The following is a 56,116-nucleotide window of genomic DNA, read 5'->3' as shown; positions in this document are numbered from 1 at the left end:
GAGGCCAATATCCAAGATATTTGCCGGGTTGGCGATCTTGGTTTGATTGGCGAAATTATTGAGATGCGGCGGGATGAAGCCTCTATCCAAGTATACGAAGAAACATCTGGAGTCGGTCCAGGAGAACCAGTGGTAACAACTGGAGCTCCCCTTTCTGTCGAGTTGGGACCAGGCTTGATCTCTCAGATGTTTGACGGGATCCAACGCCCCTTGGAACGTTTCCAAGAAGTCACCGCCAGTGACTTCCTCGTTCGTGGGGTGCAAGTTCCTAATCTAGATCGTGACACCAAATGGACCTTCGAACCAAGTGTAGCAGAAGGAACTGAGGTAGTCGCAGGAGACATCGTTGGTACCGTTCAGGAGACCAATATGGTGGAACACCGCATCATGGTACCGTTCGGTGTCAGTGGACGTGTGACCAAGATCGCAGCAGGTTCTTACACAGTAGAAGAGCCGGTCTATGAGATCGAGCAGGCAGATGGTAGCCTCTTTACTGGAAGTCTGATGCAAAAATGGCCGGTTCGTCGAGGCCGTCCCTTTGCACAAAAACTGATTCCGGAAGAGCCTTTGGTTACCGGTCAACGGGTTATTGATACCTTCTTCCCTGTAACAAAAGGTGGAGCTGCAGCTGTTCCTGGTCCTTTCGGAGCTGGAAAGACCGTTGTGCAACACCAGGTGGCCAAGTTTGCCAACGTAGACATCGTGATCTACGTGGGTTGTGGGGAACGTGGAAACGAAATGACGGACGTTCTGAATGAATTTCCCGAATTGATCGATCCAACAACTGGTCAATCCATCATGCAACGGACCGTTCTGATCGCCAACACTTCGAACATGCCAGTAGCGGCGCGGGAAGCGTCCATCTATACAGGGATCACCATTGCGGAATATTTCCGTGATATGGGCTATTCCGTTGCCATCATGGCCGATTCTACATCGCGCTGGGCAGAAGCTCTTCGTGAAATGTCTGGTCGTCTAGAAGAAATGCCAGGGGATGAAGGCTACCCGGCCTACCTTGGTAGCCGGATTGCTGAGTACTACGAACGGGCCGGTCGAGTCAAGACACTCGGAACCACTGCGCGTGAAGGCTCTATTACGGCGATTGGTGCCGTTTCTCCTCCGGGTGGAGATATCTCAGAGCCGGTGACCCAAAACACCCTGCGGATCGTCAAGGTCTTCTGGGGACTAGATGCTCAGTTGGCGCAACGACGACACTTCCCAGCCATCAACTGGTTGAGTTCTTATTCTCTTTACCAAGATGAGGTGGGCCAATATATCGATCTACATGAACAAATCAGCTGGTCTGAAAAAGTGACACGCGCTATGAACTTGCTTCAAAAGGAAAGTGAATTGCAAGAAATCGTCCGCTTGGTTGGTCTAGATTCCTTGTCTGAAAAAGACCGCTTGACCATGAATGCGGCCAAGATGATCCGTGAAGACTACCTGCAACAAAATGCCTTTGATGAGGTCGATACCTATACTTCTTTCAGCAAGCAGGTGGCCTTGTTGACCAACATTTTGACCTTTGACCAAGAAAGTCAAAAAGCACTAGAATTAGGGGCTTACTTCACAGAAATCATGGAAGGAACCGTGGCTCTTCGAGACCGCATTGCCCGTAGCAAGTTCATCCATGAGGACCAGTTGGCAACCATTCAAGCCCTGAAAGAAGAAATCGTAGAAACCCTACACCAAATCGTCGCAAAAGGAGGAGTAGACAATGAGCGTGATTAAAGAATACCGTACTGTCAGCGAAGTTGTTGGCCCCTTGATGATTGTCGATCAGGTCGAAGGAGTTCACTACAATGAATTGGTAGAAATCAAGCTCCATGACGGAACGACCCGTCAGGGACAAGTCCTCGAAGTCCAAGAAGACAAGGCCATGGTCCAGCTCTTTGAAGGATCTAGCGGGATCAACTTAGAAAAAGCCAAAGTCCGCTTTACCGGACGTCCCCTAGAACTTCCTGTGTCTGAAGACATGGTGGGACGCATCTTTAACGGGATGGGCAAACCCATCGATGGCGGTCCAGAGATTATCCCAGAGAAGTACTTGGACATTGATGGACAAGCCATCAACCCTGTTTCACGGGACTATCCAGATGAATTTATCCAGACAGGGATCTCAGCCATTGACCATTTGAATACCCTAGTTCGGGGCCAAAAACTCCCAGTATTCTCAGGTTCTGGTCTTCCTCACAAGGAATTGGCAGCTCAGATTGCTCGTCAAGCGACGGTTCTTAATTCGGAAGAAAACTTCGCCGTGGTCTTTGCGGCTATGGGAATTACCTTTGAAGAAGCCGAGTTCTTTATGAACGATCTTCGGGAGACAGGGGCCATTGACCGCTCTGTCCTCTTCATCAACCTAGCCAATGACCCAGCTATTGAGCGGATTGCCACTCCTCGGATCGCCTTGACAGCCGCCGAATATTTGGCCTATGAAAAAGACATGCACGTCTTGGTTATTATGACGGATATGACCAACTACTGTGAAGCCCTTCGGGAAGTCTCCGCTGCCCGCCGGGAGGTTCCAGGACGTCGGGGCTATCCAGGGTATCTTTATACCAACCTCTCAACCCTCTACGAACGTGCAGGACGCTTGGTTGGAAAGAAAGGATCTGTGACCCAAATTCCGATCCTCTCCATGCCAGAAGATGACATCACCCACCCCATCCCTGACTTGACAGGCTACATCACAGAAGGCCAGATTATTCTGTCCCGCGATCTCTACAATAGTGGTTACCGCCCACCGATCAATGTTCTTCCATCCCTTTCTCGTTTGAAGGACAAGGGTTCTGGTGAAGGCAAGACTCGGGAAGACCATGCGGCGACTATGAACCAGCTCTTTGCGGCTTACGCGCAAGGGAAACAAGCCAAAGAACTAGCTGTAGTGCTTGGGGAGTCTGCCTTGTCAGATACCGACAAGCTCTATGTTAAATTTACAGACCGCTTTGAGCAAGAATACATCAATCAAGGTTTTACCACCAATCGGACGATTGAGGAAAGTTTGGATCTCGGTTGGGAACTCTTATCCATCCTTCCACGAACAGAGCTTAAACGGATCAAGGATGAGATGATTGACAAGTATCTGCCAAACAAAGAGGATTAGCCTATGGCACGATTAAATGTAAAACCAACTCGGATGGAGCTTAATATTCTCAAAGAGCGCCTCAAGACAGCAACCCGGGGGCACAAGTTGCTCAAGGATAAGCGGGATGAACTCATGCGTCGCTTTATTGAAGCTGTGCGTGAGAATAATCGTCTGCGCCAAAAGGTGGAGGCAGCACTGGTGGGCAATATGCAAGATTTCGTGATGGCCAAGTCCTTAGAGAGCGACCTCATGGTAGAAGAAATCTTTGCTGTTCCCACTCGAGAAGTGATGCTCCATATTGAGGAAGAAAATGTCATGAGTGTGCGCGTGCCCAAGCTCCATGCCCGTATCGATAATCCATACGGCGATGATGAAGGGGACGTGGTTTATAGCTACCTCGCCTCCAACAGTCAAATGGATAGCACTATTCAAGAAATGGGGGATCTACTCCCAGATTTGCTCAAGTTAGCGGAAATCGAAAAAAGCTGCCAGCTCATGGCAGATGAAATCGAGAAAACCCGCCGTCGAGTGAACGGACTGGAGTATGCGACTATCCCAGACCTCAAAGAGACCATCTACTATATCGAAATGAAACTCGAAGAAGCCGAACGCGCCAACCTCGTCAGAATCATGAAGGTGAAGTAAGATACATCAAGATACAAAGCCGTTAAGCGACTCAAAGGAAAATAGGGAGCAGGACAGAAGCACTGTTGTATAGAATGCTTCGTTGTCCTGCCCCCACAAGGCTGATTAGGATTTTTCCGAGCTCTTAAAGCGAGAGAAAAATCCAATCAGCTACTGTGCCTTTGGAAGTTAGTACTATTACAGTTTGCGTTTTTCACCCAGCATTTAGGGCGTGTTCAATTCACAAGATACAAAGCCGTAAAAAGCTGTGTTCAATTGCTTTAAAAAATACAAGAGCCTCATTAAGAAACCATTCCTTGATGAGGCTTTTTTTGTGCCCTCGCACTCTTCTTCCACCACCCTCTTTTTATGTTACTAGTTTGTAACAATGTGACAAGAAAGACGAAATGTTACAAGAAAAATACAGTTTTGTTAAATAGCCAAAAAGGCCTTTTATTATTTTTAAATTGTGATAAGATAGTATAGTAGTTAATTTGTCCAAGAAAATCTTGAGCAAAAAAACAAAGAAAAAAGAGGATAAAAGATGAAATTAAAAGTTAATACGAAAGCCTTGATCGCTTCAACAGTAGCTCTTGCAGTGATTCCATTTACAAAAGCCACTGCAGAAACACTTGAAGATTGGGTAGCTCGCTCAGTAGATGAAATCAAACATGATATCCAACAAAGCGGTGAAAACCAACAAACTTATACCATCAAATATGGTGATACATTGAGTTCGATCGCAGAAGCGCTTGGAATCGATGTACATGTGTTGGCAAACTTGAACAACATCAGCAACATGGATTTGATCTACCCAGGTACTGTTTTGAAAACAACAGTAAATGATCAAAAAGAAGTAACTTCAGTTGAAATCCAAACTCCTCAAGCAGGTGCGACAGATGCAACCGTTGCAAGTGCTGACTTGACAACAAACCAAGTGACAGTTGATGACCAAACAGTCGCTGTCAACGATTTGTCTAAACCAGTAAACGAAGATAACAAAGCTGTTCCAGTAGCTCCAGCAGCGGAAACTCAAGAAGCCCCAGCGGAAGCTCCTGTAGTTGAAGTACCAGCAGCAGAAACACCAGCACAACCAGCTGTTCCAGAAACACCAAACTACGGTGCTCCAGCTGTCAATGTTGAAGTACAAAATCAAGAAGCAGCCCCAGCTGCTGCTCCTGAAGCTCCAGCAACTCCTGAAGCTCCAGCTGCTCCTCAATCTGCTCCAGTAGCAGAAGAAGCTCCAGCACAACCAGCAGCAGTAGAAACTGCTGCAGCACCTGAAGTGCAACCAGTAGCATCAACTCCAACAACTGGTAATGCTATTCCAACTGATCCAAATCTTCAACCGCAAGCGGAAGCTTTCCGTCAAGAAATTGCAGCGAAATTCGGTATCACAAACATCGGTGGTTACCGTGAAGGGGATCCAGAAGACCATGGTAAAGGACTTGCAGTGGACGTGATGGTTCCAACAAATTCAGAGCTTGGAGATCAAGTTGCACAGTATGCGATTGATAACATGGACCGTGCAGGTATCTCATATATTATCTGGAAACAACAATTCTACATGCCAGTAAATAACATTTACGGACCAGCTAATACATGGAACCAAATGCCGGACCGTGGTGGAGATACAGCAAACCACAACGACCACGTACATATCTCATTTAACGGATAATAAAACTTCGAACTAGGACAAGTGCCTAGTTCTTTTTTGTATGCACAAAAAAGGCCAGAAGACGAATCTTCCAGCCGGACAATGGTTATAAAATATGATCGACTTTTTCCACCTGATAAAGGGCAATCGCCATGATAATGGTTAAGACCAGGAGCATAAGAATGGCAGGTGTCCAAGAGTGGAAGAGAGATTTACTGTAGCCGAAGAGGATGGGACCAAAGGCTGCAAAGACGTAGCCTCCTGTTTGGGCAAGACCGGAAAGTTGAGCCGTTTTTTCAGGTGTACTGGATTTCATGGAGAAAGCGACCATGAGGTAAGGGAAGAGCGAACTAACGGAACTTCCTATCAGGGCATTGATGACCAGCCAGTAGAAGAAGTTGCTAGTCGGGATTAAGAGCATGGCTACTCCCAGAATCCCTGCTCCGACAACAATGGCAAGCATCAAGCGTCGATTGCGATCGGATAACCGTGTCGTTAAACTTGGGATCGTCAAGGAGAATGGGAGACTGATCAGGGTAAACACGGAGGCAAGTAGTCCAGATTCAACCTTTGAAAGGCCAGCTTGAACAGCCATGGTCGGAAGCCAAGTCATACTTGTATAGAAAAGTAGTGACTGCAATCCTCCGAAAATCATGATAGCCCAGACATATTTATTGGTATACCACTTGCTACTAGATTCCGTAGTAGCAGCCTTTTTGAGTCGGTGGTTGTAGCGAAGGTTAGGAATCCAGATGACCAAAGCAAGAGCACACAAGGCTGTCAAGATGTTGACCAAACCTTGCCAAGAAGTGGCTTTGGTGATCGGAACAGCGACAGAAGAGGCGATCGCCGTGGACATCCCCATAGAAGTGATGTACAAAGTGGTCAGAATGCCTAGTTGGCGGGGTCTGTTCGCCTGAATCAGGCTTGGAAGCAGCACATTGAGAAAGGCGATGCCAGCTCCAATCAAGATGGTTCCCAGATAGAGGAAGGGGAGGTTGATAATCCGAATGGCAGATCCAATCGTAATCGCTATCAAAACTAGGAAAAAGAGGCGCTCAATCCCCAACTTTTTAGCAAATTGAATCGCAAAAGGTGAGAAAATGGCAAAGGTGAGAAGTGGTAAGCTAGTCAATAGTCCCAGAGAGCTCACATCTACCCCCAAACCAGCAGCGATGTCAGACAAGACCGTCGGAAGCGTAGTAAATGGTGTTCGTAAAACAATCCCAAGCATAATGATGCCCGGGATGAATAGCGTAGAATGTGTTTTTTTCATAAATCCTCCTCAGACAAAAATTCTCTTCATTATAACATAGATCGAGCATAAATTGGAGTATTAGTACAAATGAAGGAGAAGGATCGTCGTTCTCACGATCGTTTGCTAAGGGACTAAGGAACGTAGTTTTCGCTTCGCTCAAACCGCATCAATATCTCTAAATTCGGTTGAACTCTCTGAGTTCACCTCATTAAATTTCCTAAAGATCGTAGTTCTCACTATCGTTCGAACTGCGTCAACGTACCTAAACTCGCTAATGCTCGTAAAGGTACGTAGAAAAAAGCCACCGGTTTTGGTGGCTCTTATAGGGAGATTATTATGAAAAAGTTTAGGATTTTCTATCAAACAAAGTTAGGAGGTCTTTATTTGATGGTTTTATTATAAGGCGGTTTGCTTAAAGAAATCTTAAGAAAAGGTTGTGTTTAAAAAATAGGTCTTAAGTCTGACAAAATGCATTAATCATCATTCCAAACAGTAAAATTACTTATTCCATTCTAAGGAACGTAGTTCTCACTAGCGTTCGAACTGCGTCAACGTACCTAAGTTCGTCTACGCCCTTACTAGGTCTGGTTCACAAAAATAGATTAGTAACAATTGCATAACGCAGTGGTTGATTGGTATCTTTGTTCGCTCTTATAGCTCCAAAGAATACCTAATCAACTGTGCGGGGGTGAGACAACGAACAATTTTATAAAATTGTTCTGTCTCACTCCCATAGAAAAAGCCACCGGTTTTGGTGGCTCTTATAGGGAGATTATTATGAAAAAGTTTAGGATTTTCTATCAAACAAAGTTAGGAGGTCTTTATTTGATGGTTTTATTATAAGGCGGTTTGCTTAAAGAAAACTTAAGAAAAGGCGCTGATCGAAAGAATCGGTCTGAAGTCTGAGAAAATACATTAGCTAGCATCACAAATAAGCTGTGTTTTTATTTATAATAACTTTTTCTTTTTAAAGTATGTAGTTTCCGCTCTGCTTAAACTGCGTCAATGTACTTAAGCTCACTAACGTTCGCTAAGGAAATAAAGATCGTAGTTCTCACTGTCGTTCGAACTGCGTCAACGTACCTAAACTCGCTGATGCTCGTAAAGGTACGTAGAGAAAAAGCCACCGGTTTTGGTGGCTCTTATAGGGAGATTATTATGAAAAAGTTTAGGATTTTCTATCAAACAAAGTTAGGAGGTCTTCATTTGATGGTTTTATTATAAGGCTGATTTCTTAAAGAAAACTTAAGAAAAGACGCTGTTTATAAGAATCGGTCTTAGGTCTGATAATTTTTTACAACAGAAACTATTTAGATTTTTTTCTAAATAGAGTTGACAAACCCATCCGAAAGTACTAGAATCTATTTAGAAACATTTCTAAATAGAATAGAGGAGATAGAGAATGAATTTTGCGCAAACATTTAAAGCTTTATCGAATCCGATAAGAAGAAGTATCTTAGAACTGCTAAAGGCGGGGAAATTATCTGCTGGTGATATCGCTGGCCACTTTGATGTAGCAGGAGCGACGATTTCCCATCATTTAAGCCTCCTCAAGCAGGCAGATTTAATTCGAGAGGAAAAAGAGAAGAATTTTATCTACTATGAACTCAATACTTCTGTCTTGGAGGATTTAATGGTCTGGCTCGTTGATTTGAAAGGAGACTCTACTGATGAAAACGAATAAAAAACTATTGCTATTAACTTCTATGGTGATCCTTTTCCCCATGCTTTGGGGGCTGATGATTTGGTCGCAATTGCCTAACCAAATCCCGATTCACTTCAATTTTGCTGGCCAGGCCAATAACTTCCAATCGAAACCCCTGGTTGTGTTTGGTCTTCCTATTTTCGATCTCATGGTGCATCTGTTTATGATTTTCGTGATCGGACGTGATCCTAAGAATCGCACGATGAATGAGAAAATGATCAGAGCGATTTACTGGTTGACCCCAATCGTTTCCTTAAGTACCTCCTATCTCATCTATAGCAAGGCGCTAGGATCTACTACCAATCCATCAGTTTTTGTTTCGGTGTTGCTGGGTCTCATCTTTGTGATCATGGGCAATTACATGCCGAAGCTAAAAGTGAATCACACGGTTGGAATACGTCTGCCTTGGACTTTGCAGAGTGAAGATAACTGGCACAAAACCCATCGCTTGGCAGGGAAGTTGTGGGTCCTCGGAGGTTTGATCCTTCTACTTGAAGCAGGACTTCAATTCGCACTTTCTTATGTTTTGGTGCTGGTCATCCTCGCCATTGTGGTTATCCCTATGGTGTACTCTTATCAATTAAGTCGGAAAAATCGTTAGTATGAAAAACAACCAGAGAAGAAGCCAGTCGGGAACGGTTTCTTTTCCGGTTGTTTTTGTTTGTTCATCGTTTCAAATTCAAAACATTCAGGAAAATACGAATTTTTCGGAAAATTTTTTCTTACATTGTATTTTAAGGATGGATCTTTATTTCTTTCTATAATATACTGTAAATATGAAAAAGTACAGCGTTGAGGTAGCACCATGGAAAGAAATATGGATTTATGTCGATTGATTTTATTTAAGATTGAGGCAGAGTATAGATCAACGTCGCTATATAATCTAAATATTGATGGATTTGATCTTGATACAGTTGCCTATCATTGTAAAATACTGGCTGATGCAGGCCTCTTAGATAGCTTTGCACCTACATATGGAGATGATAGAATTTATACTTTTAGTGTAGGTTCATTGACTTGGGCGGGACATGATTTTCTGGATAAAATAAGAGAAAATACTATGTGGAATCGGACAAAAAATAAGATCAAAGAAAATGCTCTACCTATGACTTTAGAGATAATCAAAAGTGTAGCAACTAACTTAATTAACGATCAAATCAAAAATATGTTTTCTTAGGTCAACTTTTTAAGTAATATCATTGTATTTCCCCTCATTCAATAAAATTTATATAAATTTTTTGAAATTAATCAATAGATACTGTCCTGAAAAGCCTTGGAATTACGCTGTTTTTAGTCCAATTGAAACCCATACTTTCCAAACCAGGTCTTAAGAAAGCTCGTAAAGCATCACAATTATCAAAACGTTAATCAACACGCTTATATCAACGTTTACAGACATTTAAGAAATTTCTCTTGGATGTCTTTTTTTGTCTAGCTAAATTTTACAAATTGGGCAATTTAGGTTACTCAATAATATAAAAAAGATAAAAATTTAAAGTTCGAATTTTAATTTTAAAAAAAGTAATTATTATTGAATATCTGTTCAAACATTTTTTCTTTTCTAAGGTTAATATAAGTATATATACTTTAAAAAAGGAAGTCAAACATCTTGCTCATAGATTTTTGCATTTTTAAAAAATACATTTTGTCATATAATAATGTGGAAAATTGACGGATTCCTTAAATAATCATACAATATGAATATGTAAACCCTTACATACTATTCTACTTATACTTGATAAAATGCAAGTTCTTGAGGATCTATAAATATATAGACACTCTTCTATTTATAAAGTGAAATAAAGAATCACGGAGAAAGTTTATGGATATTAAAGAGACATTCAACCAGCTAGACAATACAAAATTTAATGATTTCAATAATCGCCTTGAAGGTTTTGAGAAACTTTTTAAAGACAAATATTATTTTACCCATCCCGAAGATTTTAGCTCAATCTTTAGCATTTTGGTAAAGTATGGAAAAAGTACAAGTAAATATATTTTATCGAAAGGAGAGATATATGAGTGAAATAGTTATTAATGCTCAGAATTTATCTAAAAATTTTTATAATTTTGATTCAAGACTCCCATTTATCAAGAGATTTTTGAAACGTAATCAAATAACGATTCGAGCTGTTCAAGATATTAGTTTTACGATTAAGAGAGGGAGTATAGTTGGCTTTATTGGGAGTAATGGAGCTGGTAAATCCACAACGATTAAAATGTTGACTGGGACTCTTTATCCTAGTTCCGGAAAATTAGAAGTGAATGGAGAAATTCCATTTAAAAGAAGTATAAATTTTAGAAAAAAAATTTCAATAGTAGTAGGAAATAAATTACAGTTATTTCAAGATGTTTCGGCTATGGATTATTTTCAATTGATTGGTACTTTATATGAGGTAGAACCGGCGATTTTACAAGAACGAATTCAGGAATTAAGCAATTTGTTGAATGTAAAAGATCAGCTTTACCAGCAGGTCCGGACCCTCTCTCTTGGACAAAAAATGAAAATGGAGTTTATCGCGGCATCTTTAACAAGTCCGGAAATATTATTTTTAGACGAGCCTACTATAGGGTTAGATATACAGTCTAAAAAAGATATCAGAACATTTTTAAAGAAAATGAATGAAGAATGTCATACTACTATTATTTTAACGAGTCATGATATGGATGATATTTCGTCTGTTTGTGACGAATTAATCGTCATTGACAAAGGAAAAATTATTTTGCAGGAGTCAATGGATGTTATTTTATCTAAATTTTCTGATTTTAAATATTTAAAGATAAAAATGACATTAGATTTGGTACCAGAGTTATGCTCTGTTAAAGGAGTAGTAGTCATTTCTCAAACAAAATCGGAATGTATACTAAAAATACCTAGAGATTTTGTCTTTGAGACATTAGAATCAATCAATAAGTTTGTAGATATAGAAGATTTTGAAATATCAAATCTTTCTTTAGAAGAAATTATTTTACAAAACTATTTTACAAAAAAGGAGCACAATTGAAAAAAGAAATGTCTATTATTCTGATATCATTTCGATCTATTTTGAACTATAAATCAAGTGTACTATTGTTAATGTTACAGGCAAGTATACAAATTATGATATCAGTATTTTTATGGACGTATATATATCAGAGTAACCAGATAAATATAGCAGGATATGATTTTACCTCAATGGTTCAATACTATTTAGGGACTATAATTTTTTCATATTTTGTTTTTTATCCAGTTGATTGGGAAATCAATGACGATGTTCATTCAGGAAATTTTTTTAGCATATTAATAAAACCTGTTACTTTTTATAAGTATTATTTTTGTAAAATGCTTGGAGATAGGCTTGCTCATTTATTATTTATCATCATTCCTGTCATTTTATTCTCCAGTGTTTATTACAAGAATGAGTTATTAACCATTGAAATTCTTATTTTAGGAAGTATTGCAATTATTCTATCTATGGTTCTATGGTTTTTAATATCATGTTGTGTAGGTATGCTTTCTTTTTGGTTAGAAAATATATTTTTTGTCCTTACTGTTAAAGAAATAGTAATTCAGTTTTTATCAGGAATATTATTGCCTTTAAGTTTTTTTTCAAATAATTTTCGTCTGTTTTTAGATGTATTACCTTTTAAATACTTAGTATATGAACCGCTTCAGATGTTTAGTAATGATACATATAAATTAATAGACTATTTGAGAATTATTTGTATTCAATTGATTTGGTGCATCATTTTTTATATTATATCAAGATTCATATTGAGAAAAGGAGTGGAGCACTTCTCAAATGTGGGAGGATAAAATGTTTAGAATAAAAGTAATTTTTAGGCTACTTCATTTTGGTTTTAAATCTGATATGAATTTTCATTTTGACTTCTTTTGTGGTCTATTTTCGTCGATACTGTGGATTGGTTTACCTATTGTATTTTTTAGATTGATTTTCTTAAACATAGACTCTTTTAATGGTTGGGACTATTATCAAATTTTATTTTTGGTAGGTTCCTACACTATTGTAGATGGAGTTATGATGGGATTGTTAATTAGAAGTATGGGAATTTTAGAATCAGATATTTTGAGTGGTAACTTGGATCAAATTTTATTGAGGCCGTTTGATACTCAGTTGTTCTATATTTTTAGATCATTTAATTTAGTTCAATTCGTGAATACTTTTTTTGGTCTTGCGATCATTTTTATAAGTTATGGAAATTTAAATGTACATTTAAATTCATTAAAAATATTATTTTATATCCTTTCTTTAATGTGTGGTTGTATTATATATTATTCAATTTGGTTTCTAATAACGATTAGTTCATTTTGGTTCCCAACTAAATTTTCAAAAGTAGATGTATTTTTGAATTATATTGGAATTTCTAAGTATCCATATAATATTTTTACAGGTATTAACAGATTGATCACTATGTTATTTGTTCCCAATTTATTAATTGCCAATCCTGCAGTATTAATATTTTTAGGGAAAGATACATTGAACCTATTTTTCTATCAAATAGTTTTTACAGTTTTTTTGATTATTATCAGTCGTACAATTTTTAGAAAAGGATTGAAAAAATATGAAAGTGCAGGAAGATAAACAATGTTGTTCAGTTATATGTTTGACTAAAGGAAGTGATTCGCTGTACTTTGTTTTGTGGTCATTGAAACATCAGATAATTATAAACTATAATTTAAAGAATAGTATTATTAACTTATAGGTGCTAAGAAAAAATTTAAAGAAATTCCCTCATTCAATCAAACTTATTCATATTTTTTAAAATAAGAAAATAGTTGGATTTTGATGATGGTTGATATAAAGCTAAACTGAAAGTACCTGAAATCCAACTGTGTCAAACCAGGTCATACGATCTGTGAGAAAAAGAACACATAACAAAAAGAGGAGCTTCACAATAAAGTTCCTCTTCTTTTATATATCCGAATCATTATTCTTATTTCAAAAAAGGTAGTGAAAAAGGTAGTGATTCGGTTGATTTATATTGCAATGTAGTGAAATTTAGAATTTCAAGAATCGCTTAAAATCAAGGTTTCTAACATCTATTGACGTGTAGTGAACCCCTATTTCACCTCTGTAAACACAACGTGTTTGCGAAGTTTTGGTGAGTATTTCTTCAATTGAAGACGGTCTGGAGTGTTACGTTTGTTTTTAGAAGTAAGGTACAAGCGTTCACCAGATTCTTTGTGTTCAAGTGTAATATTTACGCGCATGGTATCTCCCTTCTATTATTCAGCTGATGCAGCTTTAGCGATCTTACGTCCTTTGTAGTATCCTTTAAGTGATACACGGTGTGAACGTGAGTAATCTCCAGTTGCTTCGTCAAAGTTTACAGATGGAGCTGTTACTTTGTAGTGCGTACGACGTTTGTTTTTCTTCGCTTTTGATGTGCGACGTGCAGGTACTGCCATTTCGTTTTTCTCCTTTTAAGATATAAATTCAATTAGGTTTGATTTTCATCAACTGTAACAGTATAACAAAACTTTTTTGTAAAGTAAAGTTACTTGACAAAAAATTATTAAAAAAATCTCCTGCCTCATCAAATGGGACAGGAGTTCTCCTTAAAGGTCTATTTCAAATGGCTCATCAATCGTTTCCGAAACGTATTTGCCATCCTTTTTTCGTTGCTTGACACATTCTGTCAGCAGGTACTCGATCTGACCATTGACCGATCGAAAGTCATCTTCTGCCCATGATGCGATAGCAGCATATAACTTGGCTGACAGTCTAAGTGGAATTTGCTTTTTCTTTTGATCAACCATTCTTAATAGAGACTTCCTGTGTTGACAATTGGTTGTGCATCATGATTGCCACAGAGAACGACTAGAAGGTTCGATACCATGGCAGCCTTCCGTTCTTCGTCTAGCTCTACAATCTCTCCTTCGCTCAAGCGTTCAAGGGCCATTTCAACCATCCCAACTGCTCCATCGACAATCATCTTCCGCGCATCGATAATGGCAGACGCTTGTTGGCGTTGAAGCATCACAGCTGCGATTTCTGGAGCATAGGCCAAGTAGGTAATACGAGCTTCTAGAATTTCGAGCCCAGCATCTTTTACACGTACTTGAATCTCTTCTCGAATACGACTGGCAACAATTTCACTGGAGCCTCTTAGGCTACCCTCATCTGCCTGGCCGTCTCCTGTCGTATCGACATTAGGAGCTACATCGTAAGGATAGATGCGGACAATATTACGAAGGGCACTATCACACTGCAATGAGAGATATTCTTTGTAGTTATCCACATTGAAGACTGCTTTAGCCGTATCCACTACGCGCCAAGTAACTGCAATACCAATTTCTACAGGATTCCCTAAGCAGTCATTAATCTTCTGGCGAGAGTTGTTTAAGGTCATCACTTTTAAGGAAATATTCTTTTTACCTGTCTCGATGGAAATATTGTTGCCTTCTGTTGTTTTACTGACAGACATGGGGGACTTGGTGGTGACATCACCACTTTGGCCCAAGCGGGTGTTATTGGCAGGATTGACAGCGACACAGAAGGGATTGACAAAGTAAATACCCGCTTCACGAATGGTTCCAATATAGTTCCCAAACAAGGTCAAGACCAAGGCCTCTTGCGGTTTAATAATTTTGATCCCCGCATAGCACACCAGACTAGCAATAAAGAGAAAAATACAGGTAATAACTCCAATTGCAAGCGGGAAACCTTCTGGTAAACTAGCAATCGCACTAATAAAGGCAAAAACTAAAACAAGATCTCCAACTAGCAAGCCTACAAGGACAGCTAAGCCGTTTTTCTTTTGGGTTAAAATTTTTTCTTCCATGGGACGAGCCCTTCTTTCTTTATGATATCTAAATGATATCACTTTGTTTTTAAAAGTCAAGATATAACTGTAAACTATTTTAGCAAGCAAGCAAGCAATTGAGCTAAATTGTCTGAAAATTCAAGAATTTTCTTCTGTCGTTGGGCCGTAAATTGTGCTATAATAATAGAAAAACGATGAGAGGGAATCAGATGACAGAATTAGATACACGCCATCGTAGTAGTGTCTACGACAGTATGGTCAAATCCCCTAACCGGGCCATGCTTCGGGCAACTGGGATGACAGATGAAAACTTTGAAAAACCAATCGTAGGGGTAATCTCTACTTGGGCTGAAAACACACCTTGTAACATCCACCTCCATGATTTTGGGAAACTAGCCAAAGAAGGTGTCAAAGATGCGGGAGCTTGGCCAGTCCAATTCGGCACCATTACGGTTGCGGACGGGATCGCTATGGGAACACCAGGGATGCGCTTCTCCTTGACGTCTCGTGATATCATTGCGGACTCTATTGAAGCGGCGATGGGCGGTCACAACGTGGATGCCTTTGTAGCCATCGGGGGCTGTGATAAGAACATGCCTGGTTCGATGATTGCCATTGCCAATATGGATATCCCAGCGATCTTTGCCTATGGTGGGACCATTGCACCGGGTAATCTGAACGGCAAGGATATCGACTTGGTTTCTGTTTTCGAAGGGATCGGGAAATGGAACCATGGTGATATGACTGCTGAAGAAGTGAAGCAGTTGGAATGTAATGCCTGCCCTGGCCCTGGTGGTTGTGGTGGTATGTATACGGCCAACACCATGGCGACAGCGATTGAGGTCCTTGGGATGAGCTTGCCAGGTTCCTCTTCTCACCCTGCTGAATCAGCGGATAAAAAAGCCGATATCGAAGAAGCAGGTCGTGCAGTTGTGAAAATGCTTGAAATGGGACTGAAACCATCTGACATCTTGAGCCGTGAAGCCTTTGAAGATGCCATTACAGTGACCATGGCACTGGGTGGATCTACCAATGCCACCCTGCACTTGCTTGCGATTGCTCACGCAGCTAACGTGGACTTGACGCTGGAAGACTTCAACGATTTCCAAGAGCGCGTCCCTCACTTGGCGGACTTGAAACCTTCAGGGAAATATGTCTTCCAAGACCTTTACAATGTTGGTGGTGTACCGGCCGTCATGAAATACCTTCTTAAGAATGGTTTCCTTCATGGGGATCGAATCACATGTACTGGTAAAACGGTGGCTGAAAACTTAGAAGCCTTCGCTGATTTGACACCAGGTCAAAAAGTCATCATGCCACTTGACAATCCAAAACGTGCGGATGGTCCATTGATTATCTTGAAAGGGAACTTGGCTCCAGAAGGGGCAGTTGCCAAAGTATCAGGTGTGAAAGTTCGTAACATCACGGGTCCTGCTAAGGTTTTTGACTCAGAAGAAGCTGCCATTGAAGCCGTTCTTTCGGATGAAATCGTGGATGGCGACGTTGTTGTTGTTCGTTTTGTAGGTCCTAAGGGTGGTCCTGGTATGCCGGAAATGCTGTCCTTGTCATCTATGATCGTTGGTAAAGGTCAAGGGGACAAGGTGGCCCTCTTGACAGATGGACGCTTCTCTGGTGGGACTTATGGTCTCGTTGTCGGACACATCGCACCTGAAGCTCAGGTTGGTGGCCCAATCGCCTACCTCCACACAGGGGACATGGTGACAGTTGACCAAGATACCAAAGAAATCACCATGCACGTTTCAGACGAAGAGTTAGCAAAACGCAAGGCTGAAACAACCTTGCCACCACTCTATAGCCGTGGGGTTCTGGGTAAATACGCCCATATCGTTTCTTCAGCATCACGTGGTGCCGTGACCGACTTCTGGAATATGAAACAGTCTGGTAAACAGTAATTACAAGGACGACTTTGTCCAAAGAGAGAGTGGGACAGAAATCGGTAATTCGTTAGAATTCGATTTCGTCGTCCCACCTCCACTCAACCACTGCGTCTTGCTCGACAATCCAAAAATAATTGAGAGGCTGGGACTTTTGTCCAGCCTCTTTTTTGGCTCAAAGTGGCTATTTTCGACCCTGTCGCTGAAACGTATGAATATTACTTTTTGGTGGATTTGAGTGTATCATCTGTCATTTTTTCTTGTAAATCAGTCTATAATTTGCTATAATTGTGACTAATCGAATCAATCCTTTAATACTGTCCAGAGAGGCAGGCAAGGAGCTATGGAAATGAAAGGCCTGGGAAGACCAGCCTATATTTTGTGTATCTCCTTGTTGTGGGGGATTTTTTTGTATATTGAAAAGTGGTTTGATAAAAAAGAAATCGCCGATGATGGAGCATGAAGCGCTCGCTTACAATTTGCTCATCGAAGGTAGATATTTTTGTCCAGCTACAAGCCGTTGCATCTGAATTTTAGGAGGTTTTTACGATCGTGAATAATGTAAAATATGATGTATCTGATATGCCAAAACCTGGTTTATTGCTTGGTTTGTCATTTCAGCATTTGTTTGCCATGTTTGGGGCGACAGTGCTGGTGCCGATTTTGGTTGGAATTGATCCTGCCATCGCCCTCTTCTCATCTGGTTTGGGAACTTTGGCTCACTTGACAGTGACCAAGTATAAGATTCCTGCCTACATGGGGTCCAGTTTTGCTTATATTGCTGCTATGCAGATGTTGATGAAAACAGATGGGATCGCGGCAGTTGCGCAAGGTGCCATGGCGGGTGGTTTGGTCTACTTGTTTGTGGCTCTGATTGTTAAGTATGCGGGGAAAGACTGGATTAATAAGGTCCTTCCACCAATCGTGGTTGGTCCCATTATCATGGTAATTGGTTTGAGTCTTGCGAAGAATGCAGTCACTGATGCGACAACCTTAAATAAAAGCTATAGCGGCTATGCTCTATTGATTTCGATGGTGACCCTCTTTGCAGTTATTCTATTTAATATGTATGGCAAGAAGATTGTCGGTGTCGTCCCAATTTTACTTGGATTAATTGTGGGCTATATTTTCTCAGTGGCTCTTGGTTTGCTGACAGGACATAGTTTTATCGATTTCTCAGAGGTCAGTGCGGCGCATTGGATTCAAGTTCCAAACTTTGACATTCCATTTGTGGATTATAGCTTTAAGCTCTATCCAAGTGCGATTTTGACCATGGCTCCGATTGCCTTTGTGACCATGACGGAACATTTTGGTCACCTCATGGTTTTAAATAGTTTGACGGAACGTGATTACTTCAAGGATCCAGGGCTTGACCATACGCTTACTGGTGATGGTTTGGCACAGATTATTGCCGGATTCTTTGGAGCTCCTCCAGTAACCTCTTATGGGGAAAACATTGGGGTTATGGCCCTTAGTAAGGTCTACTCAGTTTATGTTATTTCAGGCGCAGCAGTGATTGCGGTTGTCATGAGCTTTATTGGGAAGCTATCAGCACTCTTGCACTCTATTCCAACTCCTGTATTGGGAGGGTTGTCTATTGCCCTCTTTGGGGTTATCGCTGCTAGCGGTTTGAAAATTTTAGTTGAACATAAGATTGATTTTGATAATAAAAAGAATCTCTTGATTGCTAGTGTGATCTTGGTATCAGGGATCGGTGGTTTGATGATTGACCTCGGTGGTCTTCAAATCACGGGTGTGGCAACTTCAACGATTCTAGGAATCGTGTTGTATCAAATTCTTCCAGAACCAAAAGCTGACGAGGCTTAGTTTGTTCTGGTGTTGAAAAAGTTTAATGGATTTAATCATCATAAAAAACGAGGAACAAACTCTGATGGCAGAGCTGGTGTTCCTCGTTTTTTTATTGTGGATTGGATTTCCAAAGAGGCATTCCTTCATTAGTTGACTACATTTTTAAAAAGGCAATGCTTATTATCGTGGCGGAAGGCCAAGGGCGATGCGCCCGTATCGGCTGATTCGTGTAATTTTCCAAGCGGGTGACCAAGTCACTTCAACCTTGACATCTTCGATCCCCTCAATTTCTTTTAGGCGAGCGACGATTTCGATCGGAAGGCTCTCAGCACAGCTACAAGCCGTATCGGTGAAGGTCATGACCACCTTGCAAGTACCGGCTTCATCTAGATGGATCTCGTAGATCAGTCCTAGGTTATAGACATCTAACTCAACATCGGTATCAAATACAAGCTCCAATTTTTCGATTAACGACTTCTCTAGTGCGAGGGCGCGGTCATTGATTTTGATATCCTCTCTCATCGCAAGATCCTTTCAGTGTAGTATGGCTTCCATTTTCTCATAATTCGGCCGATAAGGCAAGAAGAGAAAGATGTTTTGAACGTGTGGGACAAAGGAAATGCGGTCCAGCCTCCATTTCTCTTCGAATTTGTGGTAAAATAGAGGCAAAAGTAAGACAAAGGATGAAGGCTATGAAATTACAAAAACCAAAAGGGACCCAGGATATCCTTCCTGGCGATTCAGCGAAATGGCAATATGTAGAAGGCTTTGCACGCAAGGTCTTTGCGCGATACAATTATGATGAAATTCGCACACCGATCTTCGAACATTATGAAGTCATCAGCCGTTCAGTAGGGGATACGACGGATATCGTTACCAAAGAAATGTATGACTTCTATGACAAGGGAGACCGTCATATCACGCTTCGTCCAGAAGGAACAGCTCCTGTTGTCCGCTCGTATGTAGAAAATAAACTCTTTGCGCCTGAGGTACAAAAACCAAGTAAGTTTTATTACATAGGCCCAATGTTCCGCTATGAACGTCCTCAAGCAGGTCGTTTGCGTCAATTCCACCAAATTGGGGTAGAATGCTTTGGATCGAGCAATCCTGCAACAGATGTCGAAACCATTGCCATGGCAGCGCAATTCCTGAAAGAATTGGGAATTGACAATGTGACCTTGCACTTGAACACCTTGGGAAGCCCTGCCAGTCGTCAGGCTTATCGCCAAGCCTTGATTGATTATCTCTTGCCAATGAAGGATCAATTGTCTAAGGACAGCCAACGTCGCTTAGAAGAAAATCCGCTTCGTGTCTTGGATTCAAAAGAAAAAGAAGACAAGGCGGCGGTTGAACAGGCTCCTTCCATCCTAGACTATCTAGATGAAGAAAGCCAAGCGCATTTTGATGCGGTTCGTCGGATGTTGGAAGACTTGGGGGTAGCCTATGTCATCGATACCAATATGGTGCGTGGCTTGGATTACTACAACCACACGATTTTTGAGTTTATTACAGAAATTGAAGGCAATGAATTAACTGTCTGTGCGGGTGGTCGCTATGATGGTTTGGTGGAATACTTCGGTGGCCCTGCGACAGCTGGTTTTGGATTTGGTATCGGTGTGGAACGGATCCTTCTCGTTCTTGAAAAGAAAGGCATTGAATTACCGATCGAAAAAGGATTAGATGCTTATATTGCCGTTCTAGGAGATGAGGCCAATGAAGCAGCGCTTAGCTTGGTTCAAGCTCTTCGAGTCCAAGGTTTCAAGGCAGAACGTGACTATCTTGGACGTAAGCTTAAGGCACAATTTAAGTCAGCAGATGTCTTTGCGGCCAAAACCTTGATTACCTTAGGAAGCAGTGAGGTTGAAAGTGGTCAAGTCACTGTGAAAAACAACCAAACTCGTCAAGAAGTAACGGTAGCTCTTGAAAGCTTGAAGAAAGACTTCCCATCTGTTTTAGCAGAGTTGGGATTGGCTTGATCGAACGGGAAAGACAAGGGGAGACAAGATTTATCTGGGAGTAGGGGCAAAATGGTTGCTCCTGCTCTCTTTTATTTTGATTCTGTTTGCCGACCTTTGCCAAGATTTGGCGAAAAGCCGTTAAATTTTCTGACATTTATGATATAATGAGAAGACTACTAGTAAAGGAATGAAACAGTCATGACATTAGTTTACCAATCAACACGAGACGAAAAAAATACTGTAACAGCTAGTCAAGCCATCCTTCAAGGTTTGGCAACAGATGGCGGCTTGTTTACTCCGGTCTATTATCCTCAAGTGGAGCTAGATTTTAACACCCTCAAAGACGCTTCTTACCAAGAAGTGGCTAAGCTTGTCTTATCAGCCTTTTTGGATGACTTTACGGCAGAAGAATTGGACTACTGTATTTCTCATGCCTATGACAGCAAGTTTGATACGCCAGCCATTGCTCCGCTTGTCAAACTAGATGGCCAATACAACTTGGAACTTTTCCACGGTTCAACCATAGCCTTTAAAGATATGGCTTTGTCGATCTTGCCTTACTTCATGACAACAGCAGCTAAAAAGCACGGTTTGGAAAATAAAATCGTCATCTTGACAGCGACATCCGGGGACACTGGTAAAGCTGCCATGGCAGGTTTTGCCGATGTTCCAGGTACTGAAATTATCGTCTTTTATCCAAAAGACGGTGTCAGCAAGGTGCAAGAATTGCAAATGACCACTCAAACTGGGGACAATACCCATGTCATCGCGATCGATGGAAACTTTGACGATGCCCAAACCAATGTCAAACATATGTTCAACGATGTTGAACTACGTGAAAAATTGGCAGCCAACAAGATGCAATTCTCATCAGCCAACTCCATGAATATCGGCCGTTTGGTGCCCCAAATTGTTTATTACGTATACGCCTACGCGCAATTGGTGAAGACAGGTCAAATCACAGCTGGAGAAAAAGTCAACTTCACCGTTCCAACAGGGAACTTTGGAAATATCTTGGCAGCTTTCTATGCCAAACAAATCGGTCTTCCAGTTGGGAAATTGATCTGTGCCTCAAACGAGAACAATGTCTTGACAGACTTCTTTACAACACGTGTCTATGATAAGAAACGCAGCTTCAAAGTAACCACTAGTCCATCGATGGATATCTTGGTCTCTTCAAACTTGGAACGCTTGATCTTCCACTTGGTAGGCAATGATGCCACAAAGACCAAAGAGTTGATGGAAAGCCTCGTTGCAACAGGTCAATACCAATTGTCCGACTTTGATGCAGATATCTTAGATTTGTTTGCGGCTGCATACGCAGATGAAGCAGAAACTGCTGCAGAGATCAAGCGGGTCTATGAAGCGTCTGATTACATCGAAGATCCTCATACAGCTGTAGCATCAGCCGTTTATCAAAAATACCGGGCCCAAACAGGGGATGCTGCTAAAACAGTCATTGCCTCTACAGCAAGTCCTTATAAATTCCCAGTTGTGGCAGTAGAAGCGGTGACGGGCGAGACAGGTCTAGGCGATTTCGAAGCCTTGGCCAAATTGCACACCCTCTCAGGTGTTCCTGTGCCACCGGCTGTAGACGGTCTTGAAACTGCGCCGGTTCGCCATCGTACAAGCGTAGCTGCTAAAGACATGCAAGCAGCCGTAGAAGAGTACTTGGGACTGTAATTCTCCCTATTAGAAAGATCAAAAGAGCCGTTTGGCTCTTTTATATACTCATGAATTCATACAAAAAAATCTTAAACATTGCCCTTCCTGCCATGGGTGAAAATTTCTTACAAATGCTGATGGGCATGGTGGACTCTTATTTAGTGGCTCACCTGGGCTTGGTTGCCATTTCAGGTGTTTCCGTCGCAGGAAACATCATCACCATCTATCAAGCCATCTTTTTGGCACTGGGTGCAGCAGTTGCCAGTGTCATGTCTAAAAGCTTGGGTGAAAAAAATCAAGACCACATTGCCTACCATGCGACAGAGTCCCTAAAGGTGACCTTGTTGGTGAGTGCTCTCTTAGGAGGGGCTTCGCTGTTGTTTGGACGCCAGATGATTTCGCTGTTGGGAACGGAAGCTGCAGTCGCCGAAAGTGGGGGGATTTACCTTTCCTTGGTCGGCGGGACCATTGTTCTCTTAGGATTGATGACGACCTTGGGCTCCTTGGTTCGGGTGGCCAACAATCCACGTATTCCCATGTATGTCAGCTTGTTGACCAATGTTTTGAATGCTTTATTCTCCTCTGTGGCTATTTTCCTTTTTGGTTGGGGCATTGTCGGAGCAGCTTTGGGGACTGTGCTAGCCCGTCTGGTTGGGGTCATCCTCTTGTGGCAAAAAGTCCAGTTACCCTTTGCCCCCCTTCGTTGGGGATTGGATCGTAAGCTCTTGAACTTAGCGCTTCCAGCTGCCGGAGAACGGCTGATGATGCGAGCTGGAGATGTGGTGATCATTGCGATCGTGGTTGCTTTTGGGACTGAGGCAGTCGCCGGAAATGCCATCGGAGAGACCTTGACCCAGTTTAACTACATGCCGGTGTTTGGAGTGGCCACAGCGACGGTCATGCTCGTAGCACGAAGCCTCGGTGAAGGGGATTTTGAGCAGATTGACCGCCTTCGAAAGCAGTCTTACTGGCTGTCCTTTGTATTGATGTTGCCCATTGCTCTGGGTATCTTTTTCGGGGGCACCCTTCTGACCCATCTCTACACACAAGATGCGAAAGCGGTAGAAGCTAGCCTATCGGTTGTCCTCTTTTCTTTGTTAGGAACACCCTTTACAGCAGGAACAGTCATCTATACTGCTGTTTGGCAAGGCTTAGGAAATGGGAAACTTCCATTTTATGCAACGACCATTGGCATGTGGGTCATTCGAATTGGAGCCGGTTATCTGCTTGGAGTAACCCTTGGCTTGGGTCTTCCAGGGGTCTGGACGGGGACGCTGCTGGATAATGGCTTTCGCTGGCTATTTTTGAGTCAGCTTTATAGACGAAAAGTAGGAGAGAGAAAATGACAAAACGAGCTTTTATTTGGGATTTGGATGGGACCTTGCTGGATTCCTATGATGCTATTCTGGCGGGTCTTGAGGAGACTTATGCATCTTATCAGCTTCCGTTTGACCGAGCGAGTATTAAAGACTATATCTTGAAGCATTCGGTTCAAGATCTTTTAGTAGCGGTGGCAGCAGAGTATCAACTGGATGTGACGGACTTAAATCATCGCCGAGCAGAAAGTCTAGCAGAGAAAAATGCCCAGGTCCTTCTGATGGAGGGGGCGCGTGATGTCCTGTCCTGGGCGAAGGATGCTGGTATAGAACAATTTGTCTATACCCATAAGGGAGAGAATGCCTTGGTCATCCTACGGGACTTGGGTTTGGAATCTTTTTTTAAAGAGATTTTGACCAGTCAAAGTGGTTTTGCACGCAAGCCTAACCCAGAAGCAGCCATTTATCTGATGAAGAAGTACGGGTTGCATCCGGAAAAGATCTACTATATTGGGGATCGGAGTCTGGATATTGACTTTGCAAGAAATAGCCAGATTCAGAGTATCAATTTCTTGACGTCTGACTATCAAGGTAATCATCAGATGAACACCTTACTAGATATTCCAGTTATTTTAAACGCTGAAAAGAATCTGTAAAGAATTTGTTTTCATTTTGAAATAAAGTCGTAAGCTTTCTTTAAGAAATGTCCGCTATAATAGAAGCATAAACAAAGACCTCCTAACTTTGTTTAGAAAAATCCTAAAACTTTTCTTTTTCATAATAATCTCCCTAAGAGTCGCCAAATCAGGCGGCTTTTTTTGTGCGAAAAAACAGTACAAGCTCTTTTTCTTGCAAGAGGATATGAAATGTTTTATAATTGATTAGTCAATTATTGATTTATCAAAAATGAATAGAGGAAGGAATATGGCAGAAATAAATGATTTGCTCTACCAACTACGCTTGGCAGATCAAACAACTACGCAACTCTTTGAAAAGCGCCTAGGGATTAGCTTAACACGTTATCAAATTTTGCAGGATTTATTAGAACAAGCACCTTGCAATCAGATCGCGGTTCAGGAGCGCTTGCAGATTGATCCAGCGGCTTTAACCCGGCATTTCAAAATATTGGAAAAGGAAGGATTTGTCCATCGGAGTCGAAATCCAAAGAACCAGCGGGAAATCTTAATTCATTTGACGGATACGGCCTATAATCGTTTGGTCAAACATCCCCCTCGCCATCATGTGGCGGTGAAAGAACAGATGAGTCGGATTTTGACCACTCAAGAACAAGAGCAATTTTCTTACCTGCTGGACAAATTAGTATCTGGCATTGAACAAATAACAGTTGAATAAAAAGGAGAATCTACGATGTCATTACTGACGATTATTTTAGCAAGTCTTGCTGCACTGGAGCATTTGTATATTTTTTATTTGGAGAGCATCAGAACCACATCTGATACCACAAGTCGGGTTTTCAACATGGATAAAGAAGAACTCGCTCGCCCATCTGTGACCTCTTTATTTAAGAATCAAGGGATATACAATGCCTTGATTGGGGTGTTTCTCTTGTATGGATTGTTTGTCTCTAAAAATAGTGAAGTTGTTACGATTTTTGTGCTTTTTATTATTGGAGCTGCGGCCTACGGTGCGATGACAGCCAATAAAAAGATTATCTTGACCCAAGGTGGTCCTGCAATTTTAGCTTTATTGAGTATCCTATTTTTGGGATAAAAAGGACGGGTCACTAGGGCTCTTTGAGCTGATTTTATTAAATTTGTGTAGAAAAAAGTATAAAAAAAGACTAAAAATTTTATTGACTTTCGAAGAAAAAGGGTTATAATGGTAGCAACAGAAAAGTAATGAGTCGGCTATTTCCAGGGAGCTTGTGGGAATTGTGAACAAGCAATAGCGACTGATGAAAATTGGACTGTTATGATCAATGAATTCTAACCCATGTGAATTCGGTTGGCACCCCTTACCGTGCAACTCCTTGATAGAGGAGATAGAGATGTAGGGAAAGACCAGCTATTTTTCCCTATAAAAGAGGTGGCACCGCGGGAACTACGCCCTCACACAGTTTTTTGTGTGAGGGCTTTTCTATGTGCCTTAGCAAGCGGGCACATAGATCCCAAAGTGAAAACAGATCGATGGGATACCCTTGATCGCCTTAGCAAGAAAAGCATGGGCCAGCTGAATTCCTTAGAATAAAAGAGTTCTAGAAAAGAGGTTTCTGAAATGAAAAAAGTTTTATCTGCTGATGTGTTGAGTCCAATTTTGGCTTATATGCGTTTGGATGCGCCCCATAAAATGATCTTAGAGTCAATTCCTCGTGAAAAAGAGAATGCGCGTTTTTCAATTGTAGCCTATCGGCCGGTCAGTGAAGTCAAGTTTGAACATGGCATCCTCTATTACAATGATCAAATTGTTGAAGAGGATCCTTTGGACTTTTTGAATCGCATCACGGTCAAAACGAAAACTTCCGAAGAACTCCCTTTTAACGGTGGGGCGATTGGATTTGTCGGCTATGACTTGATTGGTCTCTATGAGAACATTGGTTCTATTCCTGAAGATACGATCGGCACCCCAGATCTCCACTTTTTCTTATATGAAAGCTATGTGATTTTTGACCACAAAAAGGAAAAGGTCTATGTGGTGGAAGAAAACCTCTATAGTGGACGGAGTGAAGCAGAGCAAGCGTCGAGCTTGGAGCAAGTGTTAGCACAATTGGCAAGACCTGCAAAAGAAGAGTTTCAGGACAAGGACCTGCATGTGCTTCATTTCCACAATCATTTGGAGCAAAAAGAGTTTGAGGAAATGGTGGCCCTAGCGCGGGACTATATTCGAAAAGGAGATATGTTCCAATGCGTGCTCAGTCAACGTTTTTCAGCTGATTTTTCGGGTAAACCATTGGATTATTACCGCAATTTGCGCGTGACCAACCCTTCGAATTATCTCTACTTTTATGATTTTGGGGAGTACCAAATTATCGGTGCCAGTCCAGAAAGTCTGGTAGCGGTCAAGGACCGAGTGGTGACGACCAATCCCATTGCGGGCACGCGTCCAAGAGGGATCGATGAAGAGAGTGATCGGAAATTGGCAGCTGATTTGGCAGAGGATCCAAAAGAAGTCGCAGAACACCAGATGTTGGTGGATCTAGGGCGAAACGATATTGGACGTATCGCTCAAAATGGGTCGGTTGAAGTGACCAAATATATGGAAGTGGAATTCTTCCGTTATGTCATGCACCTGACGAGTGTGGTCAAGGGGCAAATACTTCCTGGACTAGCCTCCATTGAGGCTCTGAAGGCAACTCTTCCAGCGGGGACCGTTTCGGGTGCTCCCAAGATTCGAGCCATGAAGCGAATCTATGAAGCAGAAAAAGAAAAACGAGGCGTCTATGCGGGGGCTATTGGCTATCTCTCTGTGACGGGGGATCTTGATTTTGCTATTGCGATACGAACCATGATCCTCAAAAATAAGAAGGCTTATGTGCAGGCCGGAGCAGGAATCGTTTATGATTCGATTGCTGAAAATGAATACCAAGAAACCGTCAATAAAGCAAAATCGATGACAAGGATTGGAGAAGAAGGATGATTTTATTAGTCGATAATTACGATTCATTTACCTACAATTTAGCACAGTATATCGGAAAATTTGATGAGGTCCAGGTGCTTCGAAATGATGATCCGGATTTGTACCAGGTTGCCCAAGAAGCAGATGCCTTGGTCTTTTCTCCAGGTCCAGGTTGGCCAAAGGATGCGGGCAAGATGGAGGAGATGATCCGAGATTTCGCAGGGGTCAAACCAATCTTGGGGATTTGCCTGGGACATCAAGCGATTGCGGAAGTTTTTGGAGGGCGCTTGGGATTGGCACCACAGGTCATGCATGGCAAACAAAGCCAGATCCAGCTAGAAGCTCCCTCTCCGCTATACGCGGGTGTCGCAAAAGAGGTCCCAGTCATGCGTTACCATTCGTTGACGATTGAAGACATGCCAGAGGATTTTGTCATTACCTCTCGGACGACGGATGACCAAGCGATTATGGGGATTCAACATCGTAGCTTACCGATTTATGGTTTTCAATACCATCCAGAAAGTATCGGAACGCCAGATGGGCTCAAGACCATCGAAAATTTTGTCAAACTAGTCAAGGAGCGGAAGATGAAACAAGTGCTTGCAAAAGTAGCAGAAGGAATGGATCTAACCAGTGCAGAGTTAGAAGCGGCCATGGAGGAAGTCGTTGCTGGTCGTGCTTCAGAAGCACAGGTGACGGCCCTTCTTCTAGGTCTTAAAATGAAGGGAGAAACGGTTGAAGAGCGGACGGCTATTGCAAAAGTGATGCAGGCCTATGCCGTCGCTATTCCTACGGAAGTTCAAGGAGCAATGGACAATTGTGGAACGGGGGGCGATCGTTCGTATAGTTTCAATATTTCAACAACAGCTGCCTTCGTCCTTGCTGGTGGTGGGATTAAGATGGCGAAACACGGAAATCGTTCAATCTCTTCCAAATCTGGTTCTGCGGATGTATTAGAAGCTCTAGGGATTAACCTTGATTTGGGTCCAGAAGACTTGGGACGAGTGTTTGAAAAGGCGGGAATTGTCTTCCTATTTGCCAAAAATCTGCATCCTGGCATGCGCTATATTATGCCTGCTCGCTTGGCGCTAGGGGTTCCAACGGTGATGAACTTAACTGGTCCTCTAATCAATCCGATTCCTCTAGAAACCCAGCTATTGGGAACCAGTCGTCCGGACATGCTAGAAAGTACGGCAGAGATTCTAAAAAATTTGGGTCGGAAACGCGCAGTAGTGGTGAGTGGTCCACAAGGTTTGGACGAGGCAGGCCTTGATGGAGAAACCCAGCTCGCTATTCTGGAAAATGGACAGGTTACCTTATCCAGCTTTCAACCAGAAGATATCGGAATGGAGCGCATTGAAATTGATCAAGTACGAGGTGGAGACGCCAAACGCAATGCGGAAATTTTGCTCAGCGTCTTGGAGAATGAAGCAAGTCCCTTCTTAGAGGTGACTGTCTTGAATGCTGGCCTTGGTTTTTATGCCAACGGCAAGGTAGATTCTATCAAGGAGGGGATTGCCTTGGCACGTGAAGTGATTGCCAGTGGGGCTGCCCTTGAGAAATTGAGATTATTACAGGAGTATCAAAAATGAGTCAAGAATTCTTACCAAAGATTCTAAAGGAAAAGGCGCGTGAAGTGGCTGCGATGAAAGAAGAGGAACTCCAACCTTTGCGCGAGACTTACCGCCTGTATGATTACCTAAAGAGTCATCCAGAAAAGCTTCAGGTCATTGCGGAAGTGAAAAAGGCTAGCCCGAGTCTGGGAGATATTCATGTCGATGTGGATATCGTCGCTCAGGCTAAGACTTACGAAGAAAATGGGGCAGTTATGATTTCTGTCTTGACCGATGAAGTGTTTTTCAAGGGCAGTATCGAGTATCTCCGCGAAATATCTAGTCAGGTGTACATTCCCACCCTCAATAAAGATTTCATTGTGGATGAAAAGCAAATAATTCGGGCGCGAAATGCAGGGGCAACCGTGATCTTGTTGATAGTTGCAGCCTTATCAGAGGCTCGTCTGAAAGAACTCTTCGATTTTGCGACCCATCTTGGCCTGGAGGTCTTGGTGGAGACCCATAATCTGACAGAACTAGAGGTCGCTCACCAGATTGGGGCTCAGATCATCGGGATCAATAATCGCAACTTGGTGACCTTTGAGACTGATCTTCATACTAGCCTTGAATTGGCGACCAATTTTGAACAAGAACCGGTTTACATCTCGGAGTCTGCTATTTTTACAGCAGCAGACGCTCGCATGCTGGCTCCTTATTTTAGTGGCATTCTCGTTGGGACAGCCCTCATGAAGGCAGACAATGTGGCTGAAAAAGTAAAGGAGTTGCAGATTGACAAAGATTAAAATTTGCGGATTGTCCACTCCGGAAGCCGTCCAGACCGCTGTTGAGGCCGGTGCAGATTACATTGGTTTTGTCTTTGCACCAAGCAAACGTCAAGTCACGCTGGAGCAAGCCCGGCAGTTGGCTACAGGCATTCCAAAGGGGGTTCAAAAAGTCGGTGTTTTTGTATCACCACAAAGAGAAGAAGTGGAGCAAGCTTGCCAAGTTGTGGGCTTGGATCTGATACAAGTGCATGGACCGATGGATGAAACCATCTTGCAAGACCTTCCCCAACAAACGATTCGCGCTGTTCAAGTGGGGAAAGATACAGCTCTTCCTGGGACCAGTGCCGATTATCTGCTCTTTGATGCTCCTGTAGCAGGAAGTGGGCAGACTTTTGACTGGCAAAAGCTCGAAACCCAAAACTTCACAAAGCCCTTCTTTATTGCAGGAGGCTTGACGGAAGACAATGTAGCAGATGCCATTCGCTTCTTTCATCCTTATGCGGTGGATGTATCCAGTGGGGTCGAGACAAATGGAATAAAAGATCAAGAAAAGATAAAACGATTTATAGAAAGGGTCAAGCATGGCATATAAACAACCAGATAAAAACGGATTTTACGGGCGGTTCGGGGGACGATTTGTCCCTGAAACCTTGATGACAGCAGTTTTAGAATTAGAAGAAGCCTACAGAGAAAGTCAAGCAGATCCTTCTTTTCAAGCAGAATTGGATCAGCTTCTGAAACAATATGTCGGTCGGGAAACACCGCTCTATTACGCTAAGAATCTAACCAAGTATGTCGGTGGAGCCAAGATCTTTCTTAAAAGAGAAGACCTCAACCACACAGGGGCTCATAAAATTAATAATGCCCTAGGACAGGTTTTATTGGCACACCGAATGGGTAAAAAGAAGATCATCGCAGAAACAGGAGCCGGACAGCACGGTGTTGCAACGGCAACAGCCGCTGCTTTATTTGATATGGAATGTACCATCTACATGGGGGAAGAAGATGTCAAACGCCAAGCCCTTAATGTCTTTCGGATGGAGTTGTTGGGGGCAAAGGTTCAATCGGTAACAGATGGATCGCGTGTTCTCAAGGATGCAGTCAATGCTGCCCTTAGAGCCTGGGTAGCAAATGTGGAGGATACCCACTATATCATGGGTTCTGCTCTAGGACCTCATCCATTCCCAGAAATTGTCCGTGATTTTCAAAGTGTCATCGGTCGAGAAGCCAAACGTCAATTTGCAGAGCAAAATGACGGGGCGCTGCCAGATGCCGTCCTAGCCTGTGTAGGAGGCGGATCGAACGCTATTGGCCTCTTTTATCCTTTTGTAGAGGATACAACTGTTGCTATGTACGGGGCAGAAGCGGCTGGCCTTGGGGTAGATACAGACCAGCATGCAGCAACCTTGACCAAGGGACGTCCGGGAGTCCTTCACGGAGCCTTGATGGATGTGTTACAGGATGTGCATGGACAGATTTTAGAAGCCTTCTCGATTTCAGCAGGTCTCGATTATCCAGGGATTGGGCCAGAGCATTCTTATTTCCATGAAATCAAGCGGGCAACCTATGTGCCTGTGACAGACCAAGAAGCCCTAGAAGCTTTTCAATTGCTTTCAAAAGTGGAAGGAATCATTCCAGCCCTGGAATCGAGCCATGCTATCGCCTATGCGGTGAAATTGGCCAAGGAGATGGGACCTGAAAAATCCATGATCGTTTGCTTATCAGGTCGTGGGGACAAAGATGTGGTACAAGTCAAAGACCGCCTAGAACAAGAGAGAGGGGAGTAAGATGGGAAAGACCTTAACAGAGCATTTACAAGAGCTGAAAGACCAGCAGCAAGGGATCTTTGTTCCGTATATCATGGCAGGAGATCATGAAAAAGGCTTAGCAGGTTTGCAGGAAACCATCCAATTTTTGGAGGAGCTTGGTGTCTCAGCCATTGAAGTTGGTATTCCTTTTTCAGATCCAGTGGCAGATGGCCCTGTGATTGAAGAGGCAGGACTACGAAGTTTAGGCCATGGGACGACGACAGAGGGTCTGGTGCAAACGATCCAGTGTCTGGAGACAACTGTTCCTTTGGTCATCATGACCTATTTCAATCCCTTGTTCCAATATGGGCTCGAAAACTTCTTTAGAGATCTAGAAGGAACAGCTGTTAAAGGGGTGATTATTCCAGATCTTCCTCATGAGCATGCGGATCTGGTAGAGCCTCTGTTAGCGGATAAAGACATCGCTTTGGTGCCACTAGTGAGCTTAACCACAGGAATCGAGCGCCAGAAGAAATTGATCCAAGATGCAGAAGGTTTTATCTATGCTGTAGCGGTTAATGGAGTGACGGGGAAAGCTGGTAGCTATCGAGAAGATCTGGACCACCACTTGGCCCAATTACACGAAATAGCTTCGATCCCTGTTTTAACAGGTTTTGGAGTTTCCAGCATGGAGGATGTTCACCGTTTCAACAAAGTCTCAGATGGGGTTATTGTGGGGTCCAAAATCGTTAAGGCTCTCCACCAAGGAGAGACAGACGCTATCGCTTGTTTTATTTCTCAAGCAGTGAAGGGCTAGAAGGTTCATTCCATTCATCATCAGCTTGATTCTCCTAGATAAAGCTCTTTGTCTACTATTTTAAACATTCCCCTCGTTTGTCTTTACAAACGAGGGTTTCTCGTTACAATAGAGATAGTAACAAGAAAAGAGGAGAAGAGCATGATAAGCCTTGAAGAGATTGATCAAGTCATCCAGTTAGGTCCTTTTGAACCAACCTGGGCCTCTCTTAGCCATCAAGTCTGTCCAGATTGGTATTGGGATGCCAAATTTGGAATATTTATCCACTGGGGCGTCTATAGTGTACCTGCTTTCGGTTCGGAATGGTATTCGCGAAATATGTATATCCAAGGGAATCCTTGCTATGACTATCATCGAGCGCATTTTGGAGACCAGGCTAGCTTTGGCTACAAGGATCTCATTCCTCTATTTACAGCCGATCGCTTTGATCCGGCATCTTGGCTAGATCTCTTTCAAAAAGCGGGAGCCCAGTATCTTTTTCCAGTTGCGGAGCACCACGATGGTTTTCAGATGTATGCCTCTACTCTCTCGCCTTATAATAGCTTAGAAATGGGGCCGAGACGAGATGTCTTAGGAGAGCTGAGGGAGGAAGCAGAAAAACGTGGCCTGCACTTCTGTACGTCCTCTCACCGGGCAGAACACCAGTTTTTCTTTTCACATGGCAAGGAATTCACTAGTGACATTCCGCAAGAAGTCCCAAGAGACAGCCTTTATTGGCCAGCCGAGCCAGAGCCCAAGGATCATTTTGATCTGACTTCCAAGCCTTATCCAAGTAAAGAATTCTTGGAAGATTGGCTGTTGCGAACCTGTGAACTGGTGCGGGACTACCAGCCAGAGCTCCTTTATTTTGACTGGTGGATCCAGCATGAGAGTTTCCGTCCCTACTTGATGCGCTTTTTGGCTTATTATTACAATCTAGCAGCACAAGAGGATCGAAAGGTGGCTGTTTGTTACAAACAGGATGCCCTCCCTTTCGGTTCAGGAATCGTTGAGATGGAGCGGGGAGGATACGGAGAGACTCAAGCCTTTCCGTGGCAAATGGATACCGCGATCGCCCGTAACTCTTGGTGCTATACCCAGGATCTAGCCTACAAGACCAGTAAGGAATTACTACAAAATTTAGTCGATGTTGTGGCCAAAAATGGCAATCTTCTGCTCAATATTGGACCCAAGGCAGATGGCACGATCCCTGAGCAAGACCAAGACATCCTCACAGAGCTCGGGGACTGGCTGGCGGTAAATGGAGAAGCCATTTATCAGAGTCGGCCTTGGCGGGTGTCATCGGAAGGACCGACCGAGGCCCAGGAAGGTTCCTTCTCAGATGGAGAAGCACCACTCTATACCAGCCAAGATTTCCGCTATACCATGCGTGATGGCTTTCTTTATGCCATCCAGCTGGAACCAAGTGGAAGGACGGAAGAGTTGACCTTGCCGTCTCTCGCCTATGACCTCAAGCAACCGAGAATTCTTCATGCGCGCATTCAAAAGCTAGAGCTCCTTGGAGAAAGTCAGCTCCTTTCTTGGAGCCGAGATGAGACAGGGCTCCATCTTCAGTTACCAGCTTGTAGGAAAAAACAACCGCGTGTTTTGCGCCTCAGCTTTTAGTTTTCTTGAAGCTTTCTATAAGGAATCGTTTAGGTTTCTCTTGTATACTGTACTCATCCAATAAGAAATGAGGTACAGAAAATGAAAATCTCAGTTAATTATCCAAAACGCTTTAAGAAATTGCCACAACAAGGTTCTTGTTACGGCGAATAAACACTTCTCTTCATTTTTCATAAGAAACTCCTAAAGAAGGCTCTACCCGAAAGGGTAGAGTTTTTATGTACCAGAGACCTTGTGATTCGTGGTATAATAAGCCTATGGAAAAAAAGAATAAATTACTACTCATCGACGGGTCTTCCGTCGCTTTTCGTGCCTTTTTCGCACTTTACAATCAAATTGATCGCTTCAAAAATGCCAATGGTCTGCATACCAATGCGGTCTATGGCTTTAACCTCATGTTGAGCCATCTATTGGAGCGCATCCAACCGACCCATGTCCTCGTTGCTTTTGATGCAGGAAAGACGACTTTTCGGACGGAGATGTATGCCGACTACAAAGGGGGCCGTGCAAAAACTCCAGATGAGTTCCGTGAGCAGTTTCCTTTCATTCGTGAGCAATTAGATCATTTGGGAATCCGTCATTATGAGCTGGCCCAGTATGAAGCGGATGATCTTATTGGAACGCTAGATAAGATGGCAGAAACTAGCTCGGTGCCATTTGATGTGACCATTGTCTCTGGGGACAAGGATTTGATCCAGCTGACAGATGACAATACGGTGGTGGAAATCTCCAAAAAAGGGGTAGCAGAGTTTGAAGAATTCACTCCAGCCTATCTCAAAGAAAAGATGGGACTGACACCCGAGCAGTTTATCGACCTCAAGGCCTTAATGGGAGATAAATCGGATAATATCCCAGGTGTGACTAAGATCGGAGAAAAGACAGGGATCAAACTACTCCTAGAGTACGGGTCTCTCGATGGTATTTACGAGCATATCGACGAGATGAAGGCTTCTAAGATGAAGGAAAACCTCATCAACGACAAGGAGCAGGCCTACCTATCCAAGACTCTTGCGACCATCGATACCAATGCGCCTATTGAAATTGGCCTAGACGATATCACCTATACGGGCCCTCATCTAGAAAATCTCGCCAAGTTTTATGAGGAGATGGGCTTCAAGCAACTCCGTCAGGCCTTGGATCTCAGTGGAGAAGAAGCGGCTCCTGTAGCCATTGACTATACAGAAGTCGAGCAGGTCACTTCAGATATGCTCACGGAAGATAGTTTCTTCCATTTTGAGATTTTTGGGGACAATTACCATACGGAACCCATCATCGGTTTCGCATGGGGGACCAAAGGTCAGCTCTACGCGAGTACAGATACTGGTCTTTTACAAACACCGATTTTCAAAGAATTTCTCGAAAAAACGCCCCTCAAGGTCTATGACTTCAAACGGGCCAAGGTCTTGCTCAGCCACTTGGGCATTCCCCTTCAAAATCCCGCGTTTGACAGTCGATTGGCTAAGTATCTCTTGTCGACCGTAGAGGACAATGAAATTTCAACCATTGCGAGTCTCTATAGTCAGATTGCGCTGCCGCTGGACGAAGTCGTTTATGGCAAGGGAGCCAAAAAAGCTATCCCAGAAAAGGCGGTCCTATTAGAACATTTGGCACGGAAAGTCGCTGTTCTACTGGATACCGAAGAGCCTATGATGGAGCAGTTGCAAGCCCATGACCAGCTGGATTTGCTCTATGATATGGAGCAACCACTAGCAGCTGTTTTGGCCAAGATGGAAATCGCGGGGATCAAGGTAGAGCGCCAGACCCTAGAAGACATGCAGGTGGAAAACGAAGTGGTTTTGGAGCGCTTGACCCAAGAAATCTACGAGCTTGCAGGAGAAGAGTTCAACATCAATTCTCCAAAACAATTGGGCGTCATCCTCTTTGAAAAATTGGAACTCCCTCTTGAATATACTAAGAAAACCAAAACCGGCTATTCAACAGCCGTTGATGTCTTGGAACGCCTGGCTCCTATCGCACCGATCGTGTCTAAGATTCTTGAATACCGCCAAATTGCTAAGATCCAGTCGACCTATGTCATCGGTCTTCAAGATTGGATTTTGAAAGATGGGAAGATCCATACCCGCTATGTACAGGATTTGACGCAGACAGGCCGTTTGTCCAGTGTGGATCCCAACCTGCAAAACATTCCTGTCCGTTTGGAACAAGGTCGTCTCATTCGTAAAGCCTTTGTCCCAGAAGAGGAAAACAGTGTCTTGCTGAGTTCGGACTATTCACAAATCGAACTGCGTGTCTTGGCCCATATTTCGGGAGATGAGCATTTGATAGATGCCTTTAAGCATGGGGCAGATATCCATACATCGACTGCTATGCGCGTCTTCAATATTGCAAAACCAGAAGACGTGACGCCGAATGACCGTCGCAATGCAAAAGCAGTAAACTTCGGTGTGGTTTATGGAATTTCCGACTTTGGACTGTCTAACAACTTAGGGATCAGTCGAAAAGAAGCCAAGGCCTACATTGAGACCTACTTCGAACGCTACCCTGGCATCAAGGACTATATGGAGAGAGTGGTGCGGGAAGCGCGTGACAAAGGCTATGTAGAAACCCTCTTCAAGCGTCGTCGGGAGATTCCAGATATCAATTCTCGCAACTTCAATGTTCGAGGCTTTGCGGAGCGGACAGCTATCAACTCACCAATCCAAGGATCTGCAGCAGACATCTTGAAAATTGCCATGATCCACTTGGACCAAGCGCTAGAAAGAGGAGCATACAAGACCAAGATGCTTCTTCAAGTGCACGATGAAATCGTTCTGCAAGTACCAAGTGATGAACTGACGTCGATCAAAGAACTCGTCAAAGAGACCATGGAATCCGCTATCGAACTTGCAGTACCACTGGAAGCCGATGAAAACGAAGGCAAGACATGGTATGAAGCCAAATAAGATTGAGTTTGTCCAAAACAGAAAGCGGTAGGAGACTTTTCAGTTCCCTACCGCTTTTAACGACAAACACTTGCAATGCCTTCCGTATTGTTATACTATTTAAAGAAAGGAAACGCATACAAAAGGAGATTCTTATGGCTTATTCATTTCGCAATCCTAGTGATGGCATTATCAAACATTACCTAGAAACCAGCAAGATCATCGCTGTAGTTGGATTATCTGATCGTGAAGACACAACCAGTCATCGTGTCAGTAAGGAGATGCAAGAGCGGGGCTATCGGATTATTCCTGTTAATCCTCGTGCAGCCGGTGGCCAGATTCTTGGAGAAACGGTGTATGCTAGCTTGCAGGAGATTCCTTTCCCAGTAGATATCGTCGATGTATACCGACGCAGTGAGTTTTTACCAGATGTGGCACGTGATTTTATTGAGACGGATGCGAAAATTTTCTGGGCACAATTGGAGCTGGAAAATCAAGAAGCAGAAGAAATCCTTCGTGGAGCTGGACGAGAAGATATCGTCATGAACCGCTGTATCAAACGGGAACACACCCGACTGATCTTAGGAGACTCCCTATACGGTTTATAAATGATAAACAATTGATCATAGAAGAAAACCCCAGCTTGCTGGGGTTTTCTTCTTACTCTTATTCAGTTTCATGGCTTGAATGGCCTGTAAAATGGCGCGGCCCTTGTTTGATCTGCTTGATTTGATCATAAAAGGCAATTTGGCAGTTGATAAAGTAAGGCATGGTATAAAAGCCGATGACATCGCGCGTGAAGTAATTCAAGAAGTACCAACCAATCAAGGTTAGATCGAGTACCAAGCGATTGCTGCGGAACCCTTTCATGGTTTCACGACTTTGGCGAAGGACTCCAAAGGCTCCCTTGTAGTCGCCGTCTCGTAATTGCTCATAGAGGATCAATTCGACCAAGCTGAGACTGTAGTATTGTGGCAGGTAAAAGAGGAGGCCAATCAGGCCAAGTATGACACCAGCAGTCATCAGAGGCATTTGTTGCATGAGAGATTGGAATTCAGGACTGGAAGCACTCAGAGTGCTAGGGTTGCTCACCTTATCGTAGATCGCTAAAAATCGAATGCTGGCGTAGGTGCTGATGAGACTCCCCACATAGAGGATGAGTCCCCATAAAAAGAGGACGGCTTGCTTCAAGATCAAGGTGGCAAATACAGAGGTAAAGCGATCTTGTTTAAAGATATCTAAGACACGTGTTCGGTGTTCGATCTTGGGATTAATCGTATCTAAATAGCTAAAAGTCGCACCAACCACTAAAATGGAGATGACAAAGGAGACGACAGAAGGAAAGAGTTGCCGCTGGATCATGTAGATACTTGCTTGCTGCAAGGTCATATCCGGTAGTAGATCGACCAGATCTTGCCCGCTTAAGAGAAAGTTAGCAAGAATGGTCAACAGGACCGGAAGAGCAAAAAGGATAGCTAAGCCCGGTTGCTGGACTTGCATGGTACGTGCCCGGAGGCGAATCAATTTAAGGTTCATAGATGACACTCTCTTCATAGTAGTACTTTTTATTATAACATAAGTCCGTGACAGAGCCGGTAAAATTTGGTACAATCGTACAGGTGCTCACAGGAAAACTGTGACAGGAATAAGAAGGCTGGGACTGTTTTTCCCAGTACGGAGGTAACCATGACAGATTCACCGATTCAATATCGATTAATCAAAAAAGAAAAGCATACAGGTGCTCGTCTGGGAGAAATTATCACCCCTCACGGGACCTTCCCAACCCCAATGTTTATGCCTGTAGGGACTCAGGCAACCGTTAAGACCCAATCGCCAGAAGAACTCAAGGAAATGGGTTCCGGCATTATCTTGGCCAACACCTACCATCTCTGGCTTCGTCCCGGGGACGACTTGGTCGCAAAAGCAGGAGGACTGCACCAGTTCATGAACTGGGACCAGCCGATTTTGACAGATAGTGGAGGCTTCCAAGTCTATTCATTAGCGGATACCCGCAACATCACCGAAGAAGGGGTAACCTTTAAAAACCACCTCAACGGCTCGAAGATGTTCCTATCTCCAGAAAAGGCCATCTCCATCCAAAACAATCTAGGAAGCGACATCATGATGTCCTTTGATGAATGCCCTCAGTTCTATCAGCCCTATGATTATGTGAAAAAATCAATCGAACGGACCAGTCGTTGGGCAGAACGTGGCCTAAAGGCTCACCGTCGCCCTCATGATCAAGGTCTTTTCGGGATTGTCCAAGGGGCTGGATTTGAAGACTTGCGCCGTCAGTCTGCTCAAGATTTAGTCAGCATGGACTTCCCAGGCTATTCCATCGGTGGCTTAGCTGTTGGGGAAAGCCATGAAGAGATGAATGCCGTGCTTGATTTCACTACTCCGCTCTTACCAGAAAACAAGCCACGCTATCTCATGGGAGTAGGAGCTCCAGACAGTCTGATTGATGGCGTTATTCGTGGAGTGGACATGTTTGACTGTGTCTTGCCGACGCGGATTGCGCGAAATGGTACCTGTATGACTAGCCAAGGTCGCCTAGTAGTGAAAAATGCGCAATTTGCAGAAGACTTTACACCGCTGGATCCCGAATGTGATTGCTACACTTGTAAGAATTACACCCGAGCTTATCTTCGCCACCTCCTCAAGGCAGATGAGACCTTCGGCATTCGCTTGACCAGCTACCACAACTTGTATTTCTTGATCAGCCTCATGAAGCAGGTCCGTCAAGCCATCATGGATGACAATCTCTTAGAATTCCGTGAGCATTTCGTCGAAAAATATGGCTATAACAAGTCAGGACGGAATTTCTAGAAATAGATAAATAGGAAGAAAAAAGACTACAGCCATCTGAGAATAATAGAAATAACTGCTAGACGCAGTGGTTGATTGGTATCTTTGTTCGCTTGTTAAGCTCCAAAGATAACCTAATCAACTGTGCGGGGGCGAGACGACGAACAAATTGGATATAAATTTGTTCTGTCTCGCTCCCTTTTTCCTATATAATAGCAACTTTTTTAGCACGCTTTTTCTTTCGAAAACACTTTCATCAAAAAAACGAAAAAAATCTTCTCAAATCCCTTGCATTGGGCCTTTGTTTGTGTTAAACTACTATGGTGCTGTGAAAAACAGCTATTAGCTTTGATGCAAGAGGTTGCGACACGCTCGGTTGCATTGCCACGCAACGCGCGTCGGTTTTCTTGTGGAGCTAGCCTATTATCTTAAATAGACGAAAAGGAGAAAAAGATGGCAAACAAAAAAATCCGCATCCGTTTGAAAGCGTACGAACACCGTACACTCGACACAGCGGCTGCAAAAATCGTAGAATCAGCTACTCGTACAGGTGCACAAGTTGCGGGGCCAATCCCACTTCCAACTGAACGTAGCCTCTACACAATCATTCGTGCGACTCACAAATACAAAGATTCTCGCGAACAATTCGAAATGCGTACACACAAACGTTTGATCGACATCATCAACCCAACTCAAAAAACAGTTGACGCTTTGATGAAATTGGATCTTCCAAGTGGTGTAAACGTAGAAATCAAACTTTAATCTAAAGCTTGATCTAGAGCATAAAAAACGCTCGTTAAAAACTTTTTGAATAAAAAACTATAGAAAAGGAACTATTTTCTCATGACAAAAGGAATCTTAGGGAAAAAAGTGGGAATGACTCAAATCTTCACTGAAGCTGGCGAATTGATCCCTGTAACAGTTATCGAAGCAACTCCAAACGTTGTTCTTCAAGTTAAAACTGTTGAAACAGATGGTTACAACGCTATCCAAGTTGGTTTCGATGACAAACGCGAAGTATTGAGCAACAAACCTGCTAAAGGACATGTAGCAAAAGCTAACACGGCTCCTAAGCGCTTCATTCGTGAATTCAAAAACGTTGAAGGCTTGGAAGTTGGTGCTGAAATCACAGTTGACACTTTCGAAGCTGGAGACATTGTTGATGTAACTGGTACTTCTAAAGGTAAAGGTTTCCAAGGTGTTATCAAACGCCACGGACAATCACGTGGACCAATGGCTCACGGTTCTCGTTACCACCGTCGTCCAGGTTCTATGGGACCTGTTGCACCTAACCGCGTATTCAAAGGTAAAAACCTTGCAGGACGCATGGGTGGCGATCGTGTAACAATTCAAAACCTTGAAGTTGTACAAGTTGTTCCAGAAAAGAACGTTATCCTTATCAAAGGTAACGTACCAGGTGCTAAGAAATCTCTTATCACTATCAAGTCAGCAGTTAAAGCTGGTAAATAATAAGGAAAGGGGAATACAGTCAAAATGGCAAATGTAACATTATTCGACCAAACTGGTAAACAAGCGGGCGAAGTTGTTCTTAACGATGCGATCTTTGGTATCGAACCAAACCAAGCAGTTGTATTTGATGTGATCATCAGCCAACGTGCTAGCCTTCGTCAAGGAACTCACGCAGTTAAAAACCGTTCAGCCGTTTCAGGTGGCGGACGCAAACCATGGCGTCAAAAAGGAACTGGACGTGCTCGTCAAGGTTCTATCCGCTCTCCACAATGGCGTGGTGGTGGAATCGTCTTCGGACCAACTCCACGTAGCTATGCGTACAAACTTCCTCAAAAAGTTCGTCGCCTTGCACTTAAATCTGTTTACTCAGAAAAAGTTGCTGAAAACAAATTTGTAGCCGTTGATTCTCTTGAATTTACAGCTCCAAAAACTGCTGAATTTGCAAAAGTTCTTGCAGCTTTGAGCATCGATTCTAAAGTCCTTGTTATTCTTGAAGAAGGAAATGAATTCGCAGCTCTTTCAGCTCGTAACCTTCCAAACGTGAAAGTTGCGACTGCTACAACTGCAAGTGTTCTTGACATCGCAAATAGTGACAAACTTCTTGTTACTCAAGCAGCTATCTCTAAAATCGAGGAGGTTCTTGCATAATGAATTTGTATGATGTTATCAAAAAACCTGTTATCACTGAAAAGTCAATGGCTCAACTTGAAGCAGGCAAATATGTATTCGAAGTTGACACTCGCGCTCACAAACTTTTGATCAAACAAGCTGTTGAAGCTGCGTTTGAAGGTGTAAAAGTTGCGAATGTGAACACTGTAAACGTAAAACCTAAAGCAAAACGCGTTGGACGTTACACTGGTTTTACTTCAAAAACTAAAAAAGCTATCATCACGCTTGCAGCTGATTCTAAAGCAATCGAGTTGTTTGCTACTGAAGCTGAATAATCTAAGGAGGAAATATCGTGGGAATTCGTGTTTATAAACCAACAACAAACGGTCGCCGTAATATGACTTCTTTGGATTTCGCTGAAATCACAACAAACACACCTGAGAAAACTTTGCTTGTTTCTCTTAAAAACAAAGCAGGTCGTAACAACAACGGTCGTATCACTGTTCGTCACCAAGGTGGTGGACACAAACGTCATTACCGTTTGATCGATTTCAAACGTAACAAAGATGGAGTTGAAGCAGTCGTTAAAACGATCGAATACGATCCAAACCGCTCAGCTAACATCGCGCTTGTACACTACACTGACGGTGTGAAAGCTTACATCATTGCCCCTAAAGGTCTTGAAGTAGGTCAACGCATCGTATCAGGACCAGAAGCAGATATCAAAGTCGGAAACGCTCTTCCACTTGCTAACATCCCAGTTGGTACTTTGATCCACAACATCGAATTGAAACCTGGTAAAGGTGGAGAATTGGTACGTGCTGCTGGAGCTTCTGCTCAAGTATTGGGTTCTGAAGGTAAATATGTACTTGTTCGTCTTCAATCAGGCGAAGTTCGTATGATTCTTGGAACTTGCCGTGCTACAGTTGGTGTTGTCGGAAATGAACAACATGGACTTGTTAACCTTGGTAAAGCGGGACGTAACCGCTGGAAAGGTGTTCGCCCTACAGTTCGTGGTTCTGTAATGAACCCGAATGATCACCCACACGGTGGTGGTGAAGGTAAAGCACCAGTTGGACGTAAAGCGCCATCTACTCCTTGGGGTAAACCTGCGCTTGGTCTTAAAACTCGTAACAAGAAAGCGAAATCTGACAAACTTATCGTTCGTCGTCGCAACCAAAAATAATCATAAGCAACTAGCTTACACTTTCCGCCAGCTCGGTAGCGCTGCCTAGCAGCGCAAGCCGCTGTGGTACTAAATTTTAAAGGAGAAAATTACAAAATGGGACGTAGTCTTAAAAAAGGACCTTTCGTCGATGAGCATTTGATGAAAAAAGTTGAAGCTCAAGCAAACGACGAAAAGAAAAAAGTAATTAAAACTTGGTCACGTCGTTCAACGATCTTCCCAAGTTTCATCGGATACACTATCGCAGTTTATGATGGACGTAAACATGTACCTGTTTACATCCAAGAAGACATGGTAGGTCACAAGCTTGGTGAATTTGCACCAACTCGTACTTACAAAGGTCACGCGGCAGACGACAAGAAGACACGTAGAAAATAAGGAGAACATAAATGGCAGAAATTACTTCAGCTAAAGCAATGGCTCGTACAGTGCGTGTTTCACCTCGTAAATCACGTCTTGTTCTTGACAACATCCGTGGTAAAAGCGTAGCCGATGCCATCGCTATTTTGACATTCACACCAAACAAAGCTGCAGGGATCATCCTTAAAGTGTTGAACTCAGCAGTAGCAAACGCTGAAAACAACTTTGGTTTGGAAAAAGCTAACTTGGTAGTATCTGAAGCATTCGCAAACGAAGGACCAACTATGAAACGTTTCCGTCCACGTGCGAAAGGTTCAGCTTCACCAATCAACAAACGTACAGCTCACATCACAGTAGCTGTTGCAGAAAAATAAGGAGGTAAACTCGTGGGTCAAAAAGTACATCCAATTGGTATGCGTGTTGGTATCATCCGTGATTGGGATGCCAAATGGTATGCTGAAAAAGAATACGCGGATTACCTTCATGAAGATCTTGCAATCCGTAAATTCATTCAAAAAGAATTGGCTGACGCAGCCGTTTCAACTATTGAAATCGAACGCGCAGTAAACAAAGTTAACGTTTCACTTCACACTGCTAAACCAGGTATGGTTATCGGTAAAGGTGGAGCAAACGTTGATGCACTTCGTGCAGCTCTTAACAAATTGACTGGTAAACAAGTACACATCAACATCATCGAGATCAAACGTCCTGACTTGGATGCTCACCTTGTTGGTGAAGGAATTGCTCGTCAATTGGAACAACGTGTTGCTTTCCGTCGTGCACAAAAACAAGCGATCCAACGTGCTATGCGTGCTGGAGCTAAAGGAATCAAAACTCAAGTATCAGGTCGTTTGAACGGTGCAGATATCGCCCGTGCAGAAGGATACTCTGAAGGAACTGTTCCACTTCACACACTTCGCGCTGATATCGATTACGCTTGGGAAGAAGCAGACACTACTTACGGTAAACTTGGTGTTAAAGTATGGATCTACCGTGGTGAAGTTCTTCCAGCTCGTAAAGACGCTAAAGGAGGTAAATAACCAATGTTAGTACCTAAACGTGTAAAACACCGTCGCGAATTCCGTGGTAAAATGCGCGGTGAAGCAAAAGGTGGAAAAGAAGTAGCATTCGGTGAATACGGTCTTCAAGCTACAACTAGCCACTGGATCACAAACCGTCAAATCGAAGCTGCTCGTATCGCCATGACTCGTTACATGAAACGTGGTGGTAAAGTTTGGATTAAGATTTTCCCACACAAATCATACACCGCTAAAGCTATCGGGGTACGTATGGGATCTGGTAAAGGGGCTCCTGAAGGTTGGGTAGCACCAGTTAAACGTGGTAAAGTGATGTTCGAAATTGCTGGTGTATCTGAAGAGATCGCACGCGAAGCGCTTCGTCTTGCTAGCCACAAATTGCCAGTTAAAACTAAATTTGTGAAACGTGAAGCAGAATAAGGAGAGGTCATGAAACTTACAGAAGTAAAAGAATTTGTTAAAGAACTTCGTGGTCTTTCTCAAGAAGAACTCGCGAAGCGTGAAAATGAATTGAAGAAAGAATTGTTTGAACTTCGTTTCCAAGCGGCTGCTGGTCAATTGGAACAAACTGGACGTTTGAAAGAAGTGAAAAAACAAATCGCTCGTATCAAAACTGTTCAATCAGAAGCTAAATAATAGACTAGGGAAGGAGAATTTCAATGGAACGCAATAATCGTAAAGTTCTTGTTGGACGCGTTGTGTCTGACAAAATGGACAAAACAATCACAGTTGTAGTTGAAACTAAACGTAACCACCCAGTCTATGGTAAACGTATCAACTATTCTAAAAAATACAAAGCTCATGATGAAAACAATGTTGCTAAAGAAGGCGATATCGTTCGTATCATGGAAACTCGTCCGCTTTCAGCTACAAAACGCTTCCGTCTTGTAGAAGTCGTTGAAGAAGCGGTCATCATCTAATCATACCTGAAAGGAGAAAACGTAAATGATTCAAACAGAAACTCGTTTGAAAGTCGCTGATAACAGTGGCGCACGCGAAATCTTGACAATCAAAGTTCTTGGTGGTTCAAAACGTAAATTCGCGAGCATCGGTGATGTAATCGTTGCATCAGTAAAACAAGCTACTCCTGGTGGTGCGGTTAAGAAAGGTGACGTTGTAAAAGCTGTTATCGTTCGTACTAAATCAGGTGCTCGTCGTAAAGATGGTTCATACATCAAATTCGACGAAAATGCAGCAGTAATCATCCGTGACGACAAAACTCCTCGCGGAACTCGGATCTTTGGCCCAGTTGCACGTGAATTGCGTGACGGTGGTTTCATGAAGATCGTGTCACTTGCTCCAGAAGTACTTTAATCAATAAAAAAACAAACACAGTCCCCTGGCATAGCCAGGGTGCCCATCGGGCGTAAGAATAAAAGGAGAATAAAATGTTTGTAAAAAAAGGCGACAAAGTTCGCGTTATCGCTGGTAAAGACAAAGGCGTAGAAGCTGTTGTTCTTACTGCTCTTCCAAAAGTAAATAAAGTTGTTGTAGAAGGTGTAAACATCATCAAGAAACACCAACGTCCAAATAACGAAAACCCTCAAGGTGCGATCGTTGAAAAAGAAGCTCCAATCCATGCTTCTAACGTTCAAGTTTTGGACAAAAACGGTGTTGCTGGACGTGTTGGCTACAAATTTGTAGACGGCAAAAAAGTTCGCTACAACAAAAAATCAGGCGAAGTGCTTGACTAATCACGAAGGAAAGGAGAAGTATAATGGCTAATCGTTTAAAAGAAAAATACCTTAATGAAGTAGTACCATCATTGACTGAACAGTTCAACTATTCATCAGTTATGGCTGTGCCAAAAGTTGATAAAATCGTTTTGAACATGGGTGTTGGTGATGCAGTATCAAATGCTAAAAACCTTGAAAAAGCTGCTGAAGAGCTTGCTTTGATCTCAGGTCAAAAACCATTGATCACTAAGGCTAAAAAATCAATCGCCGGCTTCCGTCTTCGTGAAGGTGTTGCGATCGGTGCAAAAGTTACCCTTCGTGGTGAACGTATGTACGAATTCTTGGATAAATTGGTAACAGTTTCACTTCCACGTGTACGTGACTTCCATGGTGTTCCAACTAAATCATTTGATGGACGCGGGAACTACACACTTGGTGTGAAAGAACAATTGATCTTCCCAGAAATCAACTTTGATGATGTTGATAAAACTCGTGGTTTGGATATCGTAATCGTAACTACAGCGAACACAGACGAAGAATCACGTGCATTGCTTACTGGCCTCGGAATGCCGTTTGCAAAATAATATAGGAGGTAAAACTAATGGCTAAAAAATCTATGATTGCTAAGAACAAACGCCCAGCGAAGTTCTCTACTCAAGCATACACTCGCTGTGAACGTTGTGGACGTCCACACTCAGTTTACCGCAAGTTTAAACTTTGCCGTGTTTGCTTCCGTGAATTGGCATACAAAGGTCAAATCCCAGGTGTCACAAAAGCATCTTGGTAATTCTATGATACAAAGAGCGTAACAACCCCAGCAAAAATAGGAGATTTGGTGACGGAACGAAGCTCTGAATCTAATCTATCTTTTTTGCCCAGGTTGTAGCTCGTGTTCAAATGAGTATGTTCTCATTTGCATGTATCAAAACTTTCTGAGCCTAGCTCAATCATTAACTAGCAAGTGCAACTTGCAAACTACTAGTAAGAGGAGAAATAAAAAATGGTTATGACTGACCCAATCGCAGACTTCCTTACACGTATTCGTAACGCTAACCAAGCAAAACACGAAGTACTTGAAGTACCTGCATCAAACATCAAAAAAGGGATTGCTGAAATCCTTAAACGCGAAGGTTTTGTAAAAAACGTTGAATTCATCGAAGATGACAAGCAAGGCATCATCCGTGTATTCTTGAAATACGGACAAAACGGTGAAAAAGTTATCACAAACTTGAAACGTGTATCTAAACCAGGTTTGCGTGTTTACAAAAAACGTGAAGATCTTCCAAAAGTTCTTAACGGACTTGGAATTGCTATCCTTTCAACTTCTGAAGGTTTGCTTACTGATAAAGAAGCACGCCAAAAGAATGTTGGTGGGGAAGTTATCGCTTACGTTTGGTAATATTTAGCTCCCAATTTCGTTGTGACTCTTCGTTATTGTCTCTTGTCTAACCCAAAGTTATGTCTGCGAGACAATGCCTCGATTCACTTAGAAATTGAGACCTAAACATTAACTTTTAAATCAAAAAGATTTAAACCCCGTGAAAACTGGCCCGCAAAGGCCTGACAATTTAACAGGAGAATAAAAAACATGTCACGTATTGGTAATAAAGTTATCGTGTTGCCTGCTGGTGTTGAAATCACTAACAATGACAACGTTGTAACTGTAAAAGGACCTAAAGGAGAACTTACTCGTACGTTCTCAAAAGATATTGAAATCCGTGTGGAAGGTACTGAAGTAACACTTCACCGTCCAAACGATTCAAAAGAAATGAAAACAATCCACGGAACAACTCGTGCCCTTTTGAACAACATGGTTACTGGTGTATCAGAAGGATTCAAGAAAGAACTTGAAATGCGCGGGGTTGGATACCGTGCACAACTTCAAGGATCAAAACTTGTTTTGGCTGTTGGTAAATCACACCCAGACGAAGTTGAAGCTCCAGAAGGAATTACTTTTGAACTTCCAAACCCAACAACAATCGTTGTTAGCGGAATTTCAAAAGAAGTAGTTGGTCAAACAGCTGCTTATGTACGTAGCCTTCGTTCACCTGAACCATACAAAGGTAAAGGGATCCGTTATGTTGGTGAATACGTTCGCCGCAAAGAAGGTAAAACAGGTAAATAATGTAGTTTGGTTGTTTTTCAACCAACCTTCATCTTACCAACTCAGTGCTTAGCACATGATTTTAAAATTAAGAGGTGAAAATTGTGATTTCGAAACCAGATAAAAACAAAATCCGTCAAAAACGCCACCGTCGCGTTCGCGGAAAACTCTCTGGAACTGCTGATCGCCCACGTTTGAACGTATTCCGTTCTAATACAGGCATCTACGCTCAAGTAATTGATGACGTAGCGGGTGTAACGCTCGCAAGCGCTTCAACTCTTGACAAAGAAGTTTCAAAAGGAACTAAAACTGAACAAGCCGTTGTTGTCGGCAAACTTGTTGCTGAACGTGCAGTTGCTAAAGGTATTTCTGAAGTGGTGTTCGACCGCGGTGGATATCTATATCACGGACGTGTTAAAGCTTTGGCTGATGCAGCTCGTGAAAACGGATTGAAATTCTAATAGGAGGACACTAGAAAATGGCATTTAAAGATAATGCAGTTGAACTTGAAGAACGCGTAGTTGCCATCAACCGTGTAACAAAAGTTGTTAAAGGTGGACGTCGTCTTCGTTTTGCAGCTCTTGTAGTTGTTGGTGACCGTAATGGCCGTGTTGGATTTGGTACTGGTAAAGCTCAAGAAGTTCCAGAAGCAATCCGTAAGGCTGTTGAAGATGCTAAGAAAAACTTGATCGAAGTTCCTATGGTTGGAACAACAATTCCACACGAAGTAACATCAGTATTTGGTGGAGCTCGTGTATTGTTGAAACCAGCTATCGAAGGGGCTGGGGTTGCTGCAGGTGGAGCAGTTCGTGCCGTTGTTGAATTGGCAGGTATTGCAGATGTTACATCTAAATCACTTGGATCAAACACTCCAATCAACATCGTTCGTGCAACTGTTAACGGTTTGGCACAATTGAAACGCGCTGATGAAGTTGCTGCCCTTCGTGGTATTTCAGTTTCTGACTTGGCTTAAGAAAGGAGATTCAAATGGCTCAAATTAAAATTACTTTGACTAAGTCTCCAATCGGACGCATCCCGTCACAACGTAAAACTGTTGTAGCACTTGGACTTGGCAAATTGAACAGCTCTGTTATTAAAGAAGATAACCCAGCAGTACGTGGTATGATCACTGCTGTATCTCACTTGGTAACAGTTGAAGAAGTAAAATAATCTATTTAAAATAGAAACAAAGTTTTCAGGGGTATGAGAGGTTCTCATCCCCTAAAACTAAATATAAGTATAGGCGAGTTTGTAGTTAGGACACCTTTTCCTGATTACATGCGTTAGCAATTTACAAAAGAGGAGAAAATAAATAATGAAACTTCATGAATTACAACCTGCTACAGGTTCACGTAAAGTCCGCAACCGTGTTGGTCGTGGTACTTCATCTGGTAATGGTAAAACTTCTGGCCGTGGTCAAAAAGGTCAAAAAGCTCGTAGCGGTGGCGGTGTACGTCTTGGTTTTGAAGGTGGACAAACTCCATTGTTCCGTCGTCTTCCAAAACGTGGATTTACAAACATCAACGCTAAAGAATATGCTATTGTGAACCTTGATCAATTGAACGCCTTTGAAGATGGTGCTGAAGTAACTCCAGTAGTACTTGTAGAATCAGGAATTGTAAAAGCTGAAAAATCAGGTATCAAAATTCTTGGTAACGGAGAATTGACTAAGAAGTTGACTGTTAAAGCAGCTAAATTCTCTAAATCAGCTGAAGAAGCTATCACTGCTAAAGGTGGTTCAGTTGAAGTCATCTAAGTGAGGTGACCTATGTTTTTTAAATTATTAAAAGATGCATTTAAGGTGAAACAAGTACGGTCGAAGATTTTATTTACGATCTTCATCATTCTTGTTTTCCGCATTGGGACCACGATTACAGTGCCTGGTGTAAATGCGAAAATTCTGAACAACCTTCAAGATGTGTCCTTCTTGAACATGCTCAGTTTGGTTTCTGGGAATGCCATGAGGAACTTCTCAGTTTTCGCATTAGGGGTTAGCCCATACATCACAGCTTCGATCGTCGTGCAACTTTTGCAAATGGATCTGTTACCTAAGTTTGTTGAATGGGGCAAACAAGGGGAAGTTGGTCGAAGAAAGCTCAACCAAGCAACACGCTATATTTCTTTGGTTCTAGCCTTTGTTCAATCCATCGGGATTACAGCTACCTTCCACACCTTGTCTCAGGCGAAATTAGTCGCAACTCCAAATACCAAGACCTATCTATTAATCGGTGCGATTCTGACGACCGGTTCCATGATTGTGACTTGGCTTGGAGAACAAATCACAGATAAAGGGTACGGTAATGGTGTTTCAATGATTATCTTTGCAGGGATTGTGTCATCAATTCCTGAGATGATTAAAGAAATCTATGAAAATGCATTTGTGAACGTTCGTTCTGGTCAAATGACCAATTCCCTCATTTTTGTTGGGGTATTAATCCTTGCCGTCTTGGTTATTGTTTACTTTACAACCTTTGTAGAGCAAGCACAATACAAGATTCCAATCCAATATACAAAGATTGCACAAGGAGCTCCATCAAGTTCTTACCTTCCTTTGAAAGTAAACCCAGCAGGGGTTATTCCTGTCATCTTCGCTAGTTCGATTACAGCAGCGCCTGCTGCGATTTTCCAAGTGATTAGCGCTATGGGTTACAATGCAGGATGGGTGAAAACAGCTCAAGCCATGTTGGCTACAAACACACCAACTGGTGTGGCAATGTATGCCTTATTGATCATTCTCTTCACCTTCTTCTACACGTTTGTTCAGATCAATCCTGAAAAAACGGCAGAAAACCTTCAAAAGAGTGGTGCCTATATCCCAGGCGTTCGCCCTGGTAAAGGGACAGAAGAGTTTATGTCTCGTTTGCTACGTCGTTTAGCAAGCGTCGGATCAGTATTCCTTGGCTTTATTACCATCATTCCAATCCTAGCTCGAGATTTATTTGGTTTGACAGATGCAGTTGCTCTTGGAGGAACTAGTTTGTTAATCATTATTTCAACAGGTATTGAGGGAATGAAACAATTAGAAGGCTACTTATTAAAACGTAAGTATGTCGGATTTATGGACACAACAACAGAATAGAATAAGGTTGACTTTGTCAGCCTTCTATTTTGTTTTTAAATGGAAATAGGAATTCGCTCCTGCTTCCATTTAAAAACAAAATAAGGAGAATTCATCATGAATCTTTTAATTATGGGGTTGCCTGGAGCAGGTAAGGGGACCCAAGCAGCGAAAATCGTGGAAGAGTTTCACGTAGCGCATATCTCTACCGGCGATATGTTCCGCGCAGCGATGGCTAACCAAACTGAAATGGGTGTATTGGCAAAATCATTCAATGACAAAGGTGAATTGGTGCCCGATGATGTGACAAACGGAATTGTAAAAGAACGTTTGGCTCAAGACGACATTAAGGAAAAAGGATTCCTTTTGGACGGTTTTCCTCGCACGATTGAACAAGCTCATGCCTTGGATCAAATCTTGGTAGACCTTGGTTTGGAGCTTGAAGGAGTGATCAATATTGAAGTGGATCCATCCTGCCTCCTCGAGCGCTTAAGTGGTCGTATCATCCATCGTGAAACAGGTGAAACCTTCCATAAAGTATTTAACCCACCAGCTGACTACAAGGAAGAAGACTATTACCAACGTGAAGATGACAAACCAGAAACAGTGAAACGCCGTTTGGATGTAAATATTGCTCAAGGTGAGCCAATTCTTGCTCATTACCGTGCAAAAGGATTGGTCCATGATATTGAAGGAAATCAAGACATCAACGACGTCTTCAAAGATATCCAAAAAGTCTTGGAGAATTTGAAATAAAAACGTTTTAGTCACTTGCAATATTTGACAACAAGTGATACAATTAGTTAGTCTGACTTATAATTGTTACCTCTGTGCTCAGAGGAATGAATCGAAATTTATGGAGGTACTTTTGCGTGGCAAAAGACGATGTGATTGAAGTAGAAGGCAAAGTAGTTGATACTATGCCGAATGCTATGTTTACGGTTGAACTTGAAAATGGACATCAGATTTTAGCAACAGTTTCTGGTAAAATTCGTAAAAACTATATTCGTATTTTAGCGGGAGATCGTGTTACAGTGGAGATGAGTCCGTACGATTTGACACGTGGACGTATCACATACCGCTTTAAATAATCGAAAAACTTGGAGGGATAAAAATGAAAGTAAGACCATCGGTCAAACCAATTTGCGAATACTGTAAAGTAATTCGTCGTAATGGTCGTGTTATGGTAATTTGCCCAGCAAATCCAAAACACAAACAACGTCAAGGATAAGATAGAAAGGAGAAAACATGGCTCGTATTGCTGGAGTTGACATTCCAAATGACAAACGTGTAGTAATTTCATTGACTTATGTGTACGGTATCGGACTTCCAACATCTAAGAAAATCCTTGCTGCTGCAGGCGTTTCTGAAGATATTCGTGTTCGCGATCTTACACCAGATCAAGAAGATGCTATCCGTCGTGAAGTTGACGCAATCAAAGTTGAAGGTGACCTTCGTCGTGAAGTAAACTTGAACATCAAACGCTTGATGGAAATCGGTTCATACCGTGGTATCCGTCACCGTCGTGGACTTCCAGTTCGTGGACAAAACACTAAAAACAATGCTCGCACTCGTAAAGGTAAAGCTGTTGCGATTGCAGGTAAGAAAAAATAAAATAAAATAAGGAGGTAAAAATCTTGGCTAAACCAACACGTAAACGTCGTGTGAAAAAGAATATCGAATCTGGTATTGCTCATATTCACGCTACATTTAACAACACAATTGTTATGATTACTGATGTGCATGGTAACGCAATCGCTTGGTCATCTGCAGGTGCACTTGGATTTAAAGGTTCTCGTAAATCTACACCATTTGCTGCTCAAATGGCATCAGAAGCTGCTGCAAAAGCTGCTCAAGAACACGGACTTAAATCTGTTGAAGTAACTGTTAAAGGTCCTGGTTCAGGTCGTGAGTCTGCTATTCGTGCACTTGCTGCTGCTGGTCTTGAAGTAACTGCAATCCGCGATGTAACTCCTGTACCACACAATGGTGCTCGTCCTCCAAAACGTCGCCGTGTATAATCATCAACAATTACACAGCTTTTCGTTTAAGAGGGAGTATAGCAAATGATTGAGTTTGAAAAACCAAATATAACAAAAATTGATGAAAACAAAGATTATGGCGTGTTTGTCGTAGAACCACTTGAACGTGGCTATGGTACAACACTTGGAAACTCACTTCGTCGTGTACTTCTGGCTTCACTTCCAGGTGCAGCTGTCACTTCAATCAACATTGAAGGTGTACTCCACGAATTTGATACCGTTCCAGGAGTCCGTGAAGACGTTATGCAAATTATTCTTAACGTTAAAGGAATCGCCGTTAAATCTTACGTCCAAGACGAAAAGATTATTGAACTTGATGTAGAAGGACCTGCAGAAGTAACTGCTGGAGATATTCTTACTGATAGTGACATCGAAATTGTAAACCCTGATCATTATCTATTTACAATCGGAGAAGGAGCATCTTTGAAAGCAACGCTTACTGTAAACAGTGGACGTGGCTATGTTCCAGCTGATCAAAACAAAAAAGATGATGCACCAGTGGGAACACTTGCTGTAGATTCAATCTATACGCCAGTGACTAAAGTCAATTACCAAGTTGAACCAGCACGCGTTGGTAGCAACGATGGTTTTGACAAGCTAACCCTTGAAATTTTGACAAATGGGACAATTATTCCAGAAGATGCCTTAGGTTTATCTGCTCGAATTTTGACAGAACACCTAAATCTATTCACAAACTTAACTGAAATTGCAATTGCAACAGATGTTATGAAGGAAGTAGATACAACTTCTGATGATCGCATTTTAGAACGTACCATCGAAGAATTAGATCTTTCAGTTCGTTCATATAACTGTTTGAAACGCGCTGGCATTAATACTGTTTATGATTTGACTGAAAAATCAGAAGCAGAAATGATGAAAGTTCGTAACTTAGGACGTAAGAGTCTTGAAGAAGTTAAAATCAAACTTGCCGACTTAGGCCTTGGGTTAAAAAACGATAAATAGAGGAGGAATACATGGCTTACCGTAAACTAGGACGCACTAGCTCACAACGTAAAGCGATGCTTCGCGATTTGACTACAGATCTTATCATCAATGAAGCAATTGTAACAACTGAAGCACGTGCGAAAGAAATCCGTAAATCAGTTGAAAAAATGATTACTTTGGGTAAACGTGGTGATTTGCATGCACGTCGTCAAGCTGCTGCATTCGTACGTAACGAAGTTGCATCACAAAACTTTGATGAAGAAACAGGTAAATACTCAGAAACAACTGCACTTCAAAAATTGTTCTCTGAATTAGCACCTCGTTATGCTGAGCGCAATGGTGGATATACTCGTATCCTTAAAACTGAACCACGTCGTGGTGATGCTGCGCCAATGGCTATCATCGAATTGGTATAATATCATCAATTTTGTTGAGTGTTATGATGATGGAATACACTGTTATTCTTAGTCTAGCTCTGGTCTACCGCTGGGGATTTTCCCCAGCGGGAACACTCATCATATTGAATGAATGGTAGACGCTTGTTTACGAAATTGCTTTAATTTAAAACAATTTCGTAAGCAGGCGTTTTGTCTTGCTTTTCATGAGTAGTCGAGAATAACAAAAAATGATATAATGAAACCCATATCTCCAATAGAAGAAAAAGGATTCAATGACAAAACAACAAGCAATTAAATTACTAAAAGAGAAGTACCTTAGTAATATGAAAGAGGATTCGGAACTCTTTGTCGGAGTTGAATTAGAGTTCCCGATTGTAGAAACAAATGGAAATAAAACAAATATAGAGGTGACGAAAAATCTTTTTCGAACCTTAGCCAACTTATCAGATTTTGAAGTCGAAAAAATAGATGACGATCAAAATCCCATTCAATTGGTTCACTGCTCTTCTAAAGATCGTATTCTATTCGAGTTGAGTTACAATACAATTGAATTTGCATTTGAGAGAGCTCATTCTATAAATGAGGTAGCCAAACGTTTTGAGGCCTATTTGAAGATTATTCAACCTATTTTGCAAGAAAATAATCACGAAATCCAAGGGCACGGAATCCATCCTTTGTGGAAAGAAAATGATAATAGCCCAGTGAAAATCGAACGATACAAGATGTTAATGGCTTTCCTTGCAATGAATGGTACAGGGATGAAGACACACTCCTATCCTTCGTACGGAGCATTTATATGCGGAAATCAGCTTCAATTGGATGTAAGGCGCGATAATTATCTTCGCATCATTAATGCATTTAATAAAATTGAAGCAGCAAAAGCATATTTGTTTTCTAACTCAGAATTTTCAGCAGAGGCTTGGGATACAAAAATTGCTAGAGATATTTTCTGGGAAGAATCCTTACATGGTTATTATAAGGAAAATGTAGGGGTTTATCCTAAGGACTACCAAAGCGAAGAAGAGTTTTTTAATAATCTCGCTAGAACGGCTATTTTTACAGCAACTAGAGAGGGGAAATCTTATTATTTTAAACCAATTCGAGTGGAAGATTATCTAGATCAAAAAGAAATTACAGCGTATACGGCTGATGGAAATGAGAAAATCATTAACCCTGTGAAAGAAGATCTAAAACAACATCGAAGTTACCAATTTCAGGATTTAACTGCTCGTGGGACTGTGGAATTTAGAAGTGTTTGTACACAACCATTAGAAACCACCTTTGCCCCGATAGCCTTTGAGTTGGGCTTATTTGTACAGTTAGAAAAACTAGAAAGCTATTTAGAGGATTCTTTATTCTTTAAAAATGAAGAACAGGACTACAGAAAACTTAGAAAGAAATATTCAAAGAAAAATCTAAGTGAAAAGGAAAAAGAAGCGATACAATCCTTTTCAAAAGATCTTCTAGACATAGCTAAAGCAGGATTAATTAAAAGAGGTTACAGGGAAGAAAAATTTCTCATCATTAACAAAGAACTAGACTAATAGAAAAGCCTTATTACAGGCTTTTCTTTATTACTTTCAAAAAAACTTTCAAAAAAATAAAATTTTTTGGAAAAAAGTGTTGACAGTAAGAGAAGGTCATGATATACTAATATAGTTGTCGCGCGAGAGCGACAAAGACCTTTGAAAACTAAACAAGACGAACCAATGTGCAGGGC

General features: G+C 42.3%; 67 protein-coding genes and 2 pseudogenes (1 of these 69 cut by a window edge). 61 read left to right on the top strand and 8 right to left on the bottom strand.

Features of this window, described 5'->3' with window-relative positions:
- The 4 genes from I2F76_RS09120 to I2F76_RS09105 all read left to right on the top strand — a co-directional run.
- Positions 1–1,731, top strand: the 3' portion of a protein-coding gene (locus I2F76_RS09120) for a V-type ATP synthase subunit A (protein WP_195487709.1). 60 nt of this gene lie to the left of the window's left edge; the window shows 1,731 of its 1,791 coding nt (coding positions 61–1,791); its start codon lies beyond the left edge, outside the window; its stop codon occupies positions 1,729–1,731.
- Positions 1,718–3,103, top strand: a complete 1,386-nt coding sequence (locus I2F76_RS09115) for a V-type ATP synthase subunit B (protein WP_003002370.1) — start codon at positions 1,718–1,720, stop codon at positions 3,101–3,103. Before I2F76_RS09120 ends, I2F76_RS09115 begins: the two co-directional genes overlap by 14 nt.
- Positions 3,104–3,106: 3 nt before the next feature.
- Positions 3,107–3,730 (top strand): V-type ATP synthase subunit D, encoded by a 624-nt coding sequence (locus tag I2F76_RS09110; protein ID WP_003002380.1) that lies wholly within the window; start codon positions 3,107–3,109, stop codon positions 3,728–3,730.
- A 523-nt stretch (positions 3,731–4,253) separates the two neighbouring features.
- A complete protein-coding gene (locus tag I2F76_RS09105) occupies positions 4,254–5,387 on the top strand; it encodes a M23 family metallopeptidase (RefSeq protein ID WP_070586611.1) in 1,134 nt (377 codons plus the stop codon).
- Between the two features lie 85 nt (positions 5,388–5,472).
- Here the strand turns inward: I2F76_RS09105 and I2F76_RS09100 are convergent, their stop codons facing one another.
- Entirely contained in the window at positions 5,473–6,642 is a 1,170-nt protein-coding gene (locus I2F76_RS09100) for a CynX/NimT family MFS transporter (protein ID WP_195487708.1), read from the bottom strand.
- A gap of 1,384 nt (positions 6,643–8,026) precedes the next feature.
- On the opposite strand from I2F76_RS09100, the gene I2F76_RS09095 reads away from it, so the two are divergent.
- The 8 genes and pseudogenes from I2F76_RS09095 to I2F76_RS09065 all read left to right on the top strand — a co-directional run bounded on the left by I2F76_RS09095 (position 8,027) and on the right by I2F76_RS09065 (position 12,912).
- The gene (locus tag I2F76_RS09095; RefSeq protein WP_003009465.1) at positions 8,027–8,308 is read left to right on the top strand and encodes an autorepressor SdpR family transcription factor; all 282 of its coding nucleotides are present in this window, start codon (positions 8,027–8,029) and stop codon (positions 8,306–8,308) included.
- Positions 8,295–8,930: an SdpI family protein gene (locus I2F76_RS09090; RefSeq protein WP_061455895.1), complete on the top strand. Its 636-nt coding sequence runs from the start codon at positions 8,295–8,297 to the stop codon at positions 8,928–8,930. Before I2F76_RS09095 ends, I2F76_RS09090 begins: the two co-directional genes overlap by 14 nt.
- Before the next feature lie 204 nt (positions 8,931–9,134).
- Positions 9,135–9,506 carry a DUF2513 domain-containing protein gene (locus tag I2F76_RS09085; RefSeq protein ID WP_037615446.1) on the top strand — a complete coding sequence of 124 codons (372 nt, stop codon included), beginning with the start codon at positions 9,135–9,137 and terminating at the stop codon, positions 9,504–9,506.
- An 83-nt stretch (positions 9,507–9,589) separates the two neighbouring features.
- Positions 9,590–9,697, top strand: a pseudogene (locus tag I2F76_RS10725) (30S ribosomal protein S9); the annotation flags it as partial.
- Between the two features lie 454 nt (positions 9,698–10,151).
- The gene (locus I2F76_RS09080; RefSeq protein ID WP_003010127.1) at positions 10,152–10,355 is read left to right on the top strand and encodes a hypothetical protein; all 204 of its coding nucleotides are present in this window, start codon (positions 10,152–10,154) and stop codon (positions 10,353–10,355) included.
- Positions 10,348–11,334: an ABC transporter ATP-binding protein gene (locus I2F76_RS09075; RefSeq protein ID WP_195487707.1), complete on the top strand. Its 987-nt coding sequence runs from the start codon at positions 10,348–10,350 to the stop codon at positions 11,332–11,334. Before I2F76_RS09080 ends, I2F76_RS09075 begins: the two co-directional genes overlap by 8 nt.
- The gene (locus tag I2F76_RS09070; RefSeq protein WP_003013825.1) at positions 11,331–12,125 is read left to right on the top strand and encodes an ABC transporter permease; all 795 of its coding nucleotides are present in this window, start codon (positions 11,331–11,333) and stop codon (positions 12,123–12,125) included. Before I2F76_RS09075 ends, I2F76_RS09070 begins: the two co-directional genes overlap by 4 nt.
- A 1-nt stretch (position 12,126) precedes the next feature.
- Positions 12,127–12,912: an ABC transporter permease gene (locus I2F76_RS09065; protein ID WP_003013947.1), complete on the top strand. Its 786-nt coding sequence runs from the start codon at positions 12,127–12,129 to the stop codon at positions 12,910–12,912.
- Between the two features lie 479 nt (positions 12,913–13,391).
- Here the strand turns inward: I2F76_RS09065 and rpmG are convergent, their stop codons facing one another.
- The 4 genes from rpmG to I2F76_RS09045 form a co-directional block, all read right to left on the bottom strand.
- Positions 13,392–13,541 (bottom strand): 50S ribosomal protein L33, encoded by a 150-nt coding sequence (gene rpmG / locus I2F76_RS09060; RefSeq protein WP_001265622.1) that lies wholly within the window; start codon positions 13,539–13,541, stop codon positions 13,392–13,394.
- Positions 13,542–13,556: 15 nt separating this feature from the next.
- The gene (gene rpmF, locus I2F76_RS09055; protein ID WP_003009516.1) at positions 13,557–13,739 is read right to left on the bottom strand and encodes a 50S ribosomal protein L32; all 183 of its coding nucleotides are present in this window, start codon (positions 13,737–13,739) and stop codon (positions 13,557–13,559) included.
- Positions 13,740–13,889: 150 nt separating this feature from the next.
- The gene (locus I2F76_RS09050; protein ID WP_195487706.1) at positions 13,890–14,090 is read right to left on the bottom strand and encodes a PTS ascorbate transporter subunit IIC; all 201 of its coding nucleotides are present in this window, start codon (positions 14,088–14,090) and stop codon (positions 13,890–13,892) included.
- Between the two features lie 2 nt (positions 14,091–14,092).
- A complete protein-coding gene (locus I2F76_RS09045; protein ID WP_195487705.1) occupies positions 14,093–15,115 on the bottom strand; it encodes an SPFH domain-containing protein in 1,023 nt (340 codons plus the stop codon).
- 191 nt (positions 15,116–15,306) lie between these two features.
- On the opposite strand from I2F76_RS09045, the gene ilvD reads away from it, so the two are divergent.
- Positions 15,307–17,010: a dihydroxy-acid dehydratase gene (ilvD, locus tag I2F76_RS09040; RefSeq protein ID WP_195487704.1), complete on the top strand. Its 1,704-nt coding sequence runs from the start codon at positions 15,307–15,309 to the stop codon at positions 17,008–17,010.
- A 534-nt stretch (positions 17,011–17,544) separates the two neighbouring features.
- Positions 17,545–18,819: a uracil-xanthine permease family protein gene (locus tag I2F76_RS09035; protein WP_195487703.1), complete on the top strand. Its 1,275-nt coding sequence runs from the start codon at positions 17,545–17,547 to the stop codon at positions 18,817–18,819.
- A gap of 162 nt (positions 18,820–18,981) precedes the next feature.
- Here the strand turns inward: I2F76_RS09035 and I2F76_RS09030 are convergent, their stop codons facing one another.
- Positions 18,982–19,323, bottom strand: coding sequence for a metal-sulfur cluster assembly factor (locus tag I2F76_RS09030; protein ID WP_013904437.1), 342 nt, complete (start codon positions 19,321–19,323; stop codon positions 18,982–18,984).
- Positions 19,324–19,493: 170 nt separating this feature from the next.
- On the opposite strand from I2F76_RS09030, the gene hisS reads away from it, so the two are divergent.
- The 16 genes and pseudogenes from hisS (at position 19,494) to I2F76_RS08955 (ending at position 37,311) form a co-directional block, all read left to right on the top strand.
- Positions 19,494–20,777, top strand: coding sequence for a histidine--tRNA ligase (gene hisS, locus I2F76_RS09025; RefSeq protein ID WP_195487702.1), 1,284 nt, complete (start codon positions 19,494–19,496; stop codon positions 20,775–20,777).
- Between the two features lie 180 nt (positions 20,778–20,957).
- A complete protein-coding gene (gene thrC / locus I2F76_RS09020) occupies positions 20,958–22,442 on the top strand; it encodes a threonine synthase (protein ID WP_070586603.1) in 1,485 nt (494 codons plus the stop codon).
- A 50-nt stretch (positions 22,443–22,492) separates the two neighbouring features.
- Complete coding sequence (locus tag I2F76_RS09015) at positions 22,493–23,770, top strand: MATE family efflux transporter (protein ID WP_155168346.1); 1,278 nt, start codon at positions 22,493–22,495, stop codon at positions 23,768–23,770.
- On the top strand, positions 23,767–24,396 hold the full coding sequence (locus tag I2F76_RS09010; RefSeq protein WP_195487701.1) for an HAD-IA family hydrolase: 630 nt from the start codon (positions 23,767–23,769) through the stop codon (positions 24,394–24,396). The genes I2F76_RS09015 and I2F76_RS09010 overlap by 4 nt, the downstream gene beginning before the upstream one ends.
- A 268-nt stretch (positions 24,397–24,664) precedes the next feature.
- Positions 24,665–25,093: a MarR family winged helix-turn-helix transcriptional regulator gene (locus tag I2F76_RS09005; RefSeq protein WP_195487700.1), complete on the top strand. Its 429-nt coding sequence runs from the start codon at positions 24,665–24,667 to the stop codon at positions 25,091–25,093.
- Positions 25,094–25,108: 15 nt separating this feature from the next.
- The gene (locus tag I2F76_RS09000) at positions 25,109–25,471 is read left to right on the top strand and encodes a DUF1304 domain-containing protein (RefSeq protein ID WP_023920162.1); all 363 of its coding nucleotides are present in this window, start codon (positions 25,109–25,111) and stop codon (positions 25,469–25,471) included.
- 504 nt (positions 25,472–25,975) lie between these two features.
- Complete coding sequence (trpE, locus tag I2F76_RS08995; protein WP_195487699.1) at positions 25,976–27,334, top strand: anthranilate synthase component I; 1,359 nt, start codon at positions 25,976–25,978, stop codon at positions 27,332–27,334.
- A pseudogene (locus tag I2F76_RS10610) lies at positions 27,331–27,891 on the top strand (aminodeoxychorismate/anthranilate synthase component II); the annotation flags it as partial. The gene trpE and the pseudogene I2F76_RS10610, both read left to right, overlap by 4 nt.
- A gap of 9 nt (positions 27,892–27,900) precedes the next feature.
- Positions 27,901–28,905 carry an anthranilate phosphoribosyltransferase gene (gene trpD, locus I2F76_RS10605; RefSeq protein ID WP_229289739.1) on the top strand — a complete coding sequence of 335 codons (1,005 nt, stop codon included), beginning with the start codon at positions 27,901–27,903 and terminating at the stop codon, positions 28,903–28,905.
- Positions 28,902–29,669, top strand: coding sequence for an indole-3-glycerol phosphate synthase TrpC (trpC, locus tag I2F76_RS08985; protein ID WP_195487697.1), 768 nt, complete (start codon positions 28,902–28,904; stop codon positions 29,667–29,669). The genes trpD and trpC overlap by 4 nt, the downstream gene beginning before the upstream one ends.
- Complete coding sequence (locus I2F76_RS08980; RefSeq protein WP_195487696.1) at positions 29,656–30,243, top strand: phosphoribosylanthranilate isomerase; 588 nt, start codon at positions 29,656–29,658, stop codon at positions 30,241–30,243. Before trpC ends, I2F76_RS08980 begins: the two co-directional genes overlap by 14 nt.
- Entirely contained in the window at positions 30,233–31,438 is a 1,206-nt protein-coding gene (gene trpB / locus I2F76_RS08975; RefSeq protein ID WP_195487695.1) for a tryptophan synthase subunit beta, read from the top strand. The genes I2F76_RS08980 and trpB overlap by 11 nt, the downstream gene beginning before the upstream one ends.
- A 1-nt stretch (position 31,439) precedes the next feature.
- Positions 31,440–32,216, top strand: coding sequence for a tryptophan synthase subunit alpha (trpA, locus tag I2F76_RS08970; protein ID WP_195487694.1), 777 nt, complete (start codon positions 31,440–31,442; stop codon positions 32,214–32,216).
- Between the two features lie 141 nt (positions 32,217–32,357).
- Complete coding sequence (locus I2F76_RS08965) at positions 32,358–33,821, top strand: alpha-L-fucosidase (RefSeq protein ID WP_195487693.1); 1,464 nt, start codon at positions 32,358–32,360, stop codon at positions 33,819–33,821.
- Between the two features lie 257 nt (positions 33,822–34,078).
- On the top strand, positions 34,079–36,724 hold the full coding sequence (gene polA / locus I2F76_RS08960) for a DNA polymerase I (RefSeq protein WP_195487692.1): 2,646 nt from the start codon (positions 34,079–34,081) through the stop codon (positions 36,722–36,724).
- A 134-nt stretch (positions 36,725–36,858) separates the two neighbouring features.
- Positions 36,859–37,311 (top strand): CoA-binding protein, encoded by a 453-nt coding sequence (locus I2F76_RS08955; protein ID WP_021154247.1) that lies wholly within the window; start codon positions 36,859–36,861, stop codon positions 37,309–37,311.
- Positions 37,312–37,369: 58 nt separating this feature from the next.
- Here I2F76_RS08955 and I2F76_RS08950 read toward each other — a convergent pair whose 3' ends face one another.
- On the bottom strand, positions 37,370–38,239 hold the full coding sequence (locus I2F76_RS08950; protein ID WP_049515054.1) for a DUF975 family protein: 870 nt from the start codon (positions 38,237–38,239) through the stop codon (positions 37,370–37,372).
- Positions 38,240–38,389: 150 nt separating this feature from the next.
- Here I2F76_RS08950 and tgt point away from each other — a divergent pair, with 150 nt between their 5' ends.
- The 31 genes from tgt to I2F76_RS08795 all read left to right on the top strand — a co-directional run bounded on the left by tgt (position 38,390) and on the right by I2F76_RS08795 (position 55,940).
- Positions 38,390–39,532, top strand: a complete 1,143-nt coding sequence (gene tgt, locus I2F76_RS08945; RefSeq protein WP_049515053.1) for a tRNA guanosine(34) transglycosylase Tgt — start codon at positions 38,390–38,392, stop codon at positions 39,530–39,532.
- 432 nt (positions 39,533–39,964) lie between these two features.
- On the top strand, positions 39,965–40,273 hold the full coding sequence (gene rpsJ / locus I2F76_RS08940; protein WP_003009585.1) for a 30S ribosomal protein S10: 309 nt from the start codon (positions 39,965–39,967) through the stop codon (positions 40,271–40,273).
- 81 nt (positions 40,274–40,354) lie between these two features.
- Positions 40,355–40,981, top strand: a complete 627-nt coding sequence (gene rplC, locus I2F76_RS08935) for a 50S ribosomal protein L3 (RefSeq protein ID WP_003010846.1) — start codon at positions 40,355–40,357, stop codon at positions 40,979–40,981.
- A 24-nt stretch (positions 40,982–41,005) separates the two neighbouring features.
- Positions 41,006–41,629: a 50S ribosomal protein L4 gene (gene rplD, locus I2F76_RS08930; protein ID WP_003009591.1), complete on the top strand. Its 624-nt coding sequence runs from the start codon at positions 41,006–41,008 to the stop codon at positions 41,627–41,629.
- Complete coding sequence (locus I2F76_RS08925; RefSeq protein WP_003009593.1) at positions 41,629–41,925, top strand: 50S ribosomal protein L23; 297 nt, start codon at positions 41,629–41,631, stop codon at positions 41,923–41,925. Before rplD ends, I2F76_RS08925 begins: the two co-directional genes overlap by 1 nt.
- A 17-nt stretch (positions 41,926–41,942) precedes the next feature.
- On the top strand, positions 41,943–42,776 hold the full coding sequence (rplB, locus tag I2F76_RS08920; protein ID WP_000512900.1) for a 50S ribosomal protein L2: 834 nt from the start codon (positions 41,943–41,945) through the stop codon (positions 42,774–42,776).
- 96 nt (positions 42,777–42,872) lie between these two features.
- A complete protein-coding gene (gene rpsS, locus I2F76_RS08915; RefSeq protein ID WP_000533766.1) occupies positions 42,873–43,154 on the top strand; it encodes a 30S ribosomal protein S19 in 282 nt (93 codons plus the stop codon).
- Between the two features lie 11 nt (positions 43,155–43,165).
- Positions 43,166–43,510 carry a 50S ribosomal protein L22 gene (gene rplV / locus I2F76_RS08910; RefSeq protein WP_000818139.1) on the top strand — a complete coding sequence of 115 codons (345 nt, stop codon included), beginning with the start codon at positions 43,166–43,168 and terminating at the stop codon, positions 43,508–43,510.
- Between the two features lie 12 nt (positions 43,511–43,522).
- Positions 43,523–44,176 (top strand): 30S ribosomal protein S3, encoded by a 654-nt coding sequence (rpsC, locus tag I2F76_RS08905; protein ID WP_003002336.1) that lies wholly within the window; start codon positions 43,523–43,525, stop codon positions 44,174–44,176.
- A gap of 3 nt (positions 44,177–44,179) precedes the next feature.
- Positions 44,180–44,593, top strand: a complete 414-nt coding sequence (gene rplP / locus I2F76_RS08900; protein ID WP_000960947.1) for a 50S ribosomal protein L16 — start codon at positions 44,180–44,182, stop codon at positions 44,591–44,593.
- Positions 44,594–44,602: 9 nt separating this feature from the next.
- Positions 44,603–44,809 carry a 50S ribosomal protein L29 gene (gene rpmC, locus I2F76_RS08895; RefSeq protein ID WP_003002350.1) on the top strand — a complete coding sequence of 69 codons (207 nt, stop codon included), beginning with the start codon at positions 44,603–44,605 and terminating at the stop codon, positions 44,807–44,809.
- Positions 44,810–44,832: 23 nt separating this feature from the next.
- Entirely contained in the window at positions 44,833–45,093 is a 261-nt protein-coding gene (gene rpsQ / locus I2F76_RS08890) for a 30S ribosomal protein S17 (RefSeq protein WP_000440801.1), read from the top strand.
- A gap of 25 nt (positions 45,094–45,118) precedes the next feature.
- Complete coding sequence (gene rplN / locus I2F76_RS08885) at positions 45,119–45,487, top strand: 50S ribosomal protein L14 (protein WP_003002384.1); 369 nt, start codon at positions 45,119–45,121, stop codon at positions 45,485–45,487.
- Positions 45,488–45,561: 74 nt separating this feature from the next.
- Positions 45,562–45,867, top strand: a complete 306-nt coding sequence (gene rplX / locus I2F76_RS08880) for a 50S ribosomal protein L24 (RefSeq protein ID WP_003002315.1) — start codon at positions 45,562–45,564, stop codon at positions 45,865–45,867.
- Between the two features lie 23 nt (positions 45,868–45,890).
- Entirely contained in the window at positions 45,891–46,433 is a 543-nt protein-coding gene (gene rplE, locus I2F76_RS08875) for a 50S ribosomal protein L5 (RefSeq protein ID WP_003009606.1), read from the top strand.
- A 17-nt stretch (positions 46,434–46,450) separates the two neighbouring features.
- Positions 46,451–46,636 carry a type Z 30S ribosomal protein S14 gene (locus I2F76_RS08870; protein WP_001085699.1) on the top strand — a complete coding sequence of 62 codons (186 nt, stop codon included), beginning with the start codon at positions 46,451–46,453 and terminating at the stop codon, positions 46,634–46,636.
- Positions 46,637–46,849: 213 nt separating this feature from the next.
- Entirely contained in the window at positions 46,850–47,248 is a 399-nt protein-coding gene (rpsH, locus tag I2F76_RS08865; RefSeq protein ID WP_003010897.1) for a 30S ribosomal protein S8, read from the top strand.
- A 189-nt stretch (positions 47,249–47,437) separates the two neighbouring features.
- Positions 47,438–47,974: a 50S ribosomal protein L6 gene (gene rplF, locus I2F76_RS08860; protein ID WP_003010839.1), complete on the top strand. Its 537-nt coding sequence runs from the start codon at positions 47,438–47,440 to the stop codon at positions 47,972–47,974.
- 83 nt (positions 47,975–48,057) lie between these two features.
- A complete protein-coding gene (gene rplR / locus I2F76_RS08855; protein ID WP_003010871.1) occupies positions 48,058–48,414 on the top strand; it encodes a 50S ribosomal protein L18 in 357 nt (118 codons plus the stop codon).
- A 17-nt stretch (positions 48,415–48,431) separates the two neighbouring features.
- The gene (rpsE, locus tag I2F76_RS08850; protein ID WP_003009617.1) at positions 48,432–48,926 is read left to right on the top strand and encodes a 30S ribosomal protein S5; all 495 of its coding nucleotides are present in this window, start codon (positions 48,432–48,434) and stop codon (positions 48,924–48,926) included.
- A gap of 14 nt (positions 48,927–48,940) precedes the next feature.
- The gene (rpmD, locus tag I2F76_RS08845; protein ID WP_002894509.1) at positions 48,941–49,123 is read left to right on the top strand and encodes a 50S ribosomal protein L30; all 183 of its coding nucleotides are present in this window, start codon (positions 48,941–48,943) and stop codon (positions 49,121–49,123) included.
- A 145-nt stretch (positions 49,124–49,268) separates the two neighbouring features.
- Entirely contained in the window at positions 49,269–49,709 is a 441-nt protein-coding gene (rplO, locus tag I2F76_RS08840; RefSeq protein ID WP_003002405.1) for a 50S ribosomal protein L15, read from the top strand.
- A 12-nt stretch (positions 49,710–49,721) separates the two neighbouring features.
- Positions 49,722–51,032: a preprotein translocase subunit SecY gene (gene secY / locus I2F76_RS08835; RefSeq protein WP_023920186.1), complete on the top strand. Its 1,311-nt coding sequence runs from the start codon at positions 49,722–49,724 to the stop codon at positions 51,030–51,032.
- A gap of 96 nt (positions 51,033–51,128) precedes the next feature.
- Positions 51,129–51,767, top strand: a complete 639-nt coding sequence (locus I2F76_RS08830) for an adenylate kinase (protein WP_195487691.1) — start codon at positions 51,129–51,131, stop codon at positions 51,765–51,767.
- 116 nt (positions 51,768–51,883) lie between these two features.
- Positions 51,884–52,102: a translation initiation factor IF-1 gene (gene infA, locus I2F76_RS08825; RefSeq protein WP_001029883.1), complete on the top strand. Its 219-nt coding sequence runs from the start codon at positions 51,884–51,886 to the stop codon at positions 52,100–52,102.
- Positions 52,103–52,125: 23 nt separating this feature from the next.
- Entirely contained in the window at positions 52,126–52,242 is a 117-nt protein-coding gene (rpmJ, locus tag I2F76_RS08820) for a 50S ribosomal protein L36 (RefSeq protein WP_001808836.1), read from the top strand.
- Positions 52,243–52,259: 17 nt separating this feature from the next.
- Complete coding sequence (gene rpsM, locus I2F76_RS08815) at positions 52,260–52,625, top strand: 30S ribosomal protein S13 (RefSeq protein ID WP_003009631.1); 366 nt, start codon at positions 52,260–52,262, stop codon at positions 52,623–52,625.
- Between the two features lie 23 nt (positions 52,626–52,648).
- Entirely contained in the window at positions 52,649–53,032 is a 384-nt protein-coding gene (rpsK, locus tag I2F76_RS08810; protein WP_003002390.1) for a 30S ribosomal protein S11, read from the top strand.
- Between the two features lie 45 nt (positions 53,033–53,077).
- Complete coding sequence (locus I2F76_RS08805) at positions 53,078–54,016, top strand: DNA-directed RNA polymerase subunit alpha (protein ID WP_003009635.1); 939 nt, start codon at positions 53,078–53,080, stop codon at positions 54,014–54,016.
- Positions 54,017–54,027: 11 nt separating this feature from the next.
- On the top strand, positions 54,028–54,414 hold the full coding sequence (gene rplQ / locus I2F76_RS08800) for a 50S ribosomal protein L17 (protein ID WP_003002399.1): 387 nt from the start codon (positions 54,028–54,030) through the stop codon (positions 54,412–54,414).
- Positions 54,415–54,668: 254 nt separating this feature from the next.
- Positions 54,669–55,940 (top strand): gamma-glutamylcysteine synthetase, encoded by a 1,272-nt coding sequence (locus I2F76_RS08795; RefSeq protein ID WP_195487690.1) that lies wholly within the window; start codon positions 54,669–54,671, stop codon positions 55,938–55,940.
- Here I2F76_RS08795 and I2F76_RS10600 read toward each other — a convergent pair.
- Positions 55,937–56,116, bottom strand: a 180-nt coding sequence (locus I2F76_RS10600; protein WP_229289736.1) for a hypothetical protein, incomplete at its 5' end; no start/stop codon positions are given. The genes I2F76_RS08795 and I2F76_RS10600 overlap by 4 nt on opposite strands.

Origin of the sequence: Streptococcus parasanguinis (assembly GCF_015557775.1) — a bacterium.
GTDB lineage: Bacteria > Bacillota > Bacilli > Lactobacillales > Streptococcaceae > Streptococcus > Streptococcus parasanguinis_AA.
This window is presented reverse-complemented; position numbering and strand designations above follow the sequence as displayed.

Excerpts from the sequence above, each read along its gene's own strand:
- I2F76_RS09115 (WP_003002370.1), top strand. The coding sequence starts at position 1,718 with ATGAGCGTGATTAAAGAATACCGTACTGTCAGCGAAGTTGTTGGCCCC.
- I2F76_RS09110 (WP_003002380.1), top strand. The coding sequence starts at position 3,107 with ATGGCACGATTAAATGTAAAACCAACTCGGATGGAGCTTAATATTCTC.
- I2F76_RS09105 (WP_070586611.1), top strand. The coding sequence starts at position 4,254 with ATGAAATTAAAAGTTAATACGAAAGCCTTGATCGCTTCAACAGTAGCT.
- I2F76_RS09100 (WP_195487708.1), bottom strand. The coding sequence starts at position 6,642 with ATGAAAAAAACACATTCTACGCTATTCATCCCGGGCATCATTATGCTT.
- I2F76_RS09095 (WP_003009465.1), top strand. The coding sequence starts at position 8,027 with ATGAATTTTGCGCAAACATTTAAAGCTTTATCGAATCCGATAAGAAGA.
- I2F76_RS09090 (WP_061455895.1), top strand. The coding sequence starts at position 8,295 with ATGAAAACGAATAAAAAACTATTGCTATTAACTTCTATGGTGATCCTT.
- I2F76_RS09085 (WP_037615446.1), top strand. The coding sequence starts at position 9,135 with ATGGAAAGAAATATGGATTTATGTCGATTGATTTTATTTAAGATTGAG.
- I2F76_RS09080 (WP_003010127.1), top strand. The coding sequence starts at position 10,152 with ATGGATATTAAAGAGACATTCAACCAGCTAGACAATACAAAATTTAAT.
- I2F76_RS09075 (WP_195487707.1), top strand. The coding sequence starts at position 10,348 with ATGAGTGAAATAGTTATTAATGCTCAGAATTTATCTAAAAATTTTTAT.
- I2F76_RS09065 (WP_003013947.1), top strand. The coding sequence starts at position 12,127 with ATGTTTAGAATAAAAGTAATTTTTAGGCTACTTCATTTTGGTTTTAAA.
- rpmG (WP_001265622.1), bottom strand. The coding sequence starts at position 13,541 with ATGCGCGTAAATATTACACTTGAACACAAAGAATCTGGTGAACGCTTG.
- rpmF (WP_003009516.1), bottom strand. The coding sequence starts at position 13,739 with ATGGCAGTACCTGCACGTCGCACATCAAAAGCGAAGAAAAACAAACGT.
- I2F76_RS09050 (WP_195487706.1), bottom strand. The coding sequence starts at position 14,090 with ATGGTTGATCAAAAGAAAAAGCAAATTCCACTTAGACTGTCAGCCAAG.
- I2F76_RS09045 (WP_195487705.1), bottom strand. The coding sequence starts at position 15,115 with ATGGAAGAAAAAATTTTAACCCAAAAGAAAAACGGCTTAGCTGTCCTT.
- ilvD (WP_195487704.1), top strand. The coding sequence starts at position 15,307 with ATGACAGAATTAGATACACGCCATCGTAGTAGTGTCTACGACAGTATG.
- I2F76_RS09030 (WP_013904437.1), bottom strand. The coding sequence starts at position 19,323 with ATGAGAGAGGATATCAAAATCAATGACCGCGCCCTCGCACTAGAGAAG.
- hisS (WP_195487702.1), top strand. The coding sequence starts at position 19,494 with ATGAAATTACAAAAACCAAAAGGGACCCAGGATATCCTTCCTGGCGAT.
- thrC (WP_070586603.1), top strand. The coding sequence starts at position 20,958 with ATGACATTAGTTTACCAATCAACACGAGACGAAAAAAATACTGTAACA.
- I2F76_RS09015 (WP_155168346.1), top strand. The coding sequence starts at position 22,493 with ATGAATTCATACAAAAAAATCTTAAACATTGCCCTTCCTGCCATGGGT.
- I2F76_RS09010 (WP_195487701.1), top strand. The coding sequence starts at position 23,767 with ATGACAAAACGAGCTTTTATTTGGGATTTGGATGGGACCTTGCTGGAT.
- I2F76_RS09005 (WP_195487700.1), top strand. The coding sequence starts at position 24,665 with ATGGCAGAAATAAATGATTTGCTCTACCAACTACGCTTGGCAGATCAA.
- I2F76_RS09000 (WP_023920162.1), top strand. The coding sequence starts at position 25,109 with ATGTCATTACTGACGATTATTTTAGCAAGTCTTGCTGCACTGGAGCAT.
- trpE (WP_195487699.1), top strand. The coding sequence starts at position 25,976 with ATGAAAAAAGTTTTATCTGCTGATGTGTTGAGTCCAATTTTGGCTTAT.
- trpD (WP_229289739.1), top strand. The coding sequence starts at position 27,901 with ATGAAACAAGTGCTTGCAAAAGTAGCAGAAGGAATGGATCTAACCAGT.
- trpC (WP_195487697.1), top strand. The coding sequence starts at position 28,902 with ATGAGTCAAGAATTCTTACCAAAGATTCTAAAGGAAAAGGCGCGTGAA.
- trpB (WP_195487695.1), top strand. The coding sequence starts at position 30,233 with ATGGCATATAAACAACCAGATAAAAACGGATTTTACGGGCGGTTCGGG.
- trpA (WP_195487694.1), top strand. The coding sequence starts at position 31,440 with ATGGGAAAGACCTTAACAGAGCATTTACAAGAGCTGAAAGACCAGCAG.
- I2F76_RS08965 (WP_195487693.1), top strand. The coding sequence starts at position 32,358 with ATGATAAGCCTTGAAGAGATTGATCAAGTCATCCAGTTAGGTCCTTTT.
- polA (WP_195487692.1), top strand. The coding sequence starts at position 34,079 with ATGGAAAAAAAGAATAAATTACTACTCATCGACGGGTCTTCCGTCGCT.
- I2F76_RS08955 (WP_021154247.1), top strand. The coding sequence starts at position 36,859 with ATGGCTTATTCATTTCGCAATCCTAGTGATGGCATTATCAAACATTAC.
- I2F76_RS08950 (WP_049515054.1), bottom strand. The coding sequence starts at position 38,239 with ATGAACCTTAAATTGATTCGCCTCCGGGCACGTACCATGCAAGTCCAG.
- tgt (WP_049515053.1), top strand. The coding sequence starts at position 38,390 with ATGACAGATTCACCGATTCAATATCGATTAATCAAAAAAGAAAAGCAT.
- rpsJ (WP_003009585.1), top strand. The coding sequence starts at position 39,965 with ATGGCAAACAAAAAAATCCGCATCCGTTTGAAAGCGTACGAACACCGT.
- rplC (WP_003010846.1), top strand. The coding sequence starts at position 40,355 with ATGACAAAAGGAATCTTAGGGAAAAAAGTGGGAATGACTCAAATCTTC.
- rplD (WP_003009591.1), top strand. The coding sequence starts at position 41,006 with ATGGCAAATGTAACATTATTCGACCAAACTGGTAAACAAGCGGGCGAA.
- I2F76_RS08925 (WP_003009593.1), top strand. The coding sequence starts at position 41,629 with ATGAATTTGTATGATGTTATCAAAAAACCTGTTATCACTGAAAAGTCA.
- rpsS (WP_000533766.1), top strand. The coding sequence starts at position 42,873 with ATGGGACGTAGTCTTAAAAAAGGACCTTTCGTCGATGAGCATTTGATG.
- rplV (WP_000818139.1), top strand. The coding sequence starts at position 43,166 with ATGGCAGAAATTACTTCAGCTAAAGCAATGGCTCGTACAGTGCGTGTT.
- rplP (WP_000960947.1), top strand. The coding sequence starts at position 44,180 with ATGTTAGTACCTAAACGTGTAAAACACCGTCGCGAATTCCGTGGTAAA.
- rpmC (WP_003002350.1), top strand. The coding sequence starts at position 44,603 with ATGAAACTTACAGAAGTAAAAGAATTTGTTAAAGAACTTCGTGGTCTT.
- rpsQ (WP_000440801.1), top strand. The coding sequence starts at position 44,833 with ATGGAACGCAATAATCGTAAAGTTCTTGTTGGACGCGTTGTGTCTGAC.
- rplN (WP_003002384.1), top strand. The coding sequence starts at position 45,119 with ATGATTCAAACAGAAACTCGTTTGAAAGTCGCTGATAACAGTGGCGCA.
- rplX (WP_003002315.1), top strand. The coding sequence starts at position 45,562 with ATGTTTGTAAAAAAAGGCGACAAAGTTCGCGTTATCGCTGGTAAAGAC.
- rplE (WP_003009606.1), top strand. The coding sequence starts at position 45,891 with ATGGCTAATCGTTTAAAAGAAAAATACCTTAATGAAGTAGTACCATCA.
- I2F76_RS08870 (WP_001085699.1), top strand. The coding sequence starts at position 46,451 with ATGGCTAAAAAATCTATGATTGCTAAGAACAAACGCCCAGCGAAGTTC.
- rpsH (WP_003010897.1), top strand. The coding sequence starts at position 46,850 with ATGGTTATGACTGACCCAATCGCAGACTTCCTTACACGTATTCGTAAC.
- rplF (WP_003010839.1), top strand. The coding sequence starts at position 47,438 with ATGTCACGTATTGGTAATAAAGTTATCGTGTTGCCTGCTGGTGTTGAA.
- rpsE (WP_003009617.1), top strand. The coding sequence starts at position 48,432 with ATGGCATTTAAAGATAATGCAGTTGAACTTGAAGAACGCGTAGTTGCC.
- rpmD (WP_002894509.1), top strand. The coding sequence starts at position 48,941 with ATGGCTCAAATTAAAATTACTTTGACTAAGTCTCCAATCGGACGCATC.
- rplO (WP_003002405.1), top strand. The coding sequence starts at position 49,269 with ATGAAACTTCATGAATTACAACCTGCTACAGGTTCACGTAAAGTCCGC.
- secY (WP_023920186.1), top strand. The coding sequence starts at position 49,722 with ATGTTTTTTAAATTATTAAAAGATGCATTTAAGGTGAAACAAGTACGG.
- I2F76_RS08830 (WP_195487691.1), top strand. The coding sequence starts at position 51,129 with ATGAATCTTTTAATTATGGGGTTGCCTGGAGCAGGTAAGGGGACCCAA.
- rpmJ (WP_001808836.1), top strand. The coding sequence starts at position 52,126 with ATGAAAGTAAGACCATCGGTCAAACCAATTTGCGAATACTGTAAAGTA.
- rpsM (WP_003009631.1), top strand. The coding sequence starts at position 52,260 with ATGGCTCGTATTGCTGGAGTTGACATTCCAAATGACAAACGTGTAGTA.
- I2F76_RS08805 (WP_003009635.1), top strand. The coding sequence starts at position 53,078 with ATGATTGAGTTTGAAAAACCAAATATAACAAAAATTGATGAAAACAAA.
- rplQ (WP_003002399.1), top strand. The coding sequence starts at position 54,028 with ATGGCTTACCGTAAACTAGGACGCACTAGCTCACAACGTAAAGCGATG.
- I2F76_RS08795 (WP_195487690.1), top strand. The coding sequence starts at position 54,669 with ATGACAAAACAACAAGCAATTAAATTACTAAAAGAGAAGTACCTTAGT.